49 protein-coding genes and 2 tRNA genes (2 of these 51 cut by a window edge) are annotated in these 57,671 nt (G+C 38.6%); 18 read left to right on the forward strand and 33 right to left on the reverse strand.

Features of this window, described 5'->3' with window-relative positions; translation table 11 throughout:
* Positions 1–50, reverse strand: the 5' portion of a protein-coding gene (locus H5088_RS09590; RefSeq protein WP_182752759.1) for a hypothetical protein. Its footprint begins 433 nt before the window's first position; only the first 50 of its 483 coding nucleotides appear in the window; it begins with the start codon at positions 48–50; its stop codon lies beyond the left edge, outside the window.
* 226 nt (positions 51–276) lie between these two features.
* Between H5088_RS09590 and H5088_RS09595 the strand changes: the two genes are divergently transcribed.
* Together H5088_RS09595 and H5088_RS09600 are read left to right on the forward strand one after the other, a co-directional pair.
* Complete coding sequence (locus tag H5088_RS09595) at positions 277–1,257, forward strand: tRNA-dihydrouridine synthase (protein ID WP_182696417.1); 981 nt, start codon at positions 277–279, stop codon at positions 1,255–1,257.
* A 61-nt stretch (positions 1,258–1,318) separates the two neighbouring features.
* Positions 1,319–1,645, forward strand: coding sequence for a conjugal transfer protein TraR (locus H5088_RS09600; RefSeq protein ID WP_182752760.1), 327 nt, complete (start codon positions 1,319–1,321; stop codon positions 1,643–1,645).
* Positions 1,646–1,661: 16 nt separating this feature from the next.
* Here H5088_RS09600 and H5088_RS09605 read toward each other — a convergent pair whose 3' ends face one another.
* The 9 genes from H5088_RS09605 to pyrC form a co-directional block, all read right to left on the reverse strand.
* Positions 1,662–2,705: a hypothetical protein gene (locus H5088_RS09605; RefSeq protein ID WP_182752761.1), complete on the reverse strand. Its 1,044-nt coding sequence runs from the start codon at positions 2,703–2,705 to the stop codon at positions 1,662–1,664.
* 61 nt (positions 2,706–2,766) lie between these two features.
* Positions 2,767–4,026, reverse strand: coding sequence for a lipopolysaccharide assembly protein LapB (locus H5088_RS09610; RefSeq protein ID WP_002961712.1), 1,260 nt, complete (start codon positions 4,024–4,026; stop codon positions 2,767–2,769).
* A gap of 11 nt (positions 4,027–4,037) precedes the next feature.
* Complete coding sequence (locus H5088_RS09615; RefSeq protein ID WP_024603667.1) at positions 4,038–4,655, reverse strand: energy transducer TonB; 618 nt, start codon at positions 4,653–4,655, stop codon at positions 4,038–4,040.
* Positions 4,655–5,059 (reverse strand): biopolymer transporter ExbD, encoded by a 405-nt coding sequence (locus tag H5088_RS09620; RefSeq protein WP_002961710.1) that lies wholly within the window; start codon positions 5,057–5,059, stop codon positions 4,655–4,657. The genes H5088_RS09615 and H5088_RS09620 overlap by 1 nt, the downstream gene beginning before the upstream one ends.
* A gap of 14 nt (positions 5,060–5,073) precedes the next feature.
* Positions 5,074–5,598 carry a MotA/TolQ/ExbB proton channel family protein gene (locus H5088_RS09625; protein ID WP_002961709.1) on the reverse strand — a complete coding sequence of 175 codons (525 nt, stop codon included), beginning with the start codon at positions 5,596–5,598 and terminating at the stop codon, positions 5,074–5,076.
* Positions 5,598–6,962, reverse strand: coding sequence for a MotA/TolQ/ExbB proton channel family protein (locus H5088_RS09630; protein WP_002961707.1), 1,365 nt, complete (start codon positions 6,960–6,962; stop codon positions 5,598–5,600). Before H5088_RS09630 ends, H5088_RS09625 begins: the two co-directional genes overlap by 1 nt.
* A gap of 6 nt (positions 6,963–6,968) precedes the next feature.
* Positions 6,969–7,739 carry a DUF3450 domain-containing protein gene (locus H5088_RS09635; protein WP_024590812.1) on the reverse strand — a complete coding sequence of 257 codons (771 nt, stop codon included), beginning with the start codon at positions 7,737–7,739 and terminating at the stop codon, positions 6,969–6,971.
* 1,069 nt (positions 7,740–8,808) lie between these two features.
* The gene (locus H5088_RS09640) at positions 8,809–9,012 is read right to left on the reverse strand and encodes a cold-shock protein (RefSeq protein ID WP_002961702.1); all 204 of its coding nucleotides are present in this window, start codon (positions 9,010–9,012) and stop codon (positions 8,809–8,811) included.
* 438 nt (positions 9,013–9,450) lie between these two features.
* Positions 9,451–10,503, reverse strand: a complete 1,053-nt coding sequence (gene pyrC / locus H5088_RS09645) for a dihydroorotase (RefSeq protein ID WP_024595527.1) — start codon at positions 10,501–10,503, stop codon at positions 9,451–9,453.
* A 292-nt stretch (positions 10,504–10,795) separates the two neighbouring features.
* Between pyrC and H5088_RS09650 the strand changes: the two genes are divergently transcribed.
* From H5088_RS09650 to H5088_RS09660, 3 genes are all read left to right on the forward strand, one after another.
* Complete coding sequence (locus H5088_RS09650; protein ID WP_182752762.1) at positions 10,796–13,165, forward strand: EAL domain-containing protein; 2,370 nt, start codon at positions 10,796–10,798, stop codon at positions 13,163–13,165.
* A 410-nt stretch (positions 13,166–13,575) separates the two neighbouring features.
* Positions 13,576–14,463: a LysR family transcriptional regulator gene (locus H5088_RS09655; protein ID WP_002961689.1), complete on the forward strand. Its 888-nt coding sequence runs from the start codon at positions 13,576–13,578 to the stop codon at positions 14,461–14,463.
* A 54-nt stretch (positions 14,464–14,517) separates the two neighbouring features.
* Complete coding sequence (locus H5088_RS09660; RefSeq protein WP_182752763.1) at positions 14,518–15,282, forward strand: YdcF family protein; 765 nt, start codon at positions 14,518–14,520, stop codon at positions 15,280–15,282.
* Positions 15,283–15,296: 14 nt separating this feature from the next.
* Here the strand turns inward: H5088_RS09660 and H5088_RS09665 are convergent, their stop codons facing one another.
* Positions 15,297–16,049: a Nif3-like dinuclear metal center hexameric protein gene (locus H5088_RS09665; RefSeq protein WP_024595524.1), complete on the reverse strand. Its 753-nt coding sequence runs from the start codon at positions 16,047–16,049 to the stop codon at positions 15,297–15,299.
* Positions 16,050–16,199: 150 nt separating this feature from the next.
* Here H5088_RS09665 and H5088_RS09670 point away from each other — a divergent pair, with 150 nt between their 5' ends.
* Positions 16,200–16,541, forward strand: coding sequence for a hypothetical protein (locus H5088_RS09670; RefSeq protein WP_002961684.1), 342 nt, complete (start codon positions 16,200–16,202; stop codon positions 16,539–16,541).
* A 139-nt stretch (positions 16,542–16,680) separates the two neighbouring features.
* Here H5088_RS09670 and H5088_RS09675 read toward each other — a convergent pair whose 3' ends face one another.
* From H5088_RS09675 to H5088_RS09695, 5 genes are all read right to left on the reverse strand, one after another.
* Positions 16,681–19,860, reverse strand: a complete 3,180-nt coding sequence (locus H5088_RS09675) for an amidohydrolase family protein (protein ID WP_182752764.1) — start codon at positions 19,858–19,860, stop codon at positions 16,681–16,683.
* Positions 19,861–19,965: 105 nt separating this feature from the next.
* Complete coding sequence (locus H5088_RS09680) at positions 19,966–20,790, reverse strand: M90 family metallopeptidase (RefSeq protein ID WP_024595522.1); 825 nt, start codon at positions 20,788–20,790, stop codon at positions 19,966–19,968.
* 177 nt (positions 20,791–20,967) lie between these two features.
* A complete protein-coding gene (locus H5088_RS09685) occupies positions 20,968–21,606 on the reverse strand; it encodes a CatA-like O-acetyltransferase (RefSeq protein ID WP_024595521.1) in 639 nt (212 codons plus the stop codon).
* A 136-nt stretch (positions 21,607–21,742) separates the two neighbouring features.
* A complete protein-coding gene (locus H5088_RS09690; RefSeq protein ID WP_024595520.1) occupies positions 21,743–22,783 on the reverse strand; it encodes a Glu/Leu/Phe/Val dehydrogenase in 1,041 nt (346 codons plus the stop codon).
* Positions 22,784–23,213: 430 nt separating this feature from the next.
* Complete coding sequence (locus H5088_RS09695; RefSeq protein WP_007375888.1) at positions 23,214–24,740, reverse strand: fumarate hydratase; 1,527 nt, start codon at positions 24,738–24,740, stop codon at positions 23,214–23,216.
* 155 nt (positions 24,741–24,895) lie between these two features.
* On the opposite strand from H5088_RS09695, the gene pabB reads away from it, so the two are divergent.
* The 3 genes from pabB (at position 24,896) to H5088_RS09710 (ending at position 28,314) form a co-directional block, all read left to right on the forward strand.
* Positions 24,896–26,254, forward strand: a complete 1,359-nt coding sequence (gene pabB, locus H5088_RS09700) for an aminodeoxychorismate synthase component I (protein WP_182752765.1) — start codon at positions 24,896–24,898, stop codon at positions 26,252–26,254.
* 6 nt (positions 26,255–26,260) lie between these two features.
* Positions 26,261–26,836: a CoA pyrophosphatase gene (locus H5088_RS09705; protein ID WP_182752766.1), complete on the forward strand. Its 576-nt coding sequence runs from the start codon at positions 26,261–26,263 to the stop codon at positions 26,834–26,836.
* Positions 26,837–26,937: 101 nt separating this feature from the next.
* Positions 26,938–28,314 carry an L-serine ammonia-lyase gene (locus H5088_RS09710; protein WP_024603668.1) on the forward strand — a complete coding sequence of 459 codons (1,377 nt, stop codon included), beginning with the start codon at positions 26,938–26,940 and terminating at the stop codon, positions 28,312–28,314.
* Between the two features lie 76 nt (positions 28,315–28,390).
* Here the strand turns inward: H5088_RS09710 and cysB are convergent, their stop codons facing one another.
* Positions 28,391–29,368 (reverse strand): HTH-type transcriptional regulator CysB, encoded by a 978-nt coding sequence (gene cysB, locus H5088_RS09715; protein WP_002961670.1) that lies wholly within the window; start codon positions 29,366–29,368, stop codon positions 28,391–28,393.
* Between the two features lie 324 nt (positions 29,369–29,692).
* Here cysB and H5088_RS09720 point away from each other — a divergent pair, with 324 nt between their 5' ends.
* On the forward strand, positions 29,693–30,451 hold the full coding sequence (locus tag H5088_RS09720; protein ID WP_182752767.1) for a hypothetical protein: 759 nt from the start codon (positions 29,693–29,695) through the stop codon (positions 30,449–30,451).
* A 73-nt stretch (positions 30,452–30,524) separates the two neighbouring features.
* On the opposite strand, the gene H5088_RS09725 is transcribed toward H5088_RS09720, so the two are convergent.
* Complete coding sequence (locus H5088_RS09725) at positions 30,525–31,817, reverse strand: NCS2 family permease (RefSeq protein ID WP_002961426.1); 1,293 nt, start codon at positions 31,815–31,817, stop codon at positions 30,525–30,527.
* A gap of 118 nt (positions 31,818–31,935) precedes the next feature.
* Here H5088_RS09725 and H5088_RS09730 point away from each other — a divergent pair, with 118 nt between their 5' ends.
* From H5088_RS09730 to H5088_RS09740, 3 genes are all read left to right on the forward strand, one after another.
* On the forward strand, positions 31,936–32,400 hold the full coding sequence (locus H5088_RS09730) for a tetratricopeptide repeat protein (RefSeq protein WP_182752768.1): 465 nt from the start codon (positions 31,936–31,938) through the stop codon (positions 32,398–32,400).
* A gap of 298 nt (positions 32,401–32,698) precedes the next feature.
* Positions 32,699–33,133 (forward strand): SulA-like leucine-rich domain-containing protein, encoded by a 435-nt coding sequence (locus tag H5088_RS09735; RefSeq protein WP_002961428.1) that lies wholly within the window; start codon positions 32,699–32,701, stop codon positions 33,131–33,133.
* A 38-nt stretch (positions 33,134–33,171) separates the two neighbouring features.
* Positions 33,172–33,651 (forward strand): YchJ family protein, encoded by a 480-nt coding sequence (locus tag H5088_RS09740; protein ID WP_024595938.1) that lies wholly within the window; start codon positions 33,172–33,174, stop codon positions 33,649–33,651.
* 74 nt (positions 33,652–33,725) lie between these two features.
* On the opposite strand, the gene H5088_RS09745 is transcribed toward H5088_RS09740, so the two are convergent.
* From H5088_RS09745 to H5088_RS09755, 3 genes are all read right to left on the reverse strand, one after another.
* Positions 33,726–34,643, reverse strand: coding sequence for a diguanylate cyclase (locus H5088_RS09745; protein WP_138489334.1), 918 nt, complete (start codon positions 34,641–34,643; stop codon positions 33,726–33,728).
* Between the two features lie 194 nt (positions 34,644–34,837).
* A complete protein-coding gene (locus H5088_RS09750; RefSeq protein ID WP_002961433.1) occupies positions 34,838–35,140 on the reverse strand; it encodes a DUF6172 family protein in 303 nt (100 codons plus the stop codon).
* Between the two features lie 179 nt (positions 35,141–35,319).
* The gene (locus tag H5088_RS09755) at positions 35,320–35,847 is read right to left on the reverse strand and encodes a VC2046/SO_2500 family protein (protein ID WP_182696429.1); all 528 of its coding nucleotides are present in this window, start codon (positions 35,845–35,847) and stop codon (positions 35,320–35,322) included.
* 112 nt (positions 35,848–35,959) lie between these two features.
* Here H5088_RS09755 and H5088_RS09760 point away from each other — a divergent pair.
* Positions 35,960–36,044 (forward strand) — tRNA-Tyr (locus tag H5088_RS09760).
* A 49-nt stretch (positions 36,045–36,093) separates the two neighbouring features.
* Positions 36,094–36,178: transfer RNA gene (locus H5088_RS09765), tRNA-Tyr, on the forward strand.
* A gap of 79 nt (positions 36,179–36,257) precedes the next feature.
* Here the strand turns inward: H5088_RS09765 and H5088_RS09770 are convergent.
* The gene (locus tag H5088_RS09770; protein WP_182716748.1) at positions 36,258–36,956 is read right to left on the reverse strand and encodes a M48 family metallopeptidase; all 699 of its coding nucleotides are present in this window, start codon (positions 36,954–36,956) and stop codon (positions 36,258–36,260) included.
* Between the two features lie 316 nt (positions 36,957–37,272).
* Here H5088_RS09770 and H5088_RS09775 point away from each other — a divergent pair, with 316 nt between their 5' ends.
* Positions 37,273–40,605 (forward strand): MHYT domain-containing protein, encoded by a 3,333-nt coding sequence (locus H5088_RS09775; protein WP_182752769.1) that lies wholly within the window; start codon positions 37,273–37,275, stop codon positions 40,603–40,605.
* 3 nt (positions 40,606–40,608) lie between these two features.
* Positions 40,609–41,601 carry a two-component system response regulator gene (locus tag H5088_RS09780; RefSeq protein ID WP_182752770.1) on the forward strand — a complete coding sequence of 331 codons (993 nt, stop codon included), beginning with the start codon at positions 40,609–40,611 and terminating at the stop codon, positions 41,599–41,601.
* Here H5088_RS09780 and H5088_RS09785 read toward each other — a convergent pair.
* Positions 41,598–42,038: a VOC family protein gene (locus H5088_RS09785; protein ID WP_182752771.1), complete on the reverse strand. Its 441-nt coding sequence runs from the start codon at positions 42,036–42,038 to the stop codon at positions 41,598–41,600. The two genes, H5088_RS09780 and H5088_RS09785, sit on opposite strands and share 4 nt — an antisense overlap.
* Before the next feature lies 1 nt (position 42,039).
* Positions 42,040–42,696 (reverse strand): HD domain-containing protein, encoded by a 657-nt coding sequence (locus tag H5088_RS09790; RefSeq protein ID WP_039487345.1) that lies wholly within the window; start codon positions 42,694–42,696, stop codon positions 42,040–42,042.
* Between the two features lie 140 nt (positions 42,697–42,836).
* Here H5088_RS09790 and H5088_RS09795 point away from each other — a divergent pair, with 140 nt between their 5' ends.
* The gene (locus H5088_RS09795; RefSeq protein ID WP_182752772.1) at positions 42,837–44,027 is read left to right on the forward strand and encodes a class I SAM-dependent methyltransferase; all 1,191 of its coding nucleotides are present in this window, start codon (positions 42,837–42,839) and stop codon (positions 44,025–44,027) included.
* 30 nt (positions 44,028–44,057) lie between these two features.
* Here H5088_RS09795 and H5088_RS09800 read toward each other — a convergent pair whose 3' ends face one another.
* The 9 genes from H5088_RS09800 to H5088_RS09840 form a co-directional block, all read right to left on the reverse strand.
* Positions 44,058–44,354, reverse strand: coding sequence for a PilZ domain-containing protein (locus H5088_RS09800; protein ID WP_007581065.1), 297 nt, complete (start codon positions 44,352–44,354; stop codon positions 44,058–44,060).
* 9 nt (positions 44,355–44,363) lie between these two features.
* A complete protein-coding gene (locus H5088_RS09805; protein ID WP_182752773.1) occupies positions 44,364–44,744 on the reverse strand; it encodes a PleD family two-component system response regulator in 381 nt (126 codons plus the stop codon).
* Positions 44,745–44,819: 75 nt separating this feature from the next.
* Positions 44,820–48,707 (reverse strand): ATP-dependent RNA helicase HrpA, encoded by a 3,888-nt coding sequence (gene hrpA, locus H5088_RS09810; RefSeq protein WP_182752774.1) that lies wholly within the window; start codon positions 48,705–48,707, stop codon positions 44,820–44,822.
* Between the two features lie 194 nt (positions 48,708–48,901).
* Positions 48,902–49,933, reverse strand: coding sequence for an isoaspartyl peptidase/L-asparaginase family protein (locus tag H5088_RS09815; RefSeq protein ID WP_182682125.1), 1,032 nt, complete (start codon positions 49,931–49,933; stop codon positions 48,902–48,904).
* Between the two features lie 127 nt (positions 49,934–50,060).
* Positions 50,061–50,765: a SapC family protein gene (locus tag H5088_RS09820; protein ID WP_024597622.1), complete on the reverse strand. Its 705-nt coding sequence runs from the start codon at positions 50,763–50,765 to the stop codon at positions 50,061–50,063.
* Positions 50,766–51,101: 336 nt separating this feature from the next.
* Positions 51,102–51,812, reverse strand: a complete 711-nt coding sequence (pgl, locus tag H5088_RS09825; RefSeq protein ID WP_182752775.1) for a 6-phosphogluconolactonase — start codon at positions 51,810–51,812, stop codon at positions 51,102–51,104.
* Positions 51,813–51,814: 2 nt separating this feature from the next.
* On the reverse strand, positions 51,815–53,287 hold the full coding sequence (gene zwf / locus H5088_RS09830; RefSeq protein WP_182712184.1) for a glucose-6-phosphate dehydrogenase: 1,473 nt from the start codon (positions 53,285–53,287) through the stop codon (positions 51,815–51,817).
* Positions 53,288–53,556: 269 nt separating this feature from the next.
* Positions 53,557–55,203 (reverse strand): glucose-6-phosphate isomerase, encoded by a 1,647-nt coding sequence (gene pgi, locus H5088_RS09835; RefSeq protein WP_182752776.1) that lies wholly within the window; start codon positions 55,201–55,203, stop codon positions 53,557–53,559.
* A gap of 400 nt (positions 55,204–55,603) precedes the next feature.
* Positions 55,604–57,671, reverse strand: the 3' portion of a protein-coding gene (locus tag H5088_RS09840) for an aminotransferase class V-fold PLP-dependent enzyme (RefSeq protein ID WP_182752777.1). The gene runs 188 nt beyond the window's last position; the window shows 2,068 of its 2,256 coding nt (coding positions 189–2,256); its start codon lies beyond the right edge, outside the window; its stop codon occupies positions 55,604–55,606.

Consider the following 57,671-nt stretch of genomic DNA (forward strand, 5'->3'; position numbering starts at 1 on the left):
ACTACTGCACCTAAAGTTAACGCGATTGTATTTTTTTTAACTGTATTCATTTTATGACTCTCTTTAATCAAGGATTGTAAATCTCAGCAATAAAAATGTATTTTTAAATTGCTTGTATACTTAAGTAGACCCGTACAAAAATAAAAACTTTCATTTATTTTCATAATATTTACTTTTGCAATTTATACATCAAATATGGGCGGTAATTACAGATTTATCAATGTGTGATTTACAGGTAAACTATGCCTCCAGTTTTTTATCAAAATTAATCTCTTTATGAAACTTGTTTTAGCACCTATGGAAGGTGTCGTTGATTTTAAAATGCGCCAATTACTCACAGACATTGGTGGGTTCGATTTGTGCGTTACAGAGTTTGTAAGAGTGGTTGAAACATGCTTACCTGAAAAAGTTTTTCATCGATTTTGCCCTGAACTACATAATAATGGATTTACACGAGCAGGTACTCCTGTGCGTGTTCAATTACTCGGTCAAGAAGCAAATCCGTTAGCCGAAAATGCAATAAGAGCAATCGCATTAGGGTCCCATGGGGTCGACCTAAATTTTGGTTGCCCAGCCAAAACAGTTAATCGTAGCCGAGGGGGGGCTGTACTGCTTAAAGACCCTGACCATATGTATACGATTATTAAAGCAGTCCGAGATGCTGTAGATGATGAACATGAAGTAAGTGCAAAAATTCGCTTAGGCTTTGATGATGACAGTAACAGCCAAGAAATTGTTGATGCTGTGGTAAGTGCAGGTGCAAATAGTGTAGCTATTCACGCCAGAACCAAACGAGATGGTTATAACCCGCCAGCTTATTGGGAAAAAATTCCACCAATAATAAAAGGTAAGAATATTGCAGTTGTTGCCAATGGTGAAATTTGGCAAGTAGAGGACGCAATGCTTTGTCAAAAACGAAGTGGGTGCACTGATTTAATGCTTGGTCGTGGCGCCCTTTCGCACCCTGATTTAGCAAAAAAAATTAAAGCTCATGTAAATAATGAGCAATATGATGGCCTTGAGTGGGAGCATATTATTTATCACTTAATTCACTCAGCTATTCATCAAGACCCCGCGAAGGATGAAAAATACTTTGCTTCACGTACTAAACAATGGCTTGGTTATCTAAAACGCCAGTACCCGCAAGCTATCGATTTGTTTGATGAAATCAGACGTTTAAAAAGTAAAGAAGATGTGGCGAGCGTATTAAATAAATATGCCAAAGCACCTCAACTTGATTCAAATCATAACGACTAACTTAAAGGCTCTAGATAATATCAGTATAACGTAAAGCCCATTTAATAAGGTTGTACTGATAATGCATCATCAAAAAAGACTTAACGATGAAATAGCACAAGTTAAATTAAATATATTAACCATGCTTTCTAAATCAGCTTACGCTGCACATCACCATTTAATACAAATTTTAGCTGATACAGCAAATAATGAATGGTTAGACTGCGCAGCAGAGAAGTTAGGCCCTGAGTATGCACTTTTGATCAGTCGCATGACCAAACTAGAAGCCGCACTAAGTCAAATAGAAATTGGCCAGTATGGCTACTGCTGTGATTGTGAAGAAAAAATATCAGCTAAGTCACTTGAACTAGACCCCGCAACTCAACGGTGTACAAAGTGCGCACAATAAGCGCACTTTCAAATCATTATATAATGTGTTGTATAAAGCTAAATGATTGCCCTGGGTAGAGAATTATATCTTCAACCAAGTACTGGGCCTCTTCTGGACTCATTTGTAGGCGCTTTATAAGGTTTACCTTTGCTTGAGGCAAAGTCCACGCATGGTAGTGAATACCTATATCTGATTCCATCATCGCAAGCATCAATGTTTTATCTTTATGAGACATATCCATAGCGATCGCCATTGCGGGTAAGTCTTGATAGTTAGCCTGCCAATCTAAGCCTTCTATTAATTTTTCATCAGATAAATACTGAACTAAAAACGATTTTTGGTGAGAAGTTGGCAGCTTACTGTCGAATGCAACACGATCTAATACTTTTATTTTTTCGTTTAAAAGAGTAACCCATTCTAACGGTGAATGTACTTCGCCACTAAAGTAATTAAGTTTGCTCTGATACCACTGAGTGCCATTTGGCAGACCTCTTAGACCCACACTTCCTCTTGGCTTATAACTAGCTAAATAATCGCTAAAAGCTCTTATATGGCTTTTAAGCGCTGGTTGAACATCGTTACTTGCTATCGCACTTAATACATAGCTTTGTAACAATGTAAGTTCAACCTTGTTCAGCTTTAAATTGCTTTGTTGAGCACTGTCTAGGGTATCTTGGGTTAACTTGAGCCAAGTAATAACATTATCCGGTGTGTTTTTTGAGCCTTCAAAAGCGAGCATGTTTTCTAAAACATTTACTTGGGCTGGCCAATTAAAGTAGCGTTCAGGGAAACGCTCTGCAATTACCAAATAGTTTATTTGCGCAATTTGATTTAGATTAAGCTCCATACCCATTAGGCTCTGATAAATAGTATGGCGTTTTGTTAAGTAAGCATCAGAGAAAACCAATTGATCTTTTTCAATGTTATTGCCTTTAGTAGCACCTGTTTGTACAAGCGCCATGTTTAAAGCTTTTAAAGCGACTTGTGCGTCCTCAAACGACTCATAAGGTTGAGGCTGCTTTGAACATGCAGCTAAAAATAGGCACAGTAGTGATGATAAAAAGAGCTTTTTATACATAGTAGTTCCAATAAAAAAAGCCCCAGAGGGGCTTTTTATAAGTTGCTTAAGCTAATTAAAATTAAATTTTAACACCGTTGCGAGCGGCTTTATCTTTAATATATGTAGACCAACCTTTTGCAAACTTACGTGTGCGAGGGTCATCCATAGCTTTAGTAATTGCAGCATATGCTTGCTTATACTTACCTTGGTAGTAATACGCTTCAGCTAAATCTGAATAAATTGTGCCTTTTTTGTCAGAGCCAAGCTCTAATGCTTTGTTCAAGCGAACAATAGCAGCACTGAATTTTTCAGATTGTAAAAGTAATGAACCTGCTTTGCGGTAAAGCTCAGCGTCGTCATCAAATTTAGCAGCATCTTCGTAGTACTTAGCAGCTTTTTCTAAATCTTTAGAACGATGGTAATTACTCGCAATCGCGCTAACATTCTGCTTTGTACGTTCTACTTTTTCACTCTTAATGGCCTTTTCTAGCGTTACAGCTGCTTTATAAGGGATCTCATTTAGAGAGTAAAAGTTAGATAAGACTTTATACTCAACTTCATTTTCAAAGTAACCATTCTTGTATGCAACTTCCATAGTTGCTAAACCTTTAGAATAATCTTCAGTTTGTAGGTAATACTTACCTAAGCTAACCCAAGCTTTTTTATCATCAGGCCATACACGAACAATTTCTTCGCCAATTTTAACCATGTTTGCATAATCTTTAAGCTCAAAGTATGCGCCAAGTTTTAATTGGTAAGGGCCTTTGTTAGGCTCTTTTTGAAGTTTTATTGCCTTATCTGCTGGTTCAAAAACATCACGGTATTGCTCTAACTGATAGTTAGCTTGAGCAATACGTGTATAAACCGTAGGGTCCTCTTCACCGGTAAAGTCCATCCAAGCTACATATGCTTTTTTAGCTTCTTGGAACTTTTCTGTACCAGCGTATAAGTCACCTAACAACTTAAGAGTTTGTTCTTGATCAGCAAAGTTTAAAACATCAGGTGCAACGGCTTGCTTAGAGTACTTGATCGCTTCGTCATACTTTTCTTTTTGAGCGTACATGCTACCTAAGTAACGATTTACGGTCGCTTTATCAAAGTCATTCGAAGGCTCGATTTCTCTAAGCAAAACAATTGCTTCATCAACTTTTTCTTCGTTGTACAAATCAAATGCTTTAATTACTTTTTTACCAGTACGCTCGCCCATGATTTTAGTTTTTGCTTTTTTACGCTCTTCAATCTTTGCGTAATCCGGCGCTGCTAAAACAGATGCACTTAAAGTAGCACCCGACACAGACATAAGAATTGCAAGAGCAGTTACTTTAGAAAAATTTCTCATTACTCGCCTCCTTAGTTGCCTTGGTTAAGTTTAAAGTCTAATTGAACTTGTAAACCTGGTTGTTTCTGTGGTTTTCCGTCAATGATCTTAGGACGGTACTTCCACTTACGCAGTGCACGTTTAGCTTCACGGTCAAAGATACGTTTCGGTTCTGCGTCAATTACTTCAACGTCAGTTACTCCACCTAGCTCATCAATTGTGAATGAAAGTTGAACCCAACCTTCTTTACCATCACGTGCTGCTTGCGTTGGATATTTTGGTTCTATACGAACGATAGGTGTCGCATCACCATCTCGTCCAAATGCACCAGGACCACTTAGTCCACCTGCCGAACTACCAACATCAATGCTTCCCATATTAAATGACATAGCACCAGGATTTGGATTATTATTTTCCGGCTGTGGCGGCTGCGGTTTAGGCGGCTGCTTTGGCGGTGGCGGAGGAGGAGGCGGTACACGCTTCCTCTCCTGCACCTTAGATTCAGGCGGATTCGTCATTATTTCGACTATGATCTGCTCTTTTTGTTCCGTATTACGGTCAGCCCCACCAGAGATGAGGAATGCCATGAAGTAGAACAAGCCGAAAGTAACTGCCCCACCTGCAATCAGTGAAAACAGAAAACGAATCATTACTGATCTCCAGCTATTGAAATTCTCAGGTTATCACCCGTCGCTTTAATCTGGTCCATAACTTTAACCACTACGCCGTGTTTTGCTTCTTTATCAGCTTGCAAAATTACAACTTCAGTAGGTTGTTCTGCTAATAAACTTTCGATTTTTGCTGAAATACGTTCAACATCAACCTGCTGTTTATCAATCCAGATCTCGCCGTTACTACGAATAGCAATAAAAATGTTAGCATTTTTTTGCTTAGTAGCTTGAGCCGCTTTAGGTTTATTGACCTCGATACCAGCCTCTTTAACGAACGATGTAGTTACGATAAAGAAAATAAGCATGATAAATACGATGTCAAGCATTGGCGTCATATCAACCGCTGCTTCTTCTTCTTCACGAAAACGTTGTTTACGTGCCATATTTAATTCTCTCTCTAGTGATGAGGCATACTATCAATAAGTTTGGCTTTCACCATTTTAGCTTTTGTCTCAAGACGTGAGCTAAAAAATACTCCAGATAATGCCGCAACCATTCCAGCCATTGTTGGGATTGTTGCCATTGAAATACCTGATGCCATTAAACGTGCGTTACCCGTACCCTGGTTGGCCATGGTTTCAAAAACCGAGATCATACCAGTAACAGTACCAAGTAAGCCTATTAAAGGACAAACAGCTACTAATGTCTTAATCAACAACATACGCTGATCTAATTTTTCAGACGCTTCAGAAATCCATGCTTCACGGATTCTGTGTGCGTACCAAGACGTAGTGTCTTGGCGGGCATCCCACTTTGCTACAATTTCTTTCGCTGTGCGAGGAAATTCTGCAAGTAGGAACCAATAGCGCTCAATCATTAAAACCCACATAAGAAAGAGTGCTATCGCGACCACGTATAAAACCTGGCCGCCTGTGCCAACAAAATCCCTGATAGATTCCCATATCTCCATCAGGACTAGCATTAGGCTTTCTCCTTCTCCGCGTGAGTAGCAACGATACCCGCGCTTTGCTCATCAAGGATGTGTAATACCGACTTACTACGACCAGCTACAAGAGCATGAAGTAGAATTAGTGGTAATGCAGCAATTAGACCTAGCGCTGTAGTTACAAGTGCTAGAGAGATGTTACCTGCCATGATCTTCGGATCACCCGTACCGAACAATGTGATTGTTTGGAACGTTAAGATCATACCGATTACTGTACCTAGTAGACCTAGTAACGGTGCGATTGCAGCAAGAATCTTAATTATATTGATACCAGCTTCAATGCGTGGCGTTTCACGTAGAATCGCTTCATCAAGTTTAAGCTCAAGGTTTTCAACATCTTGGTTCTTGTTGTCATGGTACACTTTAAGAATACGACCCAGTGGGTTATTTGTATTCGGTGTAGCAACATTTTTAAGCTGGCTCTTAATCTTACTAGTAGTAAGTGTAAGGTCAACAAAGCGGATTAGAGTAATTAGCATACCTAGGCCAAGTAAAGCCGTGATGATATAACCAACTACACCACCTTGATGGAAGTATTCCATAAGGGTCGCTTTTTGAGTGTTGATACGTAAGATAGCACCACGAGTCGGATCTATGTAAACACCAGCGTAGTTATCTGGTGATGTATTTTCTAGAGCCGTGATACCGTCTAAGATATAACCGTCTGGTTGCTTACCTAGAGGCTGGATAGACTTAGTCTCTGGTGAATAAATTAAGTAACCATCGTCTGTAACTAAGTTAAAGTTACCGATACGTGTTACTTTTTTCATTGACGGGTTACCGTCAAGACCAGCAACTTCAGTTTCAAAAGTTGAAACTTTAGCTGATTCTGTCATTTCAGTTTGAAGTGAAATCCAAAGTTCTTCAAGTTCGCGAACTGTAGGAAGTTCTTTAGCAGCTGCTAACGAACGTAAGATTTCAGCACGACCTGGTTTTTCAGCACTAACTAGTGACGCTTCGATAGAACCGATAGCATCTTGAGCTGCACGACGTACAACACCAAACATCTCACCTAAAGTACCTTGGGCACTTTGAAGAGCTGCTTCTTTTTCAGCTAGCGTATTTTCGTTTTGTGCATATTGCTTAGCTAAGCTTTCACCACGAGACTTCTCAGAAGCAAGTTGGCTTTTAGCTTTGTTAAGTAATGCTTGCTTGTCAGCACGTTCTGATAAGAACTCTTGCTCACGTTGCTTATTGATTTTACCTTCAGAGATACGCTCTTGCTTTACTTGCTCAAGAATTTTATCTAGAGCTCCAGTATTTGCATGTGCATTAAGCGCGGTACCTGCAGAAACAGTTAGTACTGCTGCAACAGCAAAACCTTTAAATAGTTTCTTCATTATTGATTACTCCGCGCCAAAGATAGGTAGTTTAACAAGTTCTAATGTCGCTTGCTTACGCGCCATACGAATAACTTCTTTAACAGGTTTTAGGTATTCTTCGCCTAATTCTTTCCACTGTTTAGTGTTGTTATCCCACACCCAAGCATGTTTCAAGTCAAAAGACTGAGCAACGTAAGTGATACGACCTAACTGACCGATATCAACGTTAATGCTTTTACCATCAACTTCTAGAGTACCTTGTGAAGCAGATACAAGAGAGCTGTATGCTGTTTCAATAGTGTAAGCTTCAAGTACTTGACGGAATTTTTCAGACGTCGTTACAGACGCAGAAACCATGATCTCACGTAGTCTTTCAACACGTCCTAAACGCGTTTCAAGATTAAATGGAACGTCCGCTTTGATGAATTGCTCAAGCGTATCGATCATGCGATACATCAAAGGCACAACGTTTTGTTTAGTGTTATCAATAGTCGCGATTTGACGATCAAACGATTCAATTGAAGCGTTTTGGCTATCAACCAAGCGCGACACGTGATCGTTATACACTTTCATAAGTTCAGTCTCATCAACAACGCTACGGTACTCAGCGATTAGCTCCTGAGTTTGACCATATACATTGTCAATTTTAGTTTGAGACTTAACAGCAGCCTTTTGAATTTGTTGACCTGCTTTTTGCACGTCATTCAAAGGATCTGCAATCACATTGCTGCTTGCAAATGCAAATGCGCCAACCAACGCAGTTGCTACAAGACTCTTTCTGATTTTAACAGACATAGTTCCCAACCAATTAAGTAATGTTACTTTTATAATTTAATTATCCTCCGAGGAGAACAACCCTGATATCTTTTAATAGATATCAACCTTTCAATAATGCTAAATGCAATTAGCGCTGTCAACTTGATGTTTACTAATCTCAGTAAATAAATAGCTAAGTTAATGCTTAAACGAAAGTACCAGCCCACAACAGTTAACATTATTGCAACGAAGCTTTTTCTTAATATTTCTATTAAAGCCTTTTAAGGGGTGTATTTATTCGCATTGCACTGACATAAAACAACATTATTGCAACATTTAGCTAAAGCTGAATTCGCACTGAAAAAAAACTAAAAAAAATATAAATTGATATAACAAAAGTTATTTTTTACACGATTTTATCGTGTTTTATCGCCTCAGTTACACTTCATCTGAAAAAACAAACCATTTGTCGCACAAAAAAACAACACTGGATAATATTTAATATCGGATACTCACGCTTTATATACGTTACTTTTAAAACTATTTTAAAACGTGTTTTTCCATAAATAGTAATAATAAACTCAACAATGCATTTCTTTTAGCAGCATAAAAGCTTTTGATAATTAAACAGGTTGTATTTACCGCTTTAAAGTATTCTTTAATACTATTTTAACGTTAAGGTTAATTCAGTAATTAAGTTAATCATGAAGAGTTACCCTACCTTATTAGTAATACACTATAAATGAAGCTTTACGTTCACATAATAAAGTAATAGAAGCACCTAGAAGCCCTTATCAATGAGTAGCCTTCGTCACACAGAGTAAGCTTGAAACAGAATTTTCATGGATTGATATTGAGCATCGATTTTATTTAAGCTGGTATCAGGCCCATTGAATAAATTCTTATGAATGGTTTTTAAAAGTATTAGAGGATTGTTTTGTCCGTTAGATTATTAGTTGTTTAGCTTTGCAAAGATAGAATGTTTGAGTAGTTTTTTAGATTTAAAAAAAGGAGAATTTGAGGTATGAAATAAATAGATTTAAGGAAGGGGAATTATGGTGAAACAGAAACCTGCTTCACCAAGATGAACTAGAGTTCACATAATAAATTATGCTGCTTCTACGTTCTCAGCTTCAGGGCCTTTTTGACCTTGTTTGATGCTGAATGTCACTGCTTGACCTTCGCTAAGAGTGCGAAAACCAGAACCAGTGATTGCGCTGAAATGTACAAACACGTCAGGACCATTTTCTTGTTCAATGAAACCAAAGCCTTTAGCTTCGTTGAAAAACTTTACTTTACCAGTAACCGACATACTAAATTTTCCTGTAAGTCAATAATTAAAATTCAGCCATATTATTATGGCAATATCCTCCCTGAGTCAATGCTCAAAAATATGGAGGTACAGTACAGGAACAAGTAATAACCTAACCGGTAACCTTAAACGCAGCACAATATCCGTAAATTCAATACATAAAAACTCAAAGCAAGGTAAGATTAACACATTATATTTTTTTTCGCTCTATTAATTAGGAATTATTTCTTAAAAATATAAATTTGTTTTAAATCGCCTTTAACTGACTAATTTACAAGCAAAAAACTATAAGTATTATTGTAATATTTATTGCTGTAAGCGAGATCAAAAGCCACCTACAACCACCCTGTCGTCGAATTACGCTTCAATAATATCAAAAGCACAAGCAAAAAAGCCGCATTAAAAATTAAGCGGCTTTAGATTTAAATATATTATTGGTTATTCGACAGACCAATCCATTGTATTTTCAGCCTTTATAGGCACAACTTCAGAGTCGCCCAATGTATAACTTGCAGGTACTTTCCACGGCTTTCTTTGTAATGTAATTGTATCTGTATTACGCGGCAATTCGTAAAAATCAGGGCCAAAGTGGCTTGCAAACCCTTCAAGCATGTCCAAAGCTCCTGCATCCTCAAATGCTTCAGCATATAATTCAATAGCGGCATGAGCCGTGTATGCACCAGCACACCCACAAGCTGCTTCTTTTTTATCTTTATAATGTGGTGCAGAGTCAGTTCCTAAGAAGAATTTTTTATTTCCACTTATTGCTGCAGCCATTAATGCTTGCTGGTGAATGTTACGCTTGAGAATTGGCAAACAGTAATAATGTGGGCGAATTCCACCCGCTAACATATGATTGCGGTTATAAAGCAAGTGATGCGCTGTAATTGTTGCCGCTACATTGCTAGGTGCATTAACAACAAACTCTACTGCATCTTTAGTCGTAATATGCTCGAGTACAATTTTAAGCTCAGGAAAGTCATTTACTACATCTCCTAAAATTGTATCCAGAAATACTTTTTCACGGTCAAAAATATCAATCGACGAATCTGTCACTTCCCCATGCACTAACAGCAACATGCCTACTTCTTGCATTGCTTTTAAAACTGGATAAATATTTTTTACTGATGTAACGCCCGAGTCAGAATTAGTGGTAGCGCCAGCAGGGTAAAGCTTAGCTGCTACTATTTTACCTGTCGCTTTAGCTTTTATTATTTCATCTGGTGTAGTTTTATCCGTGAGATACAAAACCATTAATGGCTCAAAGTTGCCTTGTGGATTTGCAGACATAATGCGTTCTCTGTACGACAATGCCGTATCTGTGCACGTTGCTGGCGGAACAAGGTTTGGCATAACAATAGCGCGGCCCATGTATCTGCTAATATCGCGTACAGTGTCTTTTAACTGGTCACCATCACGTAAATGTACATGCCAGTCATCAGGGCGAGTGATAGTAAGGGTTGTTACAGAGTTTGTATTATTACTTGTCATTACTTTGTTCCACGGCTGAATTTATCCGATCATAGGCATATGATGTTTTCGAGTAAAGATTTTATTAAAAATAAAGTTTTTATATGGATAAAATTACTGAGGTACTATTTAAAGCACAATGAGCAAATTCAATGTTATTAGCTTATTGTAATGATTTATGATTAATTAAAACTCGCTATATTAAAACTTTACAGAGTATTGAAACCACTCATCGCTTTAATTTGTACAAAAACCCTAGATTAGGTTAACTTAACTGCGAATTTAAAAATAAAAAGAATAATATAAATTGCCTATGTCTTATAAAACTGATGCGACTAGAGCGCTTGAGATAAAAACTGATCAACTAAGTATCATTAATCAATTTTCATCTAGCCTATTGCAACTCGATACATTAGAAGAATTGTTTGAGTATGTTACAACGCACGTTGTAAATCGCTTAGGGTTTGTTGATTGTGTCATATATCTAGCTGACAATAATGCAAATACATTAAACCAAGTTGCATCAATGGGTATTGCACACGCGCGGGACAAATATCAAGCGGAACGTAAAATAATACGTTTTAGTGAAGGTATAACGGGCGCAGTTGCAACGACCGGAAAAGCGGTAATTATTAACGATGTAACGAAAGACAGCCGTTATATCGCTGATGAACGCCCTGCTCAATCAGAACTATGTGTTCCCCTTATATACAAAGAACAAGTTTTAGGTGTTATTGATTGTGAGCACCCAATCAAAGGTTATTTTACCAATGCACACCTTGAAATTCTTACAACAGTTGCTCACTTACTCAGTGCCAAGATTAACCAGGTTAATACAGTAAACAACTTACAAAAAACAGTTGAGCAACTCAACAATGCACAAAAATTAGAAAACAGCTTATTACAAATAGCTAATCTAACTTACAAAGCGAGTGACCTAGATACATTTTTTAAAGCCTTGCATTCAATCATAAATAACTTACTTCGAGCCGATAACTTTTTTATCGCTCTATACGACAAAAAAGTAGATATACTTGACCTCGTTTACATAGTCGAAGAAGGTATAAACACTAAAACTCATCAAAAAATATCTAAAGAACAACTTAAAGACACCGCTTCATATTACCTTCTAAAAACAGAGCAAACCCTATTACTCAACAAAGATGCCTTTCAAAGTCACATTAATAACGGTGATTTTAAAATGGTAGGTCGGCAATCTGAGTCTTGGTTAGGTGTTCCATTTCAAACAAGTGATCGTATAAGCGGGGTTATCGTTGTACAAAGCTACGATAAAACACTGCATTACAACGAACACGATAGTGCTCTTCTAACGTATGTAAGTCGCCAAATAAGTATGGCAATTGATAGGCAATTAGCCCGCCAAGAACTTGAGCACAAAGCATTACATGACGAGCTTACAGGCCTTGCTAACCGCTCACTACTTATTGAACGTATAAAACATGCTATTTTACGTTTAACGCGTGCTAAAAAGAGTACTAGCCATGCCCTGCTGTATCTAGACTTTGACCGTTTTAAAAGTATTAATGATTCGCTCGGGCATGAAGTTGGGGACCACTTCCTTATAAAAATATGCGACTTGATTAAAGGTACAGTACGAAGCACGGATACATTTGCACGTTTAGGCGGCGATGAATTTGCAATTTTTATGGAAAACATCACGCATAAAAACCAAGTTAATGAAGCTTTAAACCGCATTAAAAACGCATTATCAAAACCTTTAAATATAGATAACCACTTACTCCAAGCATCAACGAGTATTGGGATTGCCTATACAGATAACGTAAACGATAAAGCTTATATATTACTGCAACAAGCCGATGCCGCTATGTATGAAGCTAAGTCAACCGGACGTGGTCAGGTAAAGTTTTTTAATAACACGATGCGTAAAAAACTTAAAACCCATGCCGATATAGAAAACGACTTACAACACGGTATTGAACACAACGAGTTTGAACTTTATTTTCAACCAATTTTCACAATTACTACCAGTGAAGTTATCGGCTTTGAAGCACTTGTTCGTTGGCATCACCCTACAAAAGGGTTTGTACCCCCTAATGACTTTATACCGATAGCTGAAACTACAGGGCAAATTATAAATCTTGATTTACATTTACTTGATTTGGCGGCCCAGCATATTTCAAATTGGCACCAACAAGGCCATCGCTTTTTAAAAGTCACCGTTAATGTATCGTCACGACACTTTGCAAGCCTCGATTTTGTAGCGCAAATACATTCCATTTATAATAAGTACCAATTACCTCTTGGTTCTTTATGCTTAGAAATTACCGAATCTGGCTTAATAGAAAATCTAGAACTCGCCACTCAAATAATTGAAGGTCTTTCACCTTTAAAAGTAAAATTATGTCTTGATGATTTTGGAACAGGTTATTCAGCACTAGGCTACTTGCACCAACTGCCTATTCATATTTTAAAAATAGATAAAAGCTTTATTGACCATCTACAGGATTCTACTAACCCACTTGTTGAAGCCATTTTATCACTTGCGCAATCATTAAAACTTGAAGTTGTAGCTGAAGGAATAGAAACAGTTGAGCAATTAACTATTTTGCAATCCACCGCGTGCGACTATGGTCAAGGCTTTTTAAAATCAAAACCTGTTACTGCCAAAGAAGCCATATTACTAATTAATAAACCCTTATAAAAAGAGCCAGCGAGTAGGTCGCTGGCTTAGGTATTACGCATATACTCTCCCATTGAGCTAAACTTAAGCTATAAGGCAAAACGACTCTATTTTTAAAAGCACAATCTAAAGTAAGCATTCAACAAACCTCACCTCATACCGTTATCAGCATGGTTAAAACTCACGCTGAGCTAAAACGCACAGCAATCGTTATATTTAAAATACAACATGAAGCAAACTCATCTAAAACTCATCAAACCAGTTTTCAAATGGATTTTATCATTACTAACTCTAATATTTTCACGATTCATAGCGATAAACTGCAATAAAACGCATAATTTTAGCCATCTAGACGTTGAAACGTTTTTTATATAGGCGTAGTATGTAATTAATCTGAGCTGAACTCACTTTTCCCATGAGAATTTTTAAAGATGATTGGTATTAAACATTTAAAAACCATAGCAACCCTAAAAGAAACAGGATCTTTGGTTAATACAGCACGAGAGTTATTTTTGACACAGTCTGCTTTATCTCATCAAATCAAAGATTTAGAGAATAAATTGGATTGCCAATTATTTGAGCGTAAAACTCAACCAGTCCGCTTTACCCCTCAGGGAATGCTATTACTTGAATTAGCTCACGAAATATTGCCAAAAATGGAAGCGACTAAATGTCGTTTAAAAGAAAGCTTAAACCAGCCTATTTCTCAACTACGTTTGAGCGTGGAATGCCATGCATGTTTTCATTGGTTATTACCTACTATTAAAGAATTTAATAACTTTTGGCCTGATATAAAAATTGATTATGAACGTGGCTTTAGTTACGACGCTATTCCTGACTTACTAAGCGATGAGCTCGATTTAGTTTTAACGTCTGACATACGCGAACCCGACACATTAGAATACGCGCACTTATTTGATTTTAAATTGAAGCTTATTGTGGCACCGGATCATGAACTTGCTAAAAAAGCGTATGTAACAGCGCTTGATTTAAAAAACGAAACTATTATTTCATACCCTATCCCGCGAGAACGCCAAGATATATTTAAGCATTTCATTCAAAATGCACGTTTTGACGGTACATTAAAAACGGTTGACCAAGGATTACTTATTTTTCAACTAGTAAGTGCCGGCATGGGCGTTGCCGCTTTACCTGATTGGCTAGTTACACCTTATGAAAGCCAAGGCTTAATTAAATCAATTCCTCTGGGCGCTCTTGGCCTTACTCGTCCTATGTATTTAGCGATGAAAAAAGACATGAAAGATAACCCTGTTTATCGTCACTTTTTAAATACATGTAAGCTAAATAACGGTCGATAATCATCAATATAATAAGTAATATCGCTGTAATTAACTCTACAGCGTTTAACTCTTATGTTTGTTATTAAAAAAATGATTGGTGGTTTACTTATGCCACTGCCTCTATTTGGTTTATTTGCGTGTCTGATGCTCCTACTGGCATTTAAAGGCCGCAAATCAGCTCTCTTTTTGTCTACTTTAAGTTTAATTGTATTACTTGCATTGAGCACACCCTTTATCGCCAATTTAATTATCCAAAATAATGAACCTGCGTCGCTTGCATTTAATACTCTAAAGCATCCAAAAATAGACAAAATAGTTGTACTAGGTTGCGATATAAACCCAAATCCTGCACTCAGTGCTAATAATCAATTAGGTAATTGTGCGCTAACGCGCTTGGTAGAAGGTGTAAAACTGGCAAAGCACTACCCTAACGCAGAGCTTATAGTTTCAGGCGGGGGTTATAAAAATACCACTAATAGCGGGCTTATGTATCAAACGGCAATTCGTTTAGGCGTTAATAAGAGCCGTATTTTCCAAAATCCAAAAGCAATGGACACAGGTGAAGAAGCTAAATTACTGGCATCAAAATTAGTCGACTTTAAAGTTGCACTAGTAACATCTGTACTGCACATGCCCCGTGCCAAAGACTTATTTAATGCTCAAGGTATTGAAGTCATAACCGCAGCCACTGATTATCATAATTTTGCTGCACTTCCATGGAGCAAGCAGTTTATTCCCAATGCTCATGCCTTACTTGTGGTTACGCAATACAGTCACGAAGTAGTAGGAAATATATGGATAAGTTTGCGCCGCTGGATAGATCCAGAGGCGCTGTAACTTATATAGCCTAATTAAACTGGGTTATCTATGTCTATAAATGTCACATCAAAACCATGCTCTTGAGCAAGTAACTCACCTAGTGCTTTTACACCATAGCGCTCTGTTGCATGATGCCCGGCTGCAAAAAAATCAATGTTTTGTTCACGAGAACTATGAATTGTCTGCTCCGATGCTTCACCCGTTAAATAAGCATCAATGCCTTGCTCTGCTGCTAAGTCAATATATCCTTGCCCACCACCAGTACACAGTGCAATGGTTTCTATTTTAGCTGAACGTACTAAGCTTGTGAGCGGGGTTCGATTAAGCACTTTTGCAATTTTATCTGCAAAATCTTCACCACTTAATGGTGTTTTTAAACGTCCTTTCATTGCTACGCTATTTGAAGTTGGCTCTAGCCCTGTTTCAATTTCAATATCTAATAACTTTGCAAGTTGTGCGTTATTGCCAACTGTTGGATGAATATCGAGTGGTAAGTGATAGCCGAATAAATTAATATCGTTTGCTAGTAGTGCGCCTATACGACGCTTTTTCATACCCGTTATTGGTTGAGATTCCCCTTTCCAAAAAAAACCATGATGAACCAAAATAGCATCTGCTTGTTGCTCAATGGCAGCTTCTATTAAAGCTTGACTTGCGGTTACACCCGTCACAATTTTTTTAATTTCGTTTTTACCTTCGACCTGTAAGCCATTTGGGCAAAAATCTTTTATTAAATGAGGTTTCAAAATGTCATTTAGGAGTTGGTTAAATTCTCTACGTTGCATACAACTTACCTTACTTAGCACTGAATTTTGTGCAAATTTTGGCGTTTATAGGCCTAAAATGGAAGGAAAATCGCAAAAAATTGAAAAACTGTTTTAAAATAGGTATAAATACCTCTTCTTTATCTGTGTTCACAACGTATAGGGTCTCTGATGAGCAAACTAGACAAAACAGAAGTGTTATCTGCCTTTGAAGCAGCGTACGAAACTGCCAATGGTAAAAAACCTGAAATCACGACCAAACCTGGTTGGTACAGCATTGATGGCGGTAAAAATTTACGCCTAGCTGACGTAGCAGAGCTTACTAAAAAATTAAACTCTGGTAAAACAACTAAAACGAAAAAACCAAAAGCAGCTGCTCCTGTTAAAGCACAGAAAAAAGCGCCATTCACTGTTGTTACCGAAAATGAAGAAGGTTACACAGCGGAAGAACTTTGGATTGTAATTTTAGCTCGTAAAGATCATGACTGTCGCTTACCGCGCGGTGTTGTTTAATCAACATTTATGATTTTTAAAAGAAACCGCGTTAAGCGGTTTTTTTATATCCATTATTTGCCAAAAATATAAAGCTTTATAAGTTGTGTAAGGCTAAAAAAAGCGGCTATGTAGCCGCTTTAACAAAGTTTAAAATAAATTACAGTTCTTCAAAATAAAGTGGTTCGCGTTCTTTTTTACCCACTTCATTCATTGTCTCTGCATTGAATAGTCGACCATTGATCATGGTGTAATCTACTTTATCCGAATCTCGAATATTTTTAAGCGGATCGCCATCTATAACCATTAAATCAGCCAGTTTGCCCACTTCAAGCGAGCCTACGTTTTTATCAAGCCCTAAATACTTAGCCGGATCGAGTGTCGATGCACGTATTGCCTCAAGCGGTGTCATTCCGCCTTGTGCAAACATCCACATCTCCCAGTGTGCACCTAAGCCTTCACGCTGACCGTGCGCACCTAAGTTAACTAATACACCTAGGTCTTGCAGCTCAGCAGCAACGCGTGCGTTATTAAAGTGATTATAGTGATGATCGGGCGCTTTAATGCGGCGCATAGAGCGTGGTAATAATTGATTTTTTGGCACAAATTTACTTAAACGCGGGTGATTCCACACATCAGTTTTATCGTACCAGTAGTTCTCACCCCAAATGCCACCATAAGCCACTACAAGTGTTGGTGTGTAACCAACATTACTTTGCGACCATAACTGCTTTATATCGTCGTATATGTTCTCTACAGGGATTGAATGCTCAATACCTGTGTGTCCATCTACAATCATACTTAAGTTATGTTGTAATAATGAGCCGCCTTCAGGTACTACCATCATTTCAAGCATCCGGCCTGCTTCAATAACTTGTTGGCGCTGCTCACGACGTGGTTGGTTATACGACTTAACACTAAACGCCCCTACTTTTTTAAGGCGCTCTAAATGAAATTTAGCATCGTCTAACGAGTCAATATGCGACGTATAACCTGGCATATTTGCGCCATATAAAATAGTACCGGTTGAGAAAATACGCGGGCCAACAATCATGCCTGCCTTTTGCATTTCGCTTGCGGTAAATATTTCAGAGGTATCGTTTGATGGATCGTGAATTGTAGTTACACCCAGCGCTAAACCTGCAAAGTTTTTCCAGTTTTGCTCAGGTATAATTTCACCGCTTGCTTGCGAGCCATGTGCATGAGCATCAACAATACCAGGCATAATTGTTTTGCCTGTTACATCAATAACCTCAGCACCTTTAGGGATGCTTATCTCGCTGGCTGTACCAATTGCTTTAATATGCTTGCCATCAGTGATAATTACACCATTTTCAATAACCTTTTCGCCGTCCATCGTTATAATTTTTGCACCAGTGAGCGCAATCATGCCTTTAGGCTCTGCCATTTTTTTACTGAAACCGATATTATCGCCACTTTTCACTTTAAAGTCGGCATCTTCGGCTTTGTTAATAGCAAACATCCCCTCAAGGCTTGCATGATAAAGCTCAGGCCCTAATGTCCAATAAAGTTTGTTGCTCTTAGCACTCCAGCTAATGTTTTCACCAGCACGTACCGATAACTGCTCTATTGGGAATTGACTGTCTTTAGGCCCAATATTAATTGTTTTACCACTTTGAACAAACGGCGTTACAAATACTTTAAATCGCTCAGCAAAAGCGAGGTATTGCCCATCTGGTGATACTCTAAATTCTGTCGCATGTTCTGACTCGTACAGTTTACGAACTTTTTTACTTTCAAGCTCTACTACGCTAAGCGTTGGTTTTGGCCAAGAACTCATTATAAAAACGCGATCGTTTGCATCTCCAAATTGTGGTTGATAACCACTTTTTGAAATAAGCTCACTTTTACCGCCTTTTGCGCTTACGCTATAAACCCCCGGATTAAGTGACCATTTAGGGTTTAAAATACTGCCGCCAGTAGCTTTTCGATAAACAACCGTTTTACCATCTGGGCTAAAAGTTGGCTCTACATACTTGCCTGGCTGCGTTGTAATGGTATCGCCACGGCCACTGCGCGCAGACACAACCCTCACAGACCCTTGTTTGTTATCATCCCATGTGGTGAAAACTATTTTTTTACCATCGCGAGAGTACTGTGGAAATAATTCGTAATGATCTGTTTGCTTTGTTAAACGCTTAATTTTACCCGACTCTAAATCACGTTTATAAATATGCCCAAGCGCTTCAAATATTGCCGTTTCGCCATCTGGGCTTACTTGCACATTACGCAGCATTTTTACATCAAACTCATCAGTATCTAAGTTTTGTGTAAAGCGCACCGCTTTTTGAATTTTTTTACTTGTTTGCACTTTAAAAGGAATGGTTTTTACAGATTTGTCTGCAACATCGAGCTTGTGAATTGTACCACCAGCCCAAAATACCAGTTCTTCATTATCGGGTGTCCATGCAATGGTTGGGTATACACCATGAATAGCCCAGGTTTCTTGCATATCTCGCTCAAGCTTATCGTAAAGCTTAGTGTGCTCACCGCTGGTTAAGTCATATAAATAAAGACTAGTTTGAAAATCATCACGCTTTATATACGCCAGTTTTTTTCCATCAGGTGACGGTGTAGGCCTAATAGCACCGCCCATCGTATCGATTATGGTTTCAATTTCACCCGTTTCACGGTCGTAGCGCTTAATTTTATAAATGCCCGCTACAGAATCTTTTGAATAATGAAAGGTTTTACCGGGTGTAGCATCATGCGAAAAGTATACATAACGACCATCCGGTGAAAACATTGGCTCACCTAAATCTTTTTGATCGTTCTCGCGTTTTGTAAGCTGTACGCCCTTGCCACCCGCTTTGTGATACAACCACACTTCACCGGCACCTAATGAACGGCTAGCTGTAAAGTGTTTACGTGCAACTAAATAGTCACCATCAGGACTCCATGCAGGGCTATTTAGTAATCTAAAGGTTTCATCGGTAACAGCGTGTTGATTTTCGCCATTTAAGTCCATAACCCAAATATTATCGCCACCACCTTGATCGGAGGTAAACGCAATACTTTTACCGTTAGGACTAAAACGAGGTTGCATTTGCCATGCAATATCAGAGGTGAGCTTTGTAGCTGTACCACCACTCATTGGCATAGTGTAAATATCGCCAAGTAAGTCAAACACCACGGTTTTACCATCAGGGCTAATATCTATATTCATCCATGTGCCTTGCTCAACGCTAATTGCAGCGTCAACAAATTGCCCCTTAGGTGAATCTACTTGCCATTTTTGTTCGTCTTTTTCGGCGGCATTTACCTGCCCTATCGCTAATGACACCGACAATGCTAATACTGTATGAAGCATTTTTTTCATGCGTTTCTCGCTTGTTATTGTTGCAGTAAAAACTATTTCACATGATTGCAACAAAAACAAACCTAACTTGCCAGCGTTATATGATAAAGCGCGGTTTATGTAGGTTTAATGCCAAACAATAGGGTCAAATTGGTAGTAATTAACTAGCATGCTATAAATTTCAGGATCGTATCGGCGAAGCTCTGCGGGTTTTTCGAGGAAGGTTTCGGTGAGTACAGCAAAAAACTCAGCTTCGTTAGTCGCACCATAGCTGTGAATAACATGCGGCATGCTATAAGCAACGTGACTTTTTAACTGGGTGAAAGCACGGCTAAATACTCGGCCCCACTCTTTGTAATCTGCTGAGCTTTTTAAAATGGGTGTGCCCGTTGTTTTACCTGTTTCTTGATCGAGTTGATGCGCAAACTCATGAAAAACTAAATTATGTCCATCACTTGGCAAGCGGTTACCCTCAAGCACATCATGCCAACTGAGTACAAGCGTGCCGCCAGGCCATGACTCGCCTAGTCTTACCGTATTGTGGTAACTCACAAGTCCTGCACTATCGCGAGTTGATTGTGGGGCGTAATAAGCACTGGGGTATAATAAAATTTCTTTTACATTTCTATATAACGGCCACGGCTTATTAAGCACTAATACACACGCATCGGCGGCAACAATTAACTTCATTGCAGACGTTAGCTTTAAGCCATCACAACCGACAAAGCGTTTTTCGTTTAAAAACCACGTAATATGTCGCTCTAACTTCTCTCTGTCGGCATCGGTCATTTTTTTATAGATGGGCATGCAACGCAGTAAAATATCTTTTTGCTGCGAATTTAAAGCAAAGTCTTTATATTTACTGCGCCATAATCGGTTTTGAATTGATGGCCAACGCCAGAAAATCACCACAAAAAGAATTAAAACAACAATTAACAGTCCATTTATCATGGGGATTTCCTGAGCTAAGGTATGGTATATAAATATGTCCAGCACACGTGCTTTTCAAGCATATAAGGTTATGTATTTGAATAAAAAGTAATTCACATCGCATTGCTTATAGATTACTTATAGATTACTTATAAATTGTTTACTGCTTTGCACTGCCGTTAAATGACGTGTTTAAAGTTAATTTTTGCAAAAAGAGTCAAATGTACCCTGCAATGTGTTTATAAATTTCGCTACGTGCAAACCATCCATTAATGAGTGGTGTACATCGATAGCTAAAGGTATTGTACCTGTGTGTTTATCAAACTGACCAAATACAAATTTAGGAATGCCTAAACTCTCCCCTTCACTAAATGCATGCGAAAACGCACTAAAATTCAGCCACGGCAAAACAGATATATGAATTAGGTCGGCCTGCCCTTCTGTTTGAGCAAATGCATCAGAAAATAACGGCTGTAATTTCGCTTTTTTGCTTACGTCACTTGCATGATTTGCAAACTCTTTAAAATCGCTTGCGCTGTTAAAATAACTAAAAACAAACGTATCGTTTTCAGACAACTCAACCACACTTGCGCGAACACTATTAAGTAGCCATGGCTTACTATCTATTATACGTAGCATTATTGAATCGTACTCATGGCACGCTTTTAAGGTGCAATATACATATGCTTGAAAAAAAGAAAATTGATTGGTTTTGCAATAGTCGTAAAGTGCTTGAGCATCTAAACGCACACACACATTAAAATAAGGCTGAGAAAAGTGTTTAAATAATTCAAAGTGTTGCTTTCTAGGCCAATTATCTAAATCGATAGGCTGCATGAGAGAAGTTGAGGGAGTCATAATTTGCCGCACAAAATTAAAAATAAAGTGTACCGCTGTTCAGTAACAATTGCATTAACTTACAGATAAACAAAAGGTGTGCAATTGCACACCCTTATATAAATTAGAACTTAGATCACAGACCGTTTTTAATGATCTCTTGCGCTAATTCGTCAGCAATTAAATGCGTTGATTTTTGCTCTTTTTCGCTACGGGCAAAGATTTCAGTTAACGTATTAAAAATACCTTCAACATGTTTATTAGACGCTGCTGCACTGTAACCATCTGGCGCTGTTTCGTAATAAACATTAATAATACCACCGGCGTTAATTACGTAATCTGGTGCATATAAAATGCCTTTTTCACGAATAACTTCACCGTGGCGAGATTCTGCCAGCTGATTATTAGCACAGCCTGCAATAATAGTCGCTTTTAAACGCGGTATCGTTAAATCGTTAACGGTTGCACCTAATGCACAAGGTGCATAAACATCAACATCTAAGTCGTAAATGTTATCAATGCCAACCGCAGTTGCACCAAAATCACTTACTACACGGTCAATGGCAGCTTGGTTAATATCAGTTACAAACAACTCAGCGCCCGCATCATGTAAATGTTTACATAAACCATAAGCAACAGCACCTAAACCTTGAACAGCCACTTTCACACCTGCAAAATTTTGATGACCGCGTTGATGCTGTAGCGCTGCTTTAATTCCTAAAAACGTACCGTATGCTGTAAATGGCGATGGGTTACCGCTTTTACCTTCAAGACCCAGTACGTAATTAGTTTCTTTATTCATGATAGCTACATCAGCACATGTGATGTTTACATCTTCTGCTGAGTAATAGCTGCCATTTAATCGCTCTAACTGGCGGCCAAATGCACGGAATAATTGCTCAGATTTAATTTCTTTCGCGTTACCTATAATTACAGATTTACCACCACCAAAGGGTAAGCGCGCAACTGCATTTTTATAAGTCATGCCCTTTGATAAACGTAGCACGTCATAAACAGCATCTTCGTCGTTCGCATAATCCCACATTCTACATCCGCCAACTGCAGGACCTAGGTTGGTATTATGTACAGCAATAATTGCTTTTAAACCCGACTCTTCATCAGAACAAAAAACCACTTGTTCATGGTTATCAAATTCAACTCGATTAAACACAGCCACTTAAAATACTCCGAAATAGTTAACCCGTGAGAGGGTATGCGCGCTGGAAATTGCCGAGACTTTATCACTTCATATACGTGTTCGCCATACTCACAGATGATAAAACCAATGAAAACATTAAACTTAAATTAAATAACCTAATTAAAACTTTTATACAGATAAAAAATTCACAAAACCATCATTTGTAAGTTTTAATTACTATGAATATAAGAATCTCACTAACTTACGTTTACGTACACGTAACACAGCGATTGCATGTAAAGTTTAATATACAAGTGCTACTTGCCCGACACGTACTGCTGCCTATAGGTTTTCAGTAAAAAGTGAGCTTTTTCGCAAACTGGTCAGAGCTGTAAACTTACTAATAACCCTATTTAAAAAAACAAAAAAGCGAGCACTAGGCTCGCTTTTTAAAAACACAAAACGTACGTTATTTTAGCTTGCTATCAAGCTCTTCAATTTTAGCTTTCCAGATAGCAGGGCCTTGTGTATGCGCATTGGCGCCTTCACTGTCTACTGCAACAGTCACTGGCATATCTTCTACTTCAAATTCGTAAATAGCTTCCATACCTAAATCTTCAAAAGCTACAACACGCGCTTTTTTAATCGCTTTAGATACTAAGTAAGCTGCGCCGCCTACAGCCATCAAATAAACAGATTTATGCTCTTTAATAGACTCAACAGTCGCAGGGCCACGTTCAGCTTTACCAATCATGCCTACAATGCCTGTTTTTTCTAGCATCATATCGGTAAATTTATCCATGCGAGTGGCTGTTGTAGGGCCAGCAGGACCTACTGCTTCATCGCGTACCGCATCCACAGGGCCTACGTAATAAATAAATTTATTATCAAAGTCTACGCCCTCAGGTAAACCTTCACCTGAGTTGATCATATCTTGCAAACGTTTATGCGCTGCATCACGACCTGTTAAAATAGTACCCGAAAGTAAAACGGTTTCACCCATTTTCCATTCTTGAACATCTTTTTTAGTCAGTGTATTTAAATCAACACGACGTGTGCCTTCGCCCACTTCAAATGTTACTTGTGGCCAATCTTCTAGTTTAGGTGCTTTTAAATTAGCAGGGCCAGAACCGTCAAGCGTAAAATGTACATGGCGAGTTGCCGCACAATTTGGGATCATTACTACAGGTTTTGAAGCTGCATGCGTTGGTGCTGTTTTAATTTTAACATCAACAACCGTTGTTAAACCGCCTAAACCTTGTGCGCCAATACCTAATTTATTAGCACGGTCAAAAATTTCTAAACGCAGTTTTTCTTCAGTTGTCTCTGCGCCGCGTTCCATTAATTCATGGATATCAACCGGATCCATTAACGACTCTTTAGCCATTACTGCTGCTTTTTCAGCCGTACCACCAATACCTATACCTAGCATGCCTGGCGGACACCAACCAGCACCCATTGTTGGTAGTGTTTTTTCTACCCATGCAGCAACATCATCTGACGGGTTTAACATAACCATTTTACTTTTGTTTTCAGAGCCACCGCCTTTAGCCGCAACCATTACTTCTACTTTTCCACCCGCTACTAAATCAATATGCACAACCGAAGGCGTATTATCTTTAGTATTTTTACGCGTACCAGCAGGGTCTGCAACAATAGATGCACGTAAAGGGTTATCTGGATTCAAATATGCACGACGAGTACCTTCATCAACCATTTGTTGAACGGTTAAATCTGTTTTATCCCACTTAACATCCATACCTACTTTAACAAAACAGGTAATAATACCGGTGTCTTGGCAAAGTGGACGCTTGCCTTCAGCCGACATGCGTGAGTTAATTAAAATTTGTGCAATGGCGTCTTTAGCCGCTTTACTTTGTTCTTTGTTGTACGCTTTTTCGAGTGCTTGAACAAAATCAAGTGGGTGATAGAACGAAATATATTGCAATGCATCTTCAATGCTATCAATAAAGTCTTGCTGACAAATTGTACTCATAGTGGTTCCTTAAGTTACCGTTACGCGTTGTCGCGTAATCTAAATCAAACCGGTGACGGTGGTTTGCACTGTTTTTTGCAGCTTAGTGCTGCCAAAAAATTTGACTTATGATACCCTCCCAGCCCGTTTCGAGCCAGTTCTTAAAGGGGCAGTAAATGCTAAACAATAAAAAAAATTGTATTAAATTAGGCATAACACAAAACTGCATTGACGTTTTTGCGCATTTTTCACATTTGCCTTATGCAATTCTATTAGATTCTGCAAATAGTAATCATATAAACAGCCGTTTTGATATTGTTGCTATTGAGCCGCAAAGTACCCTTGAAGTAAAAAATAATAAAAGCTTTTTAAATAATATAGAAAGTAGTGATAACTGCTTTGAAATTATGAATAATGAGCTTTCGCATCTTGCTAAAACAAAAGCCGATTACGATTTACCCTTTAACGGCGGCTGGCTTGGCTACTTTGGCTACGACTTAGGGCGTACAATTGAAAACATCCCCACTCGTGCTATTGAAGATATTAATCTTCCCCAAATGGCTATTGGCCTTTACTTAGATGCCCTTATTTACGACAAGCAGCAACAAAGCTGGTTTTATGTATCGCAGCCAAACACCGATCGATTAGCGCTTTATGAGCAATACTTAAATACACACGCTAACTCCCAAGTTAATACGCAGTCCTTTGCCCTAAACAGCGACTGGCAATCAAATATGACCGAAACGGAATACGCTGCAAAGTTTGCCCTAATTGAGGAGTATCTAAAAAGTGGCGATTGTTACCAAATTAATTTAGCGCAGCGCTTTAACGCTCAGTTTGAAGGCTCCCCTTGGGCGGCTTATATTAAACTGCGTGAGGCAAATAAAGCGCCATTTTCGAGCTTTATAAATCACCCTCAAGGGGCAATTTTATCAATTTCCCCTGAGCGCTTTATATCTGTAAATAATAACGTTGTAGAAACCAAACCTATTAAAGGCACTCTGCCGCGAAAAGCGGATGCGCTGGAGGATCAACGCCAAGCCCAAATACTCGCAGCATCAGCTAAAGATCGCGCTGAAAACGTAATGATTGTTGATTTACTGCGTAACGACTTAGGCAAAGTGGCAAAACCTGGCAGCGTCCACGTCCCTTCCCTTTTTGCTATTGAAAGCTTTCCGGCAGTGCATCATTTAGTAAGCACGGTAACCTCAGAACTTGATGAAGGCAAAACAGCGGTCGATCAGTTAAAAGCGGCTTTTCCGGGTGGCTCAATCACCGGTGCGCCCAAAATTAGAGCGATGGAAATAATTGAAGAACTAGAACCACATCGCCGCAGCATTTATTGTGGTTCAATTGGTTATTTAAGTGCATGTGGAAATATGGATACGAGTATCACTATTCGTACCTTGGTGTGCCACAAAGCGCAAATTTACTGCTGGGCAGGCGGCGGAATAGTAGCTGATTCTAAAGTCGAATTGGAATATCAAGAAACTTACGATAAAGTAAATAAAATCCTCCCTTTATTAAAACAGTAGGTCGCTTTGAATAGTGAACACATTATAGCGCGGTTTCTGTTAAGCCCTACAGCTGCGCCAAACCAGTTAAAAGACACGCGTAAAAAACGTGCTAGCGCTGTTATGCTGCCAATTATTGATATAGATAATCATGCACATATCTTACTGTGTAAACGCCCTACTTATTTACACCATCACCCTGGGGAGATTTGTTTGCCCGGAGGTAAGTTTGAAGTAAGCGACATTACCCTTCGCGCCACAGCCCTTCGCGAACTAAAAGAAGAGCTAAATATTGCCCAAAACAACGTTAATGTATTAGGTCATTTACCTGAGTATTCAACATTAACGGGTTTTAGTATTAGCCCCTATGTGGGTTTACTTAATAAAGGCACCACCTGGGAAAATGACTATAATGAAGTACAAGCGAGCTTTTTACTCTCGGTCACTGAGTTAAATAACGAAGCTAATTGGCAACCCTTACCTTTTCAACGATTTGGGAAAACGGTTATTTTGCAAGGTTTTAAAACGCCACATGGTTTACTTTGGGGTGCGACTGCAAGCATTATAAAAAACTTTACAAAACAACTCGCCTTACCAGTTTAAATCTTCGTTATTAGTAGTTACACAATCACAATTCCACGTTATCATGCTCGACCGTTCAAAGAGCAGCTTCGTGCTGATAAAACAAAGTAGAGACACACATTATGATCAGTGCATTTGATATGTTTAGCATTGGTATTGGCCCTTCGTCATCACACACCGTTGGCCCAATGCGCGCATCACGCTTATTTGTTAATGACCTACAAGAACAACAATTATTAGCAAATGTTACCGATATTAAAGTAGAGCTTTATGGCTCTTTGGGACAAACAGGTGTTGGCCATGGATCGGGTAAAGCCGTAATTCTTGGTTTAGCCGGTTATGACCCTGAAACTATAGATGCCGATTTAGTCGACGACATTTTAGCGACCATCGAAAAAGATCAGGTTATTTATCTAAACAAAACACACAAAGCTAAGTTTCCAAAACAAGGCGCTATTGTTTTTCATCGTCGCAAAACGCTGCCTAAGCACTCTAATGCAATGGAAATTATCGCCTCAAACAACGGCGAAAAAGTTTACAGCAAAGTATATTACTCTATTGGCGGTGGCTTTATTGTTACTGATGAAGAGTTTGAAAACGAAAAACAAGCAGCCCTTGATATTAGAGAAGAAAACCCAGCTCCTTTCCCTTTCAGTAGCGCAAAAGAGCTACTAGAGATGTGTAAAGAGTCAGGGCTTAGTGTTTCAAGCTTAATGATGAAGAACGAAAAAACACTACGCACTGAAGATGAAATAAAAGACACGCTGTTTCATATCTGGAAAGTAATGATGGCCTGTATTGACCGTGGTATGCGTACCGAAGGTATCCTACCTGGAGGCTTAAAAGTAAAGCGCCGAGCGCCTAGCTTATACTTAAAACTAAATATAGAGGTCAGTAACGACCCACTTCGTGCAATGGACTGGGTTGATTTATTTGCCCTTGCCGTAAACGAAGAAAATGCGGCAGGTGGCCGTGTAGTTACCGCACCAACTAATGGTGCTGCGGGTATTTTACCGGCTGTGCTTATGTACTATCACACATTTGTGAAAGAAGTAGACCGCGATATAGCCACACGTTATTTATTAACGGCTGCTGCTATTGGTATTTTATATAAAAAGAATGCCTCTATATCGGGTGCTGAAGTAGGTTGCCAAGGTGAAGTTGGCGTTGCGTGCTCTATGGCTGCAGGCGCATTAACAGAAATTGTTGGTGGCAATGTTGTGCAAGTAGAGAACGCAGCAGAAATTGGTATGGAACATAATTTAGGCCTCACGTGCGACCCTGTTGGTGGCTTAGTACAAGTACCGTGTATTGAACGTAATGCAATGGGCGCGATTAAAGCAATTAATGCCTCACGTTTAGCTATTCGTGGCAGTGGCGAGCAAAAGGTATCACTTGATAAAGTGATTAAAACCATGCTTGAAACCGGCAACGATATGAAAACCAAATACAAAGAAACCGCTCGCGGTGGATTAGCAGTTAATATTATCGAATGTTAATCAGCTCGCTATAGAGAGAAAAAGCTGTCTATTTTAAAATAGGCAGCTTTTTTATTGTTCGTTCAATGCAATCACCTTATTTAACGGGTAACTCTATATCTGCAAATAACTTATCTACGTCATCTTGGTTACGTAACAAGCTTGCTCGCTCTACGCGCTCTTTAGTTAAGTGCGGTGCAAAACGTTCAATAAAATCATACATGTAAGTACGTAAAAAGCTGCCCTTTCTAAAACCAATTTTGGTCGTGCTTGCTTCAAATAAGTGGCTTGCATCAATACACACTAAATCGGTATCGCTCACTTGATCTATCGCCATTGAAGCGACAACACCAACTCCTAAACCCAGTCGTACGTAAGTTTTTATAACATCAGCATCGGTTGCAGTAAATACAATGTGTGGCTCAAGTCCGTGTGCGCTAAATGCTTTATCTAACTCTGAGCGGCCCGTAAAACCAAATACATATGTAATGAGTGGATATTGGGCAATGTCAGCAACAGTTAAACTATTTGCCTTTTTAGCGAGCGGATGGTCTTTAGCAACAACAATACTACGGTTCCAATGGTAGCAAGGCAGCATAACTAAATCTGAATACAAATGCAGTGCTTCTGTTGCAATAGCAAAGTCGGCATCACCGCGTGCTGCAGCATCCGATATTTGCTGTGGAGTACCTTGGTGCATATGAAGCGATACCGCAGGATATTTTTTCATAAACCCTTGAATAACGTTAGGCAAAGCATAACGAGCTTGGGTATGTGTTGTGGCAATATTCAACTTACCTTGATCAGGTAGCGTATGCTCATTAGCAACGGCTTTAATACCTTCTACTTTGGAGAGTATTTCACGAGAAATATTAATTATATCTTCGCCAGCACCGGTTACATGCGTTAAATGTTTACCACTGCGACCAAAAATTTGTACACCCAACTCATCTTCTAACATGCGTACTTGTTTAGAAATTCCTGGCTGCGAGGTAAATAAACTCTCAGCAGTCGCTGAAACATTTAATTTATGATTTTGTACTTCTACGATGTATCTGAGTTGTTGTAATTTCATGGCTGCAAATTTTAACGTTATTATTCATATTATTTATAAAGGCAATACCGCTTAAAACCAAGTGTTATTTACGTAAAATATCACTTTAGGTCTTTAGGTGTGCAATTATCTGATTAGAGCTCAAGGCTAGCATAATAAATATGCTTGAGGTAGCGATGTTTATTCAGCTTTAGTTTATAAGCCCTTAGGGTGACTACGGTTTATAAAGAGCTCAACCTATCAATTTTTTGGTGTATTTTTTAAGTTAATCGGCGCAAAGCTACCCTGTTAACGTATATTTAATGTAAGATTAAATAATTAGGTTATATATCCGAGAATTACACCATGATCGTTTCTATTATAATAGTGCTTATAGTTGCATTGATTGTGATTGCACTTTGGGTAAGTGCTGTACAACAACACAAAGAAAAACAAGAAGCGGAACGCCGCAAAGAGCTAACAAAACAAAAAGCTATAATAGAAGAAACAGAAGAAGCACTAATGAATAGTGCCAATATACCTCTTTCTGAAAATATAATCCGTGTATTGCAACGCCGTATTTATGAAGCATTAAATACGATGGTTACTAATTCGCCAACATCTAAAGCACTTAAAAGCCGCTTAGGTGAGGCTAAAACGCACCTCACCAATGCAGTTCTAGACAACAGCAGTGAAGCCCTAACGTTACCCAATAATGACAAACAGCTTGTTGGCCTAATTCAAGGTATTAAAAAATTACGCTCAATTTTACGATCTGAACACAGTAAAGGCCGTATTGATAGCCAAGTTTTTGTTTTAGAAGATAAACGTCTTGAAAAACTACAACTGCGTATTAATATCGAAAGCCAAATAAAACGTGGCTTATCTGCCCGCTCAGCGAGTATGGTTGGCTCAGCAAGACAGTATTTTGAAAAAGCACAGGCAACGCTCAATGCAGTTACATACACCGATGAATATGTAACAACAAAACGCCAAGAAGTTGAAGGTTACTTAGAAGCAATTAGTGTTGAACTAAGAGCTTCTAATGCAAGCGCACTTAAAAAGAAAACAGAAGAAGAGCAAGACGACTTAGATATATTGTTTGCTCCTAAAAAGAAATGGTAATTCTTTTATAAAAGCATTAAAAAAGCCTGCACAAATTAAATTTATGCAGGCTTTTTTGTCTATTTGTTAGTCATTAAGACAAAAATGCAAACTTGAAAACAAACAAGGCTGTTAATATCCAAACACTAATACTGATTTGATCTTGCTTACCACACAATACTTTTACCGCCGTATAAGATATAAAACCAAGTGCAATACCGTGCGCAATCGAAAACGTTAATGGTGTCATTAGTAATACCACAGTAACAGGAATTGCATCGGTCATATCATCCCAATTTACAAACTTTAAATTTTGTAACATCAGTACAGCGACATATAAAATAGCACCTGCCGTAGCATAAGCCGGTACCATTTGTGCAAGCGGTGCAAAAAACATCATTAGTAAAAAGCAAATACCTACAACTACAGCCGTTAAGCCAGTACGTCCGCCAACAGAAACACCAGCAACCGATTCTATATACGATGTAGTCGTAGACGTGCCTAGCATCGCACCTGCAATTGTTGCAGAGCTGTCAGCACTTAGAGCGCGCCCTAAACGAGGCATGTTACCTTTTTCATCAGCTAAACCAGCTTTTTGAGTGACCGCAACTAATGTACCCGAAGTATCAAAAAGATCGACAAACAAGAATGCAAAAATAACACTCATCATTGATATATCAAAAGCGGCGGCAAAATCTAGTTGCATAAAAGTAGGCATTATTGATGGTGGCATAGCCATAACACCGTGATATTCAACTAGCCCTAAACTTAGTGCAATGCCAGTCACTAATAAAATACTAATAAGTACACCGCTTTTAAAATCGCGGTATAAAAGCGCTGCAATTACAAAAAAGCTTAATATAGCCAATAATGGGCCTGGGGAAGTAATGTCGCCCAATTGCACTAATGTTGCTGGGCTTGAGACAATAATGCCTGCATTTTTAAGGGCAATTAAGGCTAAAAAAGCACCTATACCTGTTGCGATAGCTCGCTTGAGCACCAGAGGTATGGCATTAATAATCCATTCTCTGACTTTAAATAAGCTTAAAAATAAAAATATACAACCCGACATAAAAACAGCCCCTAATGCGGCTTGCCAGGTATAACCCATTCCTAATACGACGCCATACGTAAAAAAGGCATTTAGTCCCATGCCAGGCGCTAATGCTAATGGATAATTAGCCCACAAACCCATTATAAAACAGCCTATCGCAGCTGCTATACAGGTAGCTACAAATGCAGCCCCTTGGTCCATCCCTGCCTCAGCAAGCATAGCCGGGTTTACAAATACAATGTATACCATAGTGATAAAGGTCGTTAGGCCAGCAACGCATTCGCGTTTAACTGTTGAGTTATTTTCGCTGAGTTTAAATAAGGCTTCAAACATAATAAACTTGTGATAGTAAAAAGTGACGAGATTTTAACATAAAAATTATCTTTTACAGGACATTTTACCTTGCTATATACTAAACTGTTAAAGTAGTTAAAATAATAAATGAACCAATATGCTTAAAACAACACCTTGTGAGCAAGACTTAGAGCAACAGCTAGACAACATTTTAGGTTTTGTTACTCAACCAGAAAGCAGCGCCGCGCCCATTGATAATAAAAAAGATGAGCAAAGTACTATTAATAAAGCCCTATATTATTTAAAAAATAATCAAGCTCCATTGGCTGCAAAATGGATGCGCCTTGCTGCAATGGCAGGGAACCATAGAGCACAGTTTTATTTAGGTTTATTTTTTGTAAAAGGTGAAGGCGTGCCACAAAGTGTATTTCATGCTGTAGCTTGGTTGAGCTTAGCGAGTAGCCAAGGATACGCACCTGCCACTGCAGCGGTTACAGATATACGCAAACATATCGAAACTAAGCGATTTAAAGATGCTCAATGTTATGCAGCAAGTTTGTACGAACAAATCCACCAACTCCAGTTTTCTCATATGATCCCTCGCACCAGTGAAGACACATAAACCAACTAAGTTATAAGTACTGTATACAGTGTTGAAAAATACTGTATATAGTTACAAAGATACTCCTACTCAGTATAAAACCCACAAATTAAAACATTACTCAAAAATTTATTTTTGAAATACCTTCTCAAAAACAAACCTATAACAAGTTGATTAATAAAGAATTATAGATTTAAAAATAAAAAACAATGATCAAAGGCTGAATAACTGTACAAATAAATAGCATAAAATGCTTGCACGAAAGCACTGTATAAACTACTGTATATGAATACTGTATAAAAACCCAGTGAGTGAAATTATGTTACAGCCTATTACCGTAAGAACAGTTAAAAGTTACCAACAAGACGAGCAAAGCGATTGCGTAAATTTGATCCAAATTGAAGATGAAATTTCAGCGACCTTTGAGCTTTTAAAAGTATTACACCAATACAATAGCTCTAATGCATGGACGTTACTAATTGCGCCAGATCATGTACCTAGCAAAGCTTTACTTGACTCATGCTCTATTGATACAAGCAAATTACTTGTTATTAGACAGAAGCACCTAGTAAATTTAGAGTATGTATTAAATTCTGCGTTACATAATGGAAACTTTGCAGCGGTAATTACATGGACCGATATAGTTAATAACCAACTACTTACAAATCTATCGTTCGATTTAAGTAAAACGAATACAAAACTATACTGTTTTACTAAAAACGCTCAAACAACAGAGATACCACTCGCTCAATAAGCTTGTTAAACTAATGTTTTAGATTCTGTATTATTATTATGACTTCACTCAATACCACATTATGTTTTTGCAGCAGTGGGCACAATTATGCCGATTGCTGCGAGCCGCTTCACTTATCTGTAAAGCAAGCTGACACTCCTGAACAACTTATGCGCTCACGATTCAGCGCTTATGTTATTAAAAATGCAAAATATGTTTATCAAACCTACGCAAAAGAAAAACAAGCTGAGAATCCGGTTAAAGAAATCAATGATTTTGCTAACAGCTGTCGATTTATAAATCTTGATTTAATTGACTCAAGCCATGATGGCGATACTGGAACTGTAGAATTTAAAGCCCAATATTTTTATCAAAACTTATTTTGTGAGCTTCATGAAAAATCGCAGTTTATTAAAGAAAACACTCAATGGCGTTATTTAGATGGCACTATATATCCTGTTGAAGATATTAAAGTAGGCAGAAATGATAACTGCCCATGCGGTAGCAATAAAAAGTACAAAAAATGTCATAGCATGTAATAAATAATCTTATTTAATATTTATCACCTAAAAGGTGTTTTTAAGTGGCAGAGTGATTTATTAGCTAACTAAACTTAAAAACACACTTTGTTACGCCCTTGCATTTTAGACTCATACATTTTTTCATCTGCGATCTGCAACGTGTTTTTGTTATTTACGTATGGTTGTAGGGTTGCACCGCCAATACTAATAGTCACAAAATCATATTCTGAATATTTGTGTAATATTCCTAAATCGGCCACATTCTGTTTAATTTTATCAGCAACACAAATTGCACCTTCAGTGCTTGTATGCGGTAGAACAACTACAAACTCTTCGCCGCCATAACGCGCAACAAAATCGGTTGGCCTTTGCAAACTATTAGTAATAGTTTGTGCTACTAGGTTTAACACCGTATCCCCCTGCACATGACCATAGATATCATTGTATTGCTTAAAATAATCTATATCGATGAGTAATAATGCATAGTCAACTTTTTCTCGTAAGGCGCTTCGTTCCATTTTAGAAAAATGTGCATCAAAATAACGGCGATTGAATACTTTAGTTAAATCATCTAAAAATACTTTTTGATTGAGTAAGTCGTGTTGTAATTTTAACGTTATATGGGCACGAACCCTTCTAAATAGTGTTTCTTTTACAATCGGCTTTTTAATAAAATCAACAGCTCCGGCTTCCCAACACTCTTCTTCTTCGTTTTCAAAGGATGTAACAAAAATAACTGGGATATCCTGTGTTTCAGTATTATTTTTTAATTTTAAACATGTATCAATACCACTCATTCCACCCATACTAATATCGAGTAGGACTATATCGGGTACATTTACATTACAAATTTCAATTGCTTCTTCACCACTTCCAGCTGTTGTCACATTAAAATGCTCAGATAATATTTTTTTCAATACGATTAAGCTTAATAACTGATCGTCAACTATAAGTACTTTAGAATTCTTTAAACTTAGTTTTAATTGATGGTCAGAGTAATTTATTGGCATAGTAAAAAATGTTTTGTTTTTTTAATTAAAAACAGCCTATAGCATCACATTTTGTTATGCAAATGTTAATTAAGAGGGATTCTACTTATTAGTTACTAATAAAAATGCTTTTTAGTAAATCTTTATTGCATAAAAACAAAAAATGAGCCACTTGGGCTCATTTTATAACTTTGAATACTTAATTTAGTTAAGTATTATTCGTCATCATCTAAATCTAATTGCTGACGTTGAGCAGGTCGAGCTAAAATCTCTACATAGAAAGAGGTCAAACCTTGCTTTTCAATTTCGCCAATTTGGTTACTTAATTCAGCAACGTGCACAACTTGCGCATCTTCAGCTGTGTTACCAAACTTACAGTCAAATGCCCAATAGTCAGCATCTTCAGGTAGCGTTTTATTACGCTCTCTTTTCAAATATTTTTTCACTTCGTGCTTTGCAGCATCAACCATACGAGGGTATTTGATTTTCTCGTGATTTAGCGTGAATGTTTTCTTCATTACGTTCCTAATTACCTTGGTTTAATGATAATGGCATTTCATGTCATACCATTTGACGCCATTATAGCAATTGCATTTAATTTTTGGATGCTTTTTTTTCATTAAATCAATTATTAGCAAATATATAAAGCAGACCCGTTATAAAGCATATATTAACTGATGATTATTACAATCATATATCACACCGCAATAAGCTGAAGTGGTTGATGTATTGCATCACTATTTAGGCTGTCGTAAAAAGCAGCTGCATTTATAGGGGGATTCGATAGTTGTGTTTGTTCGCTTTTAATTCTTCTTCTGACAGCAAGCTCACAGTTATCTATTATATTAAGTGGAATATGCTTATCATCATTTCTAATCGCAAGTGGTTCAGGGCTTAAGCATTGCCTTAACTTAATACTTGTCATACCACAGCGCTCCCCTTCTTGAGATATTAATGATGCATTAAACTGTCCAACCAACATATTGTATTCATCAGGGGCTAAAAGTTGCTTTGGACCTGCGCCAAATTGCTTTCTTAATGCCTCTTCTTCTATAACTAAATTATCTATTTCAGTTTTTGGTAAATGAAATTGGCTAAAGTCGAGTGCGTCATGTGACAGCATCGCTAATAGTAGAGAAAATTCGCCACGGCGATTTTCATGCACACTATTATTGAGCCTACTGTTTAACTGACTCTCTGTGATTAACAAATCATCTATTTGCATAGTCTTTAGTCGATTGTGGTAACTGATAGATATTTATCGGCTTTATTTCAATTTTCTTTAGCTTTTTTCTTTACTTAAATACGCAATTTGCTATTATCAGCGCCGTTGCATTGGAGGGGTTCCCGAGCGGCCAAAGGGATCAGACTGTAAATCTGACGGCTCAGCCTTCGCTGGTTCGAATCCAGCTCCCTCCACCACTTTTCTTACCGCTAAGTTAAGTGGGGCCAAATGCAATAAAATTAGTGTGGAGGGGTTCCCGAGCGGCCAAAGGGATCAGACTGTAAATCTGACGGCTCAGCCTTCGCTGGTTCGAATCCAGCTCCCTCCACCACTTCTCTACTATTCCTATATTCCTATATTCCTATATTCCTATATTCCTATATTCCTATATTCCTATATTCAGGTTAACTTCAAAACACCCATTGTAAACTCATACTGTTTTTCTTTAGCCATGTTGATGATGCTTTATAATTAGGAAAAAAATGCTCAACGTGTTGCCAAAAAGCTTTGCTGTGGTTTAAGTGACGTAAATGCGCTAACTCGTGAACAATCACATAATCAATAGCATGATAAGGGGCTCCGATTAAATGCAAATTAAATGTTAGCTCTCGCTTACTATTACAACTTCCCCACTTTCGCTTATAAATAGCTACTTTTAGACTCGTAGGTAATTCTTCACCCATTTGTGCGCAGAAGTACGCTAAACGCATTTCTATATATGCAGTTAGTTGCTCTTTTAAATATTCTTCAAGAAGTTGCTGATATTTTTGCGAAGTATTTTTAACGCGCGAAGAGTGTGTAATAAGCAAGCTGTCGTTACAGTTTAGTACTTCGGACTTAGTACCTTGCTTAAATTCTATGTTTATAATGCTATCAAAGATTAAAATTTGTTTGTCTTTGAGCGGGTTCTGTCTGCTATCAGCAATATTGTGCTGTTTAGTTAATTGAGCATTTACCCACACCTGCTTATCAAAAAGCCATTCTTGGATGTGTTTATTACTAACAAATTGAGGGGCATATACAGTCACCTTCTTGTTATGTACTTTAATGGCAACCGTTTTACGTTTTATACTTTTCTTTAACTGATATTCAAACACTTTCATACTCATTAATGATATTGCTACGAGAAAATTCACCAGCAATTAATAAAACCAAATAAAGTGTAATTTTCGCTTAGTTAAGCCAATTCATTAGTTTTATCAAGGTTACTCGATAGAAACTTAAATATGACCATATAAATCTAACTTAGTCCTGTGACAGGCAATACATTAGAATAAAAAACACCAACTAAAAAACTAATGCCTGATAAATAAAAGAAAACTAAAAGTAATAAATTCGTTATTTTAATCACTTCATTGAATTAACAGTTTATTTATTAATTAATTAGATTAAACTTGATAAATAAAGATTATATTTTGAGCCATTATGTTATCAGCTTTTTTTATCACAGACCAAGATCCTAGCTTAATCATTAATGGCGTTTACGATCCTCTATTAGTTTCAATGTCATTGCTAATTGCTATTTTTGCAGCCTTTTTCACCATTCGGCTTATAGAGCTCGCAAAAGAAACTCAATTTCCTAGCTACCAACGTTTAGCAAATGTGACCGCTGCTACTGTTTTTTCGGCTGGTATTTGGAGTATGCACTTTATTGGTATGCTTGCCTTTTCACTGTGTACTAATATTGATTATGATCCAACAATCACTCTCCTTTCTTTTATACCAGCATTTATAGCATGTCAGTACGCTGTATCAATGCTAGTAAATAGTAAAGGGAATCTAAAAGTATTGTCGATTTGCTCTGTGTTACTAGGAGCCGGCATTGGCACTATGCATTATAGCGGCATGGCTGCAATGGACCTTGCTCCTTTACTTAGATATGATCCATTGATTTTTGCGTTATCAATCATTGTTGCTGTAGCCCTCTCCTTTATAGCCCTTTACAGTCGCTTTAATCTTGAGCGTTTTTTACCCTCTTTATCACCTCTTCAAAATAACTCAATTAGCGCTGTTATTTTAGGGTGTGCTGTTGCTGGTATGCACTACATGGGTATGGCCGCTACACGTTTTGTAGCTACATCGCCACTAATCTATGATGATGCTAATGCAACCGCAGGACTAACTTTTATCGCCATTGCAGTCGCCACAGCAACTATCGCGATTACAAGCGTGGTTGGTGTAATAAATGGTATGGTTCGCTATCGCATGCTACTTGAGGAGAAGTCGGCAAAAGAATCCCGTCTAAATGCTATTTTAGGTACCGCTATAGATGGCATTGTTACCATTGACCATGCTGGTATTATTTTAAGTTTTAATGAAGCCGCTAGTAAAATTTTTGGCTGGCAAGAAAACCAAGTTCAAGGCAAAAACGTAAAAATGCTAATGGACGATAAAATTGCCAAGTACCACGACGAATACCTCTTAAATGCTCACAATGTTGATCTAGGTAAAATAATAGGCATAAACCGTGATGTATATGCAAAACACATGAACGGACATGTTTTTCCTATTCGCTTAGGTATAGGCGAAGTAAATCAGCCGGGCCATAACCCTTTATATGTTGGCTTTATTACCGACTTGACCGAACAACGCGCTTTGCAACAAAGTTTAGAAGAGAAAGAACAAAAATACCGCTCTCTTATCGATAACATGCCCGGAGTCGCGTTTAGATGTAAGTTTGATGACAACTGGACTATGTTATTTATTAGTCCAAATATAATTGAGCTTACAGGGTATAACCCAAATGAGTTTACAGAGCATTGTATCGAGTTTAATGACTTGGTCTTGAAATCAGACCAAAAACAAATAGTTGATGAAGTCACTAAAGCTGTTGATGCAAAGTCTCAATATTCTATTGAATACCGAATTAGACATAGAAATGGTAAAATTTTGTGGTTGTTAGATAAAGGGAGTATCGACTTTGATGCTCAAGGCAACCCAAAGTGGATTGATGGTGTTTTAGTCGATATTACTGAACGCAAAGAATATGAAGAAAAACTTGAGCAAGCTAAATTTAAAGCTGAAGAAGCTGCTCATGCAAAGCAATCTTTTATGGCTAATATGAGTCATGAAATACGCACCCCAATGAATTCTATAATAGGTTTTAGCGATCTATTAATGGATACCCCACTTGATCAAGAACAACAAAAGCACTTGGTTACCGTAAATAATGCAGCGCGTTCTTTGCTAAGATTGTTAAATGAAATTCTCGATTCTGCAAAACTAGAACGCGGTAAGCTCACCATTGAGCCAGCCCACTTTAGCTTAAAACCAGTGATAGACAGTATTATTTCTACTTTTTGGTTAGAGGCTAAAAAGAAAGATTTAGAACTTAAACTCCATATTAAAGAATCAGTAAGTTCTACGTACTACGGTGACCCAGATCGACTCAGACAAGTACTCACTAATCTAATTGGTAACGCGATTAAGTTCACCGAAGAAGGCTCTGTTACGGTCACCGTTGGCATGACACAAAATCAGCATCTGTTTTTTGAAGTGCAAGATACCGGAATTGGTATTGCAAAAGATCGTATTCAAGCTGTATTTCAACCTTTTGAACAAGCCGATGGCACTACTACCCGCCGCTTTGGTGGTACAGGCCTTGGTACAACTATAAGTAAACAACTTGTAGAGCTTATGGGCGGAACAATAAACTTAGTAAGTGAGCTAGGTAAAGGCACCTGTTTTTACTTTTCATTGCCGCTTACTTTAGGTGACGAATCTAAAATTGATTATTTTGATGGTCTACACACCCAACTGCCTGCACTTAGAGTGCTAGTAGTTGATGATATAGAGCAAAATACAGAACTACTGTCTTTGCTTCTGTCACGCGATCAGCATTCAGTTACCAAAGCGTCAAACGGACTTGAAGCGATTAAAGTATTTGAAGAGCAAGACTTTGATGTCATATTAATGGATATACATATGCCATTGTGTGATGGCATACAAGCAGCACAAAAAATAAGAGCAATAGAAAACCAAAGGCAGCTTAAGTACACGCCAATTATCGCGCTCACAGCAAGCGTATTACAGCAAGATAAGCTTACGGCTAAAAAAGCAGGCATGAATGGCTTTGCCAATAAACCCGTCGATATAAACCAGCTTAACCAAGAAATAGCGCAAGTGTTGGGGCTTGGTATTGCAAAAGAAATGGTTATATCGCAAAGCGATCCTAAAGCGCAGCATATAGATTTTGAAAAAGGATTAGCACTTTGGGGTTCTAAGTGTAAGCAACTTACAGAGATTACTAAGTTTATAAGTGATAGTGATAAGCGGTTTGAGAGATTATTTAATGATAAATTATCAAACATAAAAGATGTCGATAGCCTCATTCACACACTCAAAGGTGTTGCTGGTAACTTAGGGCTAACAACGTTAATGAAGTTATTAACCGATTTAGAGCACAAGCAAAGTGATGCTAAAGTTATTAGTCTTTTAGACGATATCAAAAACGAACTACTTATTATAACGCAACTGCTGTCATCAAATACTTGCGATGAGCCAAATAGCAAGCCTGAAGATAATAGCTCAGACACTCTATCAATAGATGAGATTAAGCAATTGTGTGAAACACTTCATCAAGATGCGCAAAACGCAGAATTAAATGATGAACTACTCGCAAAGTTGCAACGCGGCGCACCTTCTACCTTTCAAAATGAAGTTGATGATATAGCCGAAGCCTTTGATGAATTTGATTTTGATAAAGCACACGTAATACTAGAAACCTTAATTGAAAAACTAACAAACAATGAGTATTAATTAATGGATTTTACGACAGATAGGCCACGGGTATTAATTGTTGACGATGAGCCTGCAAATCTAAAAGTAATGCGCGAAGTGTTAGGTAATCAATATCGTATGTCGTTTGCTAAATCTGGTGATGCCGCACTAGCACTACTTGAAAAAGAACTACCAAAGCTAATTTTGCTCGACATAATGATGCCAGATATGAATGGCTTTGAAGTGTGCCAAATAGTTAAGAGAAATCCTAAAACATCACACATCCCAATTATTTTTGTAACTGCGCTTGGCGATGAAAGCGATGAATACAAAGGTTTTGAGTTAGGCGCAGTAGATTATATTACTAAACCAATAAGCCCTGCCATTGTAAGAGCAAGGGTTAATACTCACTTGTCGCTAGTACAAGCAGAGCAATTAAAGCAAGCTCATGTAGATTTAGTAGAACGTCTAGGCCGTGCAGCGGAATATAAAGACACCGACACGGGTGAACATATAGTGCGCATGAGCCAATACAGTAAAGTATTAGCGTTAGCACTAGGTATGGATGAACAACGAGCAGAACTTTTACGTCAAGCTGCCCCAATGCACGATGTAGGAAAAATAGGTGTTCCTGACGCTATCCTACTCAAACCTGGAAAGTTAACCTCTGAAGAGTTTGATCATATGAAAGAACACGCCACCATTGGCGCGCAAATTTTAGCAAACTCATCATCTCCTTTACTACAACTTGCGCATACACTTGCAATTGAACACCACGAAAAATGGGATGGCTCAGGCTATCCTAACGGGATCAAAGGCGAAGAAATATCAGTTGAAGGTAGAATTGTTGCTATAGCTGACGTATTTGATGCACTTACCTCAAAACGCCCTTACAAAGAGGCTTGGAGCGTAGAGAAAACAGTTTTGCATATGCAAGAGCAAGCAGGAACTCATTTCGATCCCGCTCTAATCGAGCTATTAGTAAAAAACTTAGACGATATTATTGCTATAAAAAATGCAAATCAAGAAAGCTAATTCTTTTTAGCACTGTGAGAGCCAAGCTCAACATTTGGGTAACAAGATTTTATATAACGATAGTCATGTGACGTAATTTCATGGCTATTGCCACTTTCATCTTTAAAGTACATAGAAAACGTTACACCATGATCTGCTAAAACTACTTTTATATTTAAACTCTCAAGATGAATACGCCATTGAATAAATTGATCCCCTGAGGCTAAAAATGCAATCCCTTTACTGCGCCCCTCTCCTTCAAACAATGCTAAACGAGTGGTTGAACAAGCATCTTCAAGCGTTAAAGGGCCTCGCCTATGCTCATTCCAAAAGGCAAGCTCTGGCACTACGCTAAAACCTAAAACCCGTTCATACCACTTAACGGCATTAGCTAAGTTATCAACATTTAAATGGCAATGATCAATGCCAGATAATTTCGGTATGCTTGTATTATTCACATTACTCACCAATTTCTGACTTTAATTGCTCTAAAAACTCATGCATATACCTTGTTCGTCTATTCGCCTCTGCTTTAGCTGATGGGGTATTCATACTATCGGCAATATGTAATAACTTTATGAAAAAATGATCAAGCGTGTATGTTTTATCATCAGCCTCGCGTTCAACACAAAAAGGGTCATTTGGGTTATATAATAACCGAGAAATTGAGCCACCAACTTTCATGCATCGGCTAACGCCAATAGCGCCCAACGCATCCATTCTGTCGGCATCTTGTACTATTTGCGCTTCAACTGTTTTAATTTTTATATTTGCGCTGAAGCTATGCGCTGCAATTGCATGATGAATCTCATCAAAAAGTGACTCGTCATAATTAATCGATTTTAAAAACTCCAATGCCTTATCAGCTGCCATAGTAGAGGCTTTTGCACGATCAGGGTGGTTTTTAGCCACCGCCACACAGTCGTGCATCCACGCTGCAGGTAATACTACTGACATGTTTGCCTGCTCCGCATTACATAACTGTATTGCAACACGCACCACTCGCTCTATATGAGTAATGTCATGAGCAACATCAGCATGCACTAAAGAGGCGATAAACCCTCTACATTGTGAGTTAAGTATTTCTAAATCAGGGCTTAAAGCGACGTCAGACAAAGTTAGGTTCCAAAAAGCTAATTAATCAATGAATTATCCGTACTTTACCGTGCTTTATGCCCCCCTTGCAAAACATTCATTGTATGTTGCTCCTTGCTTGACTAAAATACAGCGCTTATTTATTACTACTGAGAAGCCTTATGTCATCTGCCGTTTACCTACAAGCTGGTCGCGATAAATCATTAAAAAGAAAACACCCTTGGTTATTTTCAAAAGCCATCAAAAAAATTAAAGGTAAACCTGGATTAGGCGACACAGTAACGATTCACGACAGCGAAGGTAAGTTTTTAGCAACTGCTGCGTATAGCCCTCACTCACAAATTCGTGCACGTGTTTGGAGCTTTGACGAAAAAGAAGTCATCGATCAACACTTTTTTGAACGCCGTTTACGTCGCTCATTAGAAGCCCGTAGCCAAGTTATTGAAGAAGGCGGATTAACAGGGTTTCGCTTATGTGCTGCTGAGTCTGATTACTTACCAGGCGTTACAATAGATAAGTTTGACAACGTATTAGTGTGCCAGCTATTAAGCGCCGGTGCCGAGCGCCATAAAGGCGAGATTGTAGGCGCATTGATGTCTATTTTCCCCGGCTCTAGCATATATGAGCGTTCTGACGTAGATGTACGTACTAAAGAAGGCTTAGAACCAATTAAAGGCGCACTTTGGGGGAATGAACCAAAAGAGCCTGTGCTTATTGAAGAAAACGGCTTAAAAATCGAAGTTGATATAATTGAAGGTCACAAAACAGGATTTTACTTAGATCAGCGTGACAGCCGTGCTGCACTTGAGCGCTTCTCAAAAGGTAAAACTATCCTTAACTGCTTTAGTTACACAGGTACATTCTCGTTGTATGCCCTGCGTGGTGGATGTGAGCATGTAACTAACGTAGATGTATCGCAACCCGCTTTAGATACAGCAAAACGTAATGTTGAGCATAATAACTTAGATTTAAACAAAGTGAGCTTTGTTAAGCAGGATGTATTTAAATTATTACGCCAATACCGCGACGAAGGTAGACAGTTTGATACCATCGTAATGGACCCACCAAAATTTGCTGATAATAAAGCGCAGCTAACGGGCGCGTGTCGTGGCTATAAAGATATCAACATGATTGCCATGCAAATACTAAAACCAGGCGGAACACTATTAACATTCTCATGCTCTGGTTTAATGGAACAAAACTTGTTTCAAAAAGTAGTAGCCGATGCAGCACTTGATGCAGGTAAAGACCTACTGATAATGGAGCGATTAAACCAGGCAGCCGATCATCCAATTGCTGGCAGCTACCCTGAAGGCTTTTACTTAAAAGGCTTAATCTGTAAGGTTTTTTAATATCTACTATTGAGTTTAACTGAATTCGATTTAGTTAAACTGAATGATTTCAAGACCTGCTGTTACCGTGCCATCATCTTCTTTGCTGGCACGTATTACTTTTGCAGTTGCATTTAAAGGCGCAATACTTGGATGAGTCGAATCAATGTTCACCGTCAGTAAGGTATTAGGTTCAAGCAATTCATCTAAATGAATTGATAAACCTGTTGCACTTAAATCCACGCACTCTGCGGCAAAACTTAAACCCGCTATTGGTTCTATCGTTGTTAAATTTGCAGGAGTGTTAATCTGCATGCGTCTAAAATTTCGCTTATCATCAGTAAACATATGTTACCTCTAAACAACCGTGTTAATTTCTTCCAACAAAGAACCCACTGAAAATGGCTTTACAACATACGCGTTACAACCAGCATCAAACCCTGCTTGTTTTTCAGATGGGGACTCTAGGCCCGATACCATAACAACAGGAATATTTTTTGTTTCAGGTGTGTGCTTTAGCATTCGGCATGTATCATAACCATCAAGACCAGGCATACAAACATCAAGCAAAATTATATCTGGCGGACTCGCAATTGCTGACGCAAGGCAGCTTTGCCCTGAATCTGCGTAACTAACATCAAATTTCGACGCTAGTGCGGCTTTGAGCATTTCAAAATTAAAATACTCGTCATCTACCACTAAAAGTCGCTTTGTTTTATGTTCAATCGATGAGGACATAACTATGTCGCTTCCTTTTCAAAACAAAAATAAATCCTTCTATTAAGGTACTAAGCTTAATAGAAAATGCAAGTTTTATTCTATCTCTTTTATCGCATTAAGTACCCGCTTGGCTGAAATTGGGTAAGGCGTTCCTAGTGTTTGAGCAAATAGCGACACTCTAAGCTCCTGTTGCATCCAGAAAATAGCGGTTACCTCTTGTGGTATAGGTAACCCTTTAGGCGTTTTATTAACTACTTTTTTATACTCTTGCGCAACTTTATCTAGCTCTAGTACGCATAACCTATCACGATTTGGATCCACAGGCAGCTTTTCTAAACGTTTTTGAATCGCTTTTAAATAACGAATTAAATCCGCTATTTTATCTGCGCCATGCGCGCTCACAAAACCTTTAAATATAAGTGACTCAAGCTGTGACTTAATATCGCCGTGCGCAGTTATCATGGTTAAATCAACGCGCCCTTTCATTTTTTTATGCAGGGCATGAGCAATACTTAATACTTGCTCAACTTGCGTTGCAATCGATACAACGGCATCGCCCAGCTCACCGCGTATTTGCTCTTTTACTGTTTCAAATGCTTTTTCGTCGCGTATATCACCGTGTTTTACTAATAAGCTATCAACACCTGCGGCAATACAGTCATCAATTAAATCAGCTATTTTACCAAATGGGTTAAAGTACAAACCCAGCTTTGCCTTATTCGGTAAGTTTTGTTGTAAGTACTTAATTGGCGATGGCACATTTAATAGTACTAAACGGCGCAAACCTTGTTGATGTGCTTGCTGCGCTTTTGCTTCGCTATCAAAAAGCTCCACTGCAGCGGCTGATTTTTTATCCACCAGCGCAGGGTATGCTTTTATCTCATATTGACCTTGCTTTTTAACGTATGAAGCGGGTAACTCACCAAAATCCCATTGTGTTAGGTCTGACTTTTCAATGCCTTTATCGGCTACTTTAGACAGTGTTTCGGTTACTTCACCTTGCAGCTCTGCTTTGAGCTTGGCTAAATCAAGCCCTCGTGCAAGTAACTTATCGTGTTCATCACGTACTTCAAACTGCAATCTTAAATGCGGTGCAAGCGCGGTTAAATCCCATGCCTCTGGATCAACTTTTACACCTGTCATTCTCAATAAACGCGTCATTAATGCATCAATTAAGCTCCCTTGCATTGGCTCAATAGCTGCCAGCACTGCATCAGCATAGTTTGGTGCTGGCACAAAATTACGACGAAGCGATTTAGGCAATGACTTTATAAGCCCACTTATTAGCTCATGCCTAAATGCTGGTATGTGCCAGTCAAAACCACTTTCTTGCACTTGATTCAACAGCGCGACCGGTATTTGTACCGCAACGCCATCAACTGCTTGGCCTGGATCGAAATGATAAGCAAGCGGCAATATAATATTGTCTTGCTGCCATGTGTCAGGGTAGTCAAACTCAGTGATATTACTTGCACCATGCTGCATTAGCTCTTCACGAGTCATGTGTAGGTAATGCTTATTTTGTTGTTTTTGTGTTTTATACCATTTTAAAAATGCAGCGCGGTTATTAATTTCTTTGGGTATTTTTTTATCGTAAAACTCAAATAACGTTTGCTCATCAACTAAAATATCACGACGACGTGACTTATTTTCCAGAACTTGAATATCTTCTATTAGCTCACGGTTAAACGCTAAAAAGCCCTCGTTTAAGCCCAGTTCTTGCTCAACTAATGCAGTGCGCACAAAAAGCTCTCGACTCACTTTAGGGTCTATGTTGCTATAAACACAGCGGCGTTTATTTACAATAAGTAAGCCATATAAAGTTTGCTGCTCAAACGCGATTACCGCACCTGGTTTTTTCTCCCAATGTGGTTCAGTGTAACTACGTTTTACTAAGTGCTGTGCTAATGGCTCTACCCAGTTAATGTCTATTTTTGCATTTGTGCGGGCATATAACTTACTTGTCTCTACCAACTCCGCCGACATGATCCATTTGGGGCTCTTTTTAAATAAACCTGAACCTGGAAAAATATGAAACTGACTATTACGTGCCCCTTTGTATATTTGTTTTTCATCTTTAAAGCCAATATGGCTTAGCATTCCGCTTAATAACGCTTTGTGAACAAGTTCGCCATCAGCCGCTTGGCTGGTTGCTTTCATGCCCATTTCGTTACATACAGTACTTATTTGATAAACAATATCTTGCCATTCACGCAGGCGCATATAGGCTAAGAAGTCTTTTTGACACAGCTTTCTAAATTGGCTATTAGTAAGCTCGCTTTGCTGCTCTTCTAAGTAATTCCATAAGTTTAAAAAAGCGATAAAATCAGAATCTGGATCATCAAAACGACCGTGCTTTTCATTGGCAGCAGCACGTTTTTCTTGTGGGCGTTCACGTGGGTCTTGAATAGACAACGCCGCTACAATGATAATCACTTCACGCAATGCGCCAAGTTTATGGGCTGTTAGCACCATTTTTGCTAAACGTGGGTCAACGGGTAATCGACTAAGCTCCCTGCCCGATTGCGTTAGGCTGGTTTTACTATCGCGTTTAGCTGGTTTTACCGCTTGTAGCTCTTCAAGCAATGTTAGGCCATCATTAATATTGCGGCTATCTGGCGCTTGTACAAACGGAAATTGCGCCATATCACCAAGCCCTAGCGCCAACATTTGTAAAATAACAGACGCAAGGTTAGTACGCAGTATTTCAGGGTCGGTAAACTCTGGACGTGATAAAAAATCATCCTCAGAGTACAACCTAATACAAATACCCGCTTCAACACGTCCACAACGACCCATACGCTGATTAGCACTTGCTTGTGATATAGGCTCTATTGGTAAGCGCTGTACTTTTGTACGGTAGCTGTAGCGACTTATACGCGCAGTACCTGGGTCTATTACATAACGAATACCTGGCACGGTGAGTGACGTTTCGGCTACGTTAGTCGATAAAATAATATGACGACGAGAATGCGGCGCAAATATACGGTTTTGCTCTGCGTTGGATAAACGCGAGTAAAGTGGCAATACATCGGTGTGTTTTAAATTACGCTTGCTAAGTGCATCTGCGGTATCGCGTATTTCACGCTCACCATTTAAAAATATGAGAATATCGCCAGGGCCTTCAGCACACAGCTCATCAACGGCATCAAAAATACCTTGTAGCTGATCGCCTTCCGCTTCCATATCATCTTTATTAATATCAGTAATAGGGTTGTATCGCACATCAACAGGGAAAGTACGACCCGATACTTCTATAATGGGCGCATCATCAAAGTGCTTTGAAAAACGCTCAGGATCGATAGTTGCAGACGTAATTATTATTTTTAAATCGGGACGTTTTGGAAGTAGGTTTTTTAAGTAACCTAAAATAAAATCAATATTTAAACTACGCTCATGCGCTTCATCAATAATAATCGTGTCGTATTGATTTAAAAAACGGTCTTGCTGAATTTCAGCCAGCAAAATACCGTCGGTCATTAATTTAATATACGTATTATTAGATACCTGATCGCTAAAACGAATTTTAAAGCCAACTTGCTGGCCAAGTTCACACTTCATTTCTTCAGCAATACGATTAGCCACAGTACGCGCTGCTAATCGACGTGGTTGCGTATGACCAATTAAACCATCAACACCGCGACCAAGCTCTAAACACATTTTAGGTATTTGCGTTGTTTTGCCTGAGCCCGTCTCACCGGCAATAATAACCACTTGGTTATTTGCAATGGCGTCTTTAATTAATTCCTTTTTTTGACTTACCGGCAATTGCTCAGGGTAAGTCACTTTAGGGAGGCCAGCTAAGCGTTTATCGCGTAATTCTTGGCTACGGGTTATATCAGCCGCTATTTTTTCAAGCGCGTTGGCATGCTTGTTTTCATCCGTTATTTTTTTTACGCCATGTAAGCGTTTTTTGAAAATGAATTGATCTTTTTTTAAGCACGTTTTTAGCTCGCCAAACAACTGACCTAGGTTTACCACCCGCATACCTTATAAAATTAGTTAAAGAGCCGTAATTGTATCAAATTAAACGGCTGGGGTTAATCCTACAAAATGCATAACGCGGGGTTGTTTGTTATATAAACGCTGCTATTGAACTAAACTGTGAATAATAAATTTATTTTAAACAATTATTTTCAGGGCTAACTACATTGAATAAATTAAATGACGTTGACTTATTCGTCACTAAAAATGCCCACGTAGGTCGCTTGCGTATTCGATTTACTTGCCCGATACATGCCAGAGGTATTAAACGGTAAGCTAATATTACCCTTTGTATCAATAATAATTACGCCGCCAGTGCCACCAATAGGCTTAAGCACACCGTTTATAACTTCATCCCCTGCCTCAGCAATGGTTTTACCTTGGTACTTAACTCGCGCACATATATCGCTTGCTACGTTATAGCGAATAAAGTATTCACCATGCCCTGTTGCCGATACCGCGCACGATTCATTTTCAGCAAATGTTCCGGCCCCAATTACCGGCGCATCCCCCACACGACCATAACGTTTTGCGGTCATACCACCTGTTGATGTACCTGCCGCTAAATTACCATTTTTATCAAGCGCCACTGCGCCAACCGTGCCCATTTTGTAAGAGTTAGGTAATGCTTTGTGCGCGGCTTGGTACTCTTTACTGGTTGCTTTGGCTTTATCTAATTTTTGTTTTGCTTTTAAAAGCGCTTTGTAGCGAGGCTCGGTATCAAATAAGTTATTTTCGACAAGCTCAACACCTTGCTCTTTAGCAAACTCTTCAGCGCCTTGCCCACTAAGCATTACGTGTACAGAGTTATCCATTACCAAACGCGCTAAGTTAATTGGGCTCTCAATATGCTTTACACCCGCAACTGCGCCTGCTTCACGGTTTCGACCATCCATTATGGATGCATCAAGCTCATGCCCGCCATCGTAGGTGTATACCGCTCCACGCCCTGCATTAAAATAAGGGGATTGCTCTAATACTGCAATTGCTGCAATCACCGCATCTAAGCTTTCGCCGCCTTGGTGTAATACTTCATAACCTGTCTCTACTGCTTGCGTTAATTTTGCCCGATACTCTTTTTCTTGAGCGGGTGTAAATCGTGCTTTTTCAATTGTCCCTGCCCCACCATGAATCGCAATGGCAAAAGGAGTCTCTGCAGCTAATGCACTATTGCTTAAAGCAACAAGGCTGCTCGCAAAAATGGCTAATAATGGTGTTTTCATAATGAGTTCTTTTATGGGGAAGTTATAAACTAATGTGAATGGTTACGGACTTAATTTCAACTAAAGTGAGTTTAATGGCATAAAAAAAGCGCCTTAAGGCGCTTTTTAAAATTTTACGTGTTTGTAATTAAGCTTGTTTAGCTTTTAAACGCGCTAAACGTGCTACTTGGTGAGTAGACGTTAAGAACGAGTAAATTGGTGCTAAGTAACCACGTTTACGAAGCTCTAAGAAATCAGCATCGCTTAACTCGTTTAGTTTTTTCTCATCGATAAGGTAAATACCGTTGATGTCTTTTTTCTCGCCTTTAATGTCTACTGTTAGCGTTTGCGCAATTAGAAGCTCTTTATCAGCAAGGAATTTAGTGAACGCTTCAGTTACTTGAGAAAACTCAATAAATGATACTAGCGCTTCTTTACGACGTTTTAGGTAATCTGTTTCTTCGCCGTTTTCAAATAATGCGTTACCTTCGTCTTCACCAACAAGCGCACTTGCTTCGTCAATTACGATACCGTATTGATCTTGATCTGGGTGTTTAACTAAACCCAGTGGGTAACGAGTAGATGCCATAGGTGCAAATGCTGCAGTCCATTTACCATCTTCTACAAAAAGGTTTTCGCCTGGCTCTAAGCCAAACATAGCAACTGCTTGAAAAGTTCCGGTTTCGTTATTTTTAACGAATGACATTGGAAACTCGTTTGCTACACGTGCAAACTCATGTGCAACTACTGGCACTAGGTGTTGAGTTTTCATGAATTCTACATTGATGCCGTTTTGAATTTTAGTGTTGGCATGTTTTTCGTTGTGTAAAGGCTGTACTTGTTGCTCCGCCATGTTACTGCTCCGTTTATTTTAATTTATATGTTTCATTGTTAATGCCTTTAGGCTAATGCTTTTGAGCTAAAAAAGGAAGGGAAACTTTTATGACAACAACCATGAAAAAATAAAATTTAACTAAATCTGAGCGTTGCTAAAAAACATACAGCTCAAACTCATAAATTTTGTTCAAAAACAACACACTTCGTGGTTGATTTTAATACAAATCAAAGTTATTCATTAACATTGGTTAACAGTTCAAAGCTATTTTTTTGCAGTGTTTAGGCTTAAATTTAAGCAAATAAAAAAGGCCGCTTATATAAGCGGCCTTTAAAAGTTAAATTGGCATCTAAATTAAGGCGCCCAATATACTTCAATATTGATACTTGGGTGATTAAGCACAGCGCGTAGTGGCATGTCATTAACATCGCCGTCCGCTTTTGCTTGCTTATAAACAGCGAGTTTTTCTTCACCGCTAATTAAAAGCTTAACCACTTTAGATTGCGCAATGGCATTTAACGTAAGCGTCATTCGCTCAGTAATACTACCCGTCACATCACTTTGTATCGCATTAATTGCACATACTGTTTGCTCAGTTGTTAAACCATGCGCTAAACCGTCTGCATTTGGGAATAACGACGCTGTATGGCCATCTGGGCCCATACCTAAAATAGTTACATCATATGGGCTTTTTAGCTCGCTATAAGCCGCTTCACACTCTTGTGCGCCCTGTTGAGCCGTTGCTGCAGTGTTCTTCATAGTAATAAAGTTGGCAGCACTACCATGATTTTGTAATAAAGTACTTTTAATAAATGCTTCATTACTTTTTTCATGGCTTGGGTCTACCCAACGCTCATCAACCATAGCAACATCAACGTGTTGCCAATCTAAATCAAGCGTTGATAAATGCTTATAAGCGGGCGCAGGAGACGAGCCGCCCGACACCATTAATACAGCACGGCCATCGTTTTTAATGCCATCACGTAATGATTGCTCAAGCGTTGCAGAAAGCTCAGCTGTTAACGCGTCTTTATCATCAAAAAACTTCTCAACTAATGTTGCCATGCTTATACCTTATCGCCTGTGTTAAACCATACGTGGTTGTTTTCTGCTAATAATTCATCAGCATCATCAGGTCCCCAACTACCAGAACGGTAAAGCGCAGGTTTGCCTTTGCCTTGCCATCTATCAATAATTGGATCAATCCACTTCCACGCTTGACGAACTTCATCACGGTGAATAAATAACGACGGGTTATCAGCAGCGGCATCAAGCATTAAACGCTTGTACGCATCTGAGTGAAAACCATTGCTGTAAGCTTGTGAAAGCTCAATATTCATTGTTACTGGCTCAAGTTGCATTTGAAGATTATCAAGGCGCTTAGACATAAGCGTTAGTTGAATTGTTTCCTCTGGCTGCAAACGAATAACAAGACGATTTGGCTCGATATTACCCACGTTATCTTCGTAGATATTGTGAGATACTTTTTTGTATTCAACCACAATTTCTGCACAGCGCTTAGCCATACGTTTACCCGTACGAAGGTAAAATGGAACACCTGCCCAGCGCCAGTTATCAATATGCGCGCGAATAGCTACAAACGTTTCTGTTTTACTAGAACCTTCATTTAGCTCTTCTAAGTAACCCGGTACAATTTTACCGTTTAAGTCACCTGGTACGTATTGACCACGAACAATATTTTCATCAACATCACCATCTACAAGCGGGCGAAGTGCTTCTAATACTTTTAGTTTTTCGTTACGAATGCTGTTAGCGTTAAGCTTATTAGGCGACTCCATTGCAACTAAGCAAAGTAGTTGTAATAAGTGGTTTTGAACCATGTCACGAAGTGCACCGGCTTTATCATAAAAACCAGCGCGGCTTTCAAGGCCAACCGTTTCTGATAAGCTAATTTGAATATTATCAATAGATTTAGCATCCCACATATTTTCAAACAATGAGTTTGAAAAACGCAGCGCCATTAAGTTTTGTACTGTTTCTTTACCTAAGTAATGGTCAATACGGAAAATTTGTTCTTCATTAAAAAACTCTGCAATTTTTCCATTAATTGCTTCAGCAGAATCACCGCAATAACCAATTGGCTTTTCAACAACAACGCGTGATGTAGGGGTAATTAAACCTTTAGTCGATAATATTTCACAACATGTGCCGTAAACAGCAGGCGGAAGCGATAAGTAAAACACGCGAGACTTAGTGCTTTCGTGCTCATCTAAAATGCCTTTTAGTACATCCCAGTTGTCGTCTGCTTCTGTAACATTACTTACCACTGGCACTAAAAAAGTAGAAAACGCTTTCCAATCTTTAGCGTTAAACTCACCTTTGCTTAAAAATTCTTGTAATGCTTTATGCGCTGTTTCTATGTATTCAGCACGTTTCGATTCTTCGCGCACTGTTGGTAGGATACGTGAGCCTTCAGGTAAGTTACCTTCTTGATATGCTCTGTACATTGCAGGTAGCAATTTGCGTAACGCAAGATCACCACCGCCCCCAAAAATTATAATATCAAAAGGATTAAGCATAGTTACTCTCTACGTTGTGATACCCAGTACATTTTGTAAATGCGCGGGTATGCCTATTTATTGCTAGATTAGATGGCTTTTATAGCTGTATTTAAATAAAAGCCTGCTGAATTGTTCTGTATCGATGATTTATTATTATTGTTTATCATTGCGCTTATTAAATGAGCCTTAGGGGCCCTGTATCTCCTCTCACAAAAATACAGACCCTAAGCACTCCAGCGCTACCCGTTCAAAGGTACTCGGTTTACTTACTTGCGTAAGCGAATTTTTTACTGCGTACGGTTTTGTTTGTAGTACGCCATTAAGCCGTTTGTAGAACTATCATGAGCGTGTTTCACGCTATCATCAGTGAGTTCACTCTCAATTTTAGATGCTAAACCTTTACCCAGCTCTACACCCCATTGGTCAAACGAGCATATTTCTAAAATAATGCCTTGGCAAAATATCTTATGCTCATACAGTGCAATTAAACGGCCCACTGTTTTAGCATCTACTGTATCTAATAGCATAGACGTTGTAGGACGATTGCCTTGATGAATTTTATGATTTAATAACTCATCAATCTCTGCTTGCGATTTACCCTTAGCGGTTAAATCAGCTGTAACTTGCGCTGCATCTACACCACTCATCATCGCTTCTGTTTGTGCAAAGAAGTTCGATAATAAAATATCGTGATGCTTATCAACATTCACTTGTGGCTTAACTGATGCAATAAAATCTGCAGGTACAATTACATTACCTTGGTGTAAACACTGATAAAAGGCATGCTGACCATTAATACCCGTCATGCCCCAAATAATTGGAACTGTAGTATAAGGTACCGTTTCGCCTGCAAAGTTAACGTGTTTACCGTTACTTTCCATTTCGCCTTGCTGTAAATACGCAGGCAACATATGAAGTGCTTGATCGTACGGTAATATAGCTTGCGCTGTATAACCTAAAAAGCTCGTATTCCATACACTAAGCAATGCCATAATTAATGGTATATTTTGCTCAAACGGCGCTGATTTAAAGTGCTCGTCTATTTCAAACGCACCTTCTAAAATTGCTTCAAAGGCGTCGTAGCCTAAATATAAAGCAATTGGTAAGCCTATCGCACTCCAAAGTGAAAAGCGACCACCAACCCAATCCCACATAGTGAATACGTTTTCGTCGCTGATACCAAAGGCTGCCGTTTTTTCTAAATTTGTACTTACTGCAACAAAATGCTTTGCAATTGTACTTTCATCTTTTGTTGTTTGTAAAAACCAGTCAACCGCCGTCTTTGCGTTTGTCATGGTTTCTGACGTAGTAAATGTTTTTGACGAAATAACAAATAATGTTGTTTCAGGGTCAATGGCTTTTAATATAGACGAAATTTGTACACCGTCAGCATTAGATACGTAGTGAACATTTAACGTATCATCAGCGAGTGCTTTTAATGCCTCAGTTGCCATTTGTGGACCAAGATTAGAGCCACCAACACCAATACTTACAACATCTTTTACCGCTTTGCCAGTATAGCCTAACCATTTACCGCTACGAACTTTTTCTACAAACACTTTAATTTTAGCTAATTCCTTGTCTACGGCTTGTGTCACGTTTTCGCCATCAACAATTAATGGAGTGTGAGCACGATTACGAAGTGCCGTATGCAAAACTGAGCGGTCCTCAGTGATATTTATTTTTTCACCGCTAAACATTTTATCGCGCCACGATGCAATATCGCATTCTTTAGCAAGCGACATTAAGTTAGCAAAAACATCGTTATCAATAAGTTGCTTAGAATAGTCGAATAATACGCCTGGAACTTGAGTAGAAAACTGAGAAAAGCGCGTGTCATCTTGTGCAAATAACGTTTTTAGATGTGTTTGTTTCATCTTAGCTGCACTTTGTTCTAGTGCTTGCCAACTTGCTAGTTGCGTTCGGTTAGACATGGAAATATCCTCTATTTTTTTCAATCAATTGATTTAAAAATGTTTTTTATAAAAGCAAAACTCTTAATACTACTTATTCACACTAAATTAAAGCGCAAATAGTATAACTAAAAATGCAAAAAAAGTGCTGTTTTTATAATTTTATGTGCAGATGATAACGCAATTTTTAGCTTTTGACACCGGTATCATAAAAATTTTATAAATTAATTTACCTGTAATTTTAAAGGCAACGGCATAGCTTAATCAATCAAAATGAAATATTAATGAATTTTTATAAGCGCTGCTAATTACTTTTCATAGTTATTCACTAATTACTGTAATTGTTTGCCTTGCAAACAAATAAACCTTAAAAACAAAAAATCGGCTCTAAAGCCGATTTTGTATAAATTAAAATCTTTGCTTAATTACTAAGCGCTAGCCCACCACTTAGGTTATAAACAGTTTTGTATCCTAGCTGCATTAAATTGCTCGCAGCAATCTTTGAGCGGTTACCACTGCGGCATAATAAAATATAGTTGTTATTTTTACTTAACTGCCCTTCAAATACCGCATTTGCCATTCTGCTAAGCGGTATATTTAATGTTTTTTCATCTAGTGTATTAAATAACTGAGCAACATTATTTGCTCCATGTTCATACGGCTCCCGAGTATCTATTAAATACACATCGCTGGTGTTTAACATTGCTTTAGCGTCATCAAAATTTAATTGCTGTGTATCAATCTCAGGCAATGCATTTACATAACCACACAATTGCGTGTTATTTACTTGCTTTGAAGCGTCGTACTGCTGCTTTTGTATTGTAAATTCATCAACTGAAATACTGCCGCTTACTAACGCATTGAGTAATGGCGTTTGGTTTTGTTGTACAGCCCAGTTCATGGCAAAACATTGTTGGTAGTCGTGCCCTGAGCAAATAATGCTGGTGCTATTAAGTTGCTCGCTTATTGCTAAAATAGAGCGTGCCATTGCTTTTGCATCCCCACCTATAAGCGATGTATTGCCAAGCCCTGCAGGCAAAATTAAATCACCACAAAAACAATAACGCGTTTCGCCATTACTATTTTTTAATAAATAACTTACGCTATCTTTGCTGTGCCCAGGTGTCGCTACTTTTTCAAGTACGTCATTTGCTAAGCTAATACTTTCTGCATTTAGTGGCCAACCTAAAGCATCAACCTCACCTTTTACAACTCTTGATGCAAGAACGCTGGTTAATAAATTAGTCGCTGACTCTCGCTCTTGATGCTGATGAGTATTAAGCACCGCTGATATAGTTAAGTTTTGTGTATTGGCTATTTTTTCAAAACGCGGAATAAGCTCAACAATCGGGTCTATTATAACTGCGCGCTTATCATCGCTTACATAAAGCCAACTACATGCTCCTTGGTGCCTAAACTGAGTAAGGCCAAGTGCGCACACCTCTTGTTGTGGTGTAGTGCTATCAGATACAATTAAACAGTTAGCCTGTAGTATTGCTTTAAGAGCGCGAATCCGCACACAAGCATCATCAATATCGTGTTGTGTTGCCGCAGGTCCAAACGATAGCCTAATCGCATTTTCACTTTGCCACTTACTTGCACCCATTGCATCTAAAACAAAACTTGTTGATGCGCCCGTACTACAAGCCGAGCCACCACTTACGCGAATGCCCGCAGCATCAAATAAATCAATCACTTCTTTGCTCGTTAAATCGTTTACCGCAAAGTTAAGTGTGGTAGGCACGCTATAAGCAAAATCATGATTGAATGTAATATCGCCAAAGGTGTCTTTTATCGCGCTTTGTAACTGGCTTCGATAAGAGTTAAGTATGCTAATTGGTTTAAATGTATCGTCTGATTTATCAAGCAACATACTAAATAGTTTATTTAACCCTGCAATACCGGGTAGATTTTCGGTGCCTGAGCGCATTCCACTTTCTTGACCGCCACCCGCTATAAAAGGTGTGTACGCACTGCCACTACGAATATATAAAAAGCCAATACCTTTAGGTGCGTAAAGCTTATGCCCCGAAAAAGGAGCGTAATCAATAGTTGTATTACTCAGTGCGAGCGCTTGTTTACCGAGTGCCTGCACGCAATCCACCATCCACGATACATTTTTGTTACGGCTACGAATTACCTGCTCTATAGCGGGTAAATCTTGATATACACCGGTTTCGTTATTAACGGCCATGGTGCAAATCATCAAAGCGTTATTAATATGCTCTGCGATAAAATTTAAATCTAAAATACCGTTACTATCAACCGGAATAGCAAGCACCTCAGCATTAACGTCAAGTACGCTATTCCAGTGCTTGAGTGTATTTGGCACCGCTTTATGCTCAGTAGCGCCATATAATAATACAGGGTTTTTAATAGACTGCTTTTTAGCATTAATTAATGTAGAAACCACCGCAGTTTGAATACCCTCCGTTGCACCAGAGGTAAATAGGATATCGCCATTAGTTGCGCCAATAACCGTGCGTGCC

The organism is Pseudoalteromonas sp. SR43-3, from assembly GCF_014163875.1.
Lineage (GTDB): Bacteria > Pseudomonadota > Gammaproteobacteria > Enterobacterales > Alteromonadaceae > Pseudoalteromonas > Pseudoalteromonas distincta.

Coding starts and splice junctions, on each gene's coding strand:
- H5088_RS09595 (WP_182696417.1), top strand. CDS start 277: ATGAAACTTGTTTTAGCACCTATGGAAGGTGTCGTTGATTTTAAAATG.
- H5088_RS09600 (WP_182752760.1), top strand. CDS start 1,319: ATGCATCATCAAAAAAGACTTAACGATGAAATAGCACAAGTTAAATTA.
- H5088_RS09605 (WP_182752761.1), bottom strand. CDS start 2,705: ATGTATAAAAAGCTCTTTTTATCATCACTACTGTGCCTATTTTTAGCT.
- H5088_RS09610 (WP_002961712.1), bottom strand. CDS start 4,026: ATGAGAAATTTTTCTAAAGTAACTGCTCTTGCAATTCTTATGTCTGTG.
- H5088_RS09615 (WP_024603667.1), bottom strand. CDS start 4,655: ATGATTCGTTTTCTGTTTTCACTGATTGCAGGTGGGGCAGTTACTTTC.
- H5088_RS09620 (WP_002961710.1), bottom strand. CDS start 5,059: ATGGCACGTAAACAACGTTTTCGTGAAGAAGAAGAAGCAGCGGTTGAT.
- H5088_RS09625 (WP_002961709.1), bottom strand. CDS start 5,598: ATGCTAGTCCTGATGGAGATATGGGAATCTATCAGGGATTTTGTTGGC.
- H5088_RS09630 (WP_002961707.1), bottom strand. CDS start 6,962: ATGAAGAAACTATTTAAAGGTTTTGCTGTTGCAGCAGTACTAACTGTT.
- H5088_RS09635 (WP_024590812.1), bottom strand. CDS start 7,739: ATGTCTGTTAAAATCAGAAAGAGTCTTGTAGCAACTGCGTTGGTTGGC.
- H5088_RS09640 (WP_002961702.1), bottom strand. CDS start 9,012: ATGTCGGTTACTGGTAAAGTAAAGTTTTTCAACGAAGCTAAAGGCTTT.
- pyrC (WP_024595527.1), bottom strand. CDS start 10,503: ATGACAAGTAATAATACAAACTCTGTAACAACCCTTACTATCACTCGC.
- H5088_RS09650 (WP_182752762.1), top strand. CDS start 10,796: ATGTCTTATAAAACTGATGCGACTAGAGCGCTTGAGATAAAAACTGAT.
- H5088_RS09655 (WP_002961689.1), top strand. CDS start 13,576: ATGATTGGTATTAAACATTTAAAAACCATAGCAACCCTAAAAGAAACA.
- H5088_RS09660 (WP_182752763.1), top strand. CDS start 14,518: ATGTTTGTTATTAAAAAAATGATTGGTGGTTTACTTATGCCACTGCCT.
- H5088_RS09665 (WP_024595524.1), bottom strand. CDS start 16,049: ATGCAACGTAGAGAATTTAACCAACTCCTAAATGACATTTTGAAACCT.
- H5088_RS09670 (WP_002961684.1), top strand. CDS start 16,200: ATGAGCAAACTAGACAAAACAGAAGTGTTATCTGCCTTTGAAGCAGCG.
- H5088_RS09675 (WP_182752764.1), bottom strand. CDS start 19,860: ATGAAAAAAATGCTTCATACAGTATTAGCATTGTCGGTGTCATTAGCG.
- H5088_RS09680 (WP_024595522.1), bottom strand. CDS start 20,790: ATGATAAATGGACTGTTAATTGTTGTTTTAATTCTTTTTGTGGTGATT.
- H5088_RS09685 (WP_024595521.1), bottom strand. CDS start 21,606: ATGCAGCCTATCGATTTAGATAATTGGCCTAGAAAGCAACACTTTGAA.
- H5088_RS09695 (WP_007375888.1), bottom strand. CDS start 24,740: ATGAGTACAATTTGTCAGCAAGACTTTATTGATAGCATTGAAGATGCA.
- pabB (WP_182752765.1), top strand. CDS start 24,896: ATGCTAAACAATAAAAAAAATTGTATTAAATTAGGCATAACACAAAAC.
- H5088_RS09710 (WP_024603668.1), top strand. CDS start 26,938: ATGATCAGTGCATTTGATATGTTTAGCATTGGTATTGGCCCTTCGTCA.
- cysB (WP_002961670.1), bottom strand. CDS start 29,368: ATGAAATTACAACAACTCAGATACATCGTAGAAGTACAAAATCATAAA.
- H5088_RS09720 (WP_182752767.1), top strand. CDS start 29,693: ATGATCGTTTCTATTATAATAGTGCTTATAGTTGCATTGATTGTGATT.
- H5088_RS09725 (WP_002961426.1), bottom strand. CDS start 31,817: ATGTTTGAAGCCTTATTTAAACTCAGCGAAAATAACTCAACAGTTAAA.
- H5088_RS09730 (WP_182752768.1), top strand. CDS start 31,936: ATGCTTAAAACAACACCTTGTGAGCAAGACTTAGAGCAACAGCTAGAC.
- H5088_RS09735 (WP_002961428.1), top strand. CDS start 32,699: ATGTTACAGCCTATTACCGTAAGAACAGTTAAAAGTTACCAACAAGAC.
- H5088_RS09740 (WP_024595938.1), top strand. CDS start 33,172: ATGACTTCACTCAATACCACATTATGTTTTTGCAGCAGTGGGCACAAT.
- H5088_RS09745 (WP_138489334.1), bottom strand. CDS start 34,643: ATGCCAATAAATTACTCTGACCATCAATTAAAACTAAGTTTAAAGAAT.
- H5088_RS09750 (WP_002961433.1), bottom strand. CDS start 35,140: ATGAAGAAAACATTCACGCTAAATCACGAGAAAATCAAATACCCTCGT.
- H5088_RS09755 (WP_182696429.1), bottom strand. CDS start 35,847: ATGCAAATAGATGATTTGTTAATCACAGAGAGTCAGTTAAACAGTAGG.
- H5088_RS09770 (WP_182716748.1), bottom strand. CDS start 36,956: ATGAGTATGAAAGTGTTTGAATATCAGTTAAAGAAAAGTATAAAACGT.
- H5088_RS09775 (WP_182752769.1), top strand. CDS start 37,273: ATGTTATCAGCTTTTTTTATCACAGACCAAGATCCTAGCTTAATCATT.
- H5088_RS09780 (WP_182752770.1), top strand. CDS start 40,609: ATGGATTTTACGACAGATAGGCCACGGGTATTAATTGTTGACGATGAG.
- H5088_RS09795 (WP_182752772.1), top strand. CDS start 42,837: ATGTCATCTGCCGTTTACCTACAAGCTGGTCGCGATAAATCATTAAAA.
- H5088_RS09800 (WP_007581065.1), bottom strand. CDS start 44,354: ATGTTTACTGATGATAAGCGAAATTTTAGACGCATGCAGATTAACACT.
- H5088_RS09805 (WP_182752773.1), bottom strand. CDS start 44,744: ATGTCCTCATCGATTGAACATAAAACAAAGCGACTTTTAGTGGTAGAT.
- H5088_RS09815 (WP_182682125.1), bottom strand. CDS start 49,933: ATGAAAACACCATTATTAGCCATTTTTGCGAGCAGCCTTGTTGCTTTA.
- H5088_RS09820 (WP_024597622.1), bottom strand. CDS start 50,765: ATGGCGGAGCAACAAGTACAGCCTTTACACAACGAAAAACATGCCAAC.
- pgl (WP_182752775.1), bottom strand. CDS start 51,812: ATGGCAACATTAGTTGAGAAGTTTTTTGATGATAAAGACGCGTTAACA.
- zwf (WP_182712184.1), bottom strand. CDS start 53,287: ATGCTTAATCCTTTTGATATTATAATTTTTGGGGGCGGTGGTGATCTT.
- pgi (WP_182752776.1), bottom strand. CDS start 55,203: ATGTCTAACCGAACGCAACTAGCAAGTTGGCAAGCACTAGAACAAAGT.